Source organism: uncultured Porphyromonas sp. (assembly GCF_902489635.1).
Taxonomy (GTDB): Bacteria; Bacteroidota; Bacteroidia; order Bacteroidales; family Porphyromonadaceae; genus Porphyromonas.
This window is the reverse complement of the sequence record NZ_CABUAN010000010.1, coordinates 1-57,237: the sequence shown is the minus strand read 5'-3', so window position 1 is coordinate 57,237 and position 57,237 is coordinate 1. Positions and strand designations below refer to the sequence as shown.

Below are 57,237 nucleotides of genomic sequence, written 5' to 3'. Positions count from 1 at the left end.
AATGAATGACGCCCACGTGGAAAATAAAAAATATCCACGTGGAGATTTGAGATTTCCCACGTGGATATTCGAGAAAGGAGGGAATCAGACGAATTTCCCCGTAAAGATATGTTATTAGAGGTTAGGGGTTAGAGGTCAGCGGAATGTTGTCACACTCAATTGTTGTCAAGGCGGTGTTCTTTGACACATCCAAGCTAGTCAGTTGATTGCTGGAACACACAAGCTTTGTTAGGGCGGTGTTCTTTGATATGTCCAAGCTCGTCAGTAGATTCTCGCTGCAGTCAAGCTGTGTCAAGAAGATGTTCTTTGAGATGTTCAAACTGGTCATCTGATTGTTGAAGCAGTCAAGTTGTGTCAAGATGGTGCAGCCAGAGACATTCAAGCTGGTCAGTTGATTACAGCAGCAGTTAAGCTTTGTCAAGAAGGTATTCTTGGATACATCAAAGCTGGTCAGTTGATTGCTGGAGCAGTATAGCTCTTTCAAGATTGTGTTCTTTGACACCTCCAAGCTCGTCAGTTGATTCTCGTTGCAGTTAAGCATTGTCAAGACGGTACAATCAGAGACGTTCAAGCTGGTCAGTTGATTGCTGGAACACCAAAGATATGTCAAGAAGGTGTTCTTTGACACGTCCAAGCTGGTCAGTAGATTCTCGCTGCAGTAAAGAACTGTCAAGGCGGTACAATCAGAGACGTTCAGGTTAGTCAGTTGATTCTCGCTACAGTAAAGCATTTCCAAGGCGGTGTTCTTTGACACGTCCAAGCTCGTCAGTTGATTGCTGAAGCAATAAAGCTTTGTCAAGGCGGTGCAACCCGATACGTCCAAGTTAGTCAGTTGATTCTCGCTGCACCGAAGCTCTGTCAAGGCGGTGTTCTTTGACACGTCCAAGCTCGTCAATTGATTCTCTCCACAAGAAAGCGTTGTCAAGGCTCTATTCCTTGATACATTCAAGCTCGTCAGTTGATTGCTGAAGCAATAAAGCTTTGTCAAGGCGGTGCAACCCGATACGTTCAAGCTGGTCAATTGGTTGCTGGAACACTCAAGCTTTGTTAGGGCGGTGCTCTTTGACACGTTCAAGCTGGTTAGTTGATTGAGTTGACACCAAAGCTTTGTCAAGGCGGTGTGTTGCGACAGATCCAAGCTGGTCAGTAGATTCTCGCTGCAGTCAAACTCTGTCAAGGCGGTGTTCTTTGAGACGTTCAAACTGGTCAGTTGATTGCAGCAGCAGTCAAGCTTTGTCAAGGCGGTGTTCTTTGACACGTCTAGGCTGGTCAGTTGGTTGTAAGAGCACTCAAGCGATGTCAAGGCGGTGTTCTGAGACAGATTCAAGCTGGTCAGTTCGCTCTCCCCGCAATTAAGCGATGTCACATCGCCTCGGATGGTAATCGTCTGGCTTTTAATCGTGTAGAACTTGAAACCATCCTCGCTCATTTCTCCAGTCTCTAGGGCTCCATCGATGGCGATGTCGCCTTTGGCCAAGATTCCCAATAAGATCTCCTCTCCGATGGCCTTGGAGGTGGTCATCGTGATGATGCCTTCGGCGAGGAGAGAGCTGGAGGTGAAGAGCGTGCCGAGGAGCACAAAGAGCCAGATGCGGAGTTGCTTATCCATAGTGTAGTTAGAGATTAGAAGTGGGGGGAGCGGTGAGGGTTCTGCCGTGTGAGTGATGTCTTCTGCGAAGTTATGCCTTTGTTTTGAGGTATGCAAGAGATTGGAAATTAGAGGTTAGACGTCACCATGTAGGGACGCACGATGAGTGTCGAGTCGGAGGGCGTCCGTTGTGTCAAAGGTTACAGCATCGTGATTTAACGAGGACGGACGCACGACCGTGCGTCCCTACAAAGGGCTACACGTCAGACAGTTCTGATAAAAAAAAAAGACCTCGCTAGAGGTCCGACGCATCGTGCCCGTCGGTCGGAGGGGCTACGTCCCCGAACGACCGATGGATAGGCGAACGTGGTAGGAGGTCGACCCCTTGTGGGTCGGATTAAACGAAGCTTAAAGTCCCAGTCAGAGTACTCTTATTGTTGAACTTCCCAGTTTTTCTTCCTTGCGGTAGTTACGTCAGCCACGCTACACCTGTTTTTATCCCCTTTCTTAGAGAAGCGACTTACTACCCAAAGAGAACCACTACTCATACCCTTTCGATTGGGAAGACTATTCACCAACTTGGTCATAGCCTCGCCATTGATACAATTACTGAAGCAATAAAGAGCATCCAATCTAGCACATCCAGATATGTTCAAGCTCGTCAGTTGATTGATGCAGCATTCAAGAGACTCCAAGGCAGTGTTCTTTGACACGTCCAAGCTGGTTAGTTGATTGTCGGGGCAGTTAAGCTCTGTCAAGGCGGTGTTCTTTGACAAGTCCAAGCTCGTCAGTTGATTGCCTCCACAAGAAAGCGTTGTCAAGGCTCTATTCTTTGATACATTCAAACTGGTCAGTTGATTGTCGAAGCAGCTGAGCGATGTCAAGGCGGTGTTCTTTGACACGTCCAAGTTCGTCAGTTGATTCCATGAGCAGTCAAGCTTTGTCAAGGCGGTGTTCTTTGACACGTTCAAGCTGGTCAGTTGATTTTCGGAGCAGTAAAGCTCTGTCAAGGCAGTGTTCTTTGACACGTCCAAGCTGGGCAGTTGATTGCCGTAGCAGTTAAGCTCTGTCAAGGCGGTGTTCTTTGACAAGTCCAAGCTCGTCAGTTTGCTGCTAAAGCAGTCCAGAATTGTCAAAGCAGTGTTCTTTGACACGTCCAAGCTGGTTAATTGGTTCTCTCCACAGTATAGCTCTTTCAAGGCGATGTTCTTTGAGACATCCAAGCTAATCAGTTGATTGCTGTAGCAGTTAAGCTCTGTCAAGGCGGTGTTCTTTGAGACATCCAAGCTGGTCAGCTTATTGTCGCTGCAGTAAAGTATTTCCAAAGCGGCACTCTTTGACACGTCCAAGCTGGTCAGTTCGCTGAAGGGGCAGTCAAGCTCTGTCACATCGCCTCGGATGGTAATCGTTTGGCTAGTGAGCCTGTAGGGCTTGAAACCGGACTCGTTCGCTTGTCCAGTCTCTTGAGCCCCTTCGATGGTGACGTTACCATTTGCCTTGATGATCAGTTGGATTTCCTCTCCGACTCTTTCGGAGGTGGTCATCGTGATGATGCCTTCGGCGAGGAGGGAGCTGGAGGTGAAGAGCGTGCCGAGGAGCACGAAGAACCAGATGCGGAGTTGTTTGCACATAGTCTAGCTAGAGGTTAGAGGTTAGAATTGGGGGGGAGCAAAGGCTCTACCTGCGCTAGTACATCGTCCAGGTCGGCTAGGGTAGGGGCTTGGAGCATTGCTATGCGTAGCGCACGAAAGTTGGGGATGCCCTTAAAGAGTGGTGTGGCGGCTAGGTGGCGACGACTATGCAGGATGCCTTTGCGCTCGTCCAGCTTCTCGATATTCTTGTGAACGATCTCTTTGAGGATCTCCAGCTGTTGCTGGGAGGTTAGCTGAGGAGCGGTAAAGGTCGGGTCGACGGCTGCGCGCATTTCGCCAAAGATCCATGGCTGTCCGATAGCTGCTCGTCCGACCATCACCCCGTCCACCCCATAAGTGTCAAAAGCGTACCGCACCTCCTCGCCTGTCGTTATATCGCCATTGCCGATGATCGGGATCTGGATCTCAGGATTGGAGCGCACCGCACCGATCAAAGTCCAGTCGGCACTCCCCTTGTACATATCGCTGCGCGTACGCCCATGGATGGTCAGAGCTGCGATGCCACAAGCTTGTAAGCGTGGTGCCAGCTCGGTGATGATAAGACTGTTGTGATCCCATCCTAGACGCGTCTTGACCGTCACGGGGCAACTAGCCGTAGTGACCACTGCGGCGGTGATTTCGAGGAGTAGCTCGGGTTCACGAAGCATACCACTGCCCGCCCCCTTGCCCGCGACCCGCTTGACGGGGCAGCCGAAGTTGAGGTCGAGTAGGTCAGGCTCCAGTTGGCAGGCGATACGAGCCGCCTCACACATCGTCTCCACATCACGACCATAGATCTGTATGGCGACGGGACGCTCTGCTGGGTCTATACGCATCTTGCGCATCGTGCTGGGCACGTAACGCACGAGCGCATCGGCACTGATGAACTCGGTGTAGACGAGGCTAGCACCAAACTGCTTACAGAGCAGGCGAAAGGGTGCATCGCTCACATCCTCCATAGGTGCGAGCAGTAGCGGTCTAGAGCCTAAGTCAAGGGTGCCTATCTGCATAGCTATTCTTCTGTCGGGGCGAAGCAGGTAAACTGTACGGCGCTGTAGGACTTGTGCCAAGCGAAGCGAGGAAACTCAGCAAAGTCCACCGTGTCGGGGTGCTCTAGTACAAAGATAGAGCTAGGACACCACGCTTTACTGGCAAAGAGTAAGTCGGGTATATCCTTGATCCACGGTAAGTTATAGGGTGGATCGGCAAAGATCAGGTCGTAAGGCTCCCCATCGTACTGACGTAAGTACTGCTCTACCGAGCGGTTAAGGACGAGGAGCTGCTTGGTCGAGAGGATCTCCTTGTCTAGCGTGTTAGCGGCCGACCGGATGAAGGCTGCATGCTTAGGATGCTTTTCGATTGATGTCACCGAGGCTGCTCCCCGTGAGACAAACTCTAGAGAGATACTCCCGATGCCCGCAAAGAGATCTAGCACCCGCATACCCTCTATGTCATATTGAGCTGAGAGGCTGTTGAAGAGTGCCTCCTTAGCAATATCTGTCGTGGGGCGAAGTGTCAGCCCTTTAGGCGGGGAGAGACGACGACGACCATATTTGCCTGCTATAATGCGCATAGCGATGACTCAATCAAGCGTACCAGTAGTCTGTCGGCATGACAGACACGTCCCAGTCGGCAGTCGTGAACTGTCGGTAGAGTGCCTGCAGCAGCTCACCTACCAAGCTATCAGTACCAGCCGTCCCGTCGGATAGTATGATGGATACAGGAGCCGCATGATCCACAGAGCCATCTAGGTATACCTTACTTAAGAAGTAGAGGACCTGGTAGAGATGATGCTGCCAGGTGCGGTAGCGAGGCCAACTGTAATGATTAGCCCGAAGCAAGTTCCCCGACTGACATAGTACCAGATCGCAGCCACCCTCGACCAGCTCGACACCTAGCGAGAGCCCTGTCTGAAGCGACGACTGTCGCAACACCCGCTGTGCAAAAGGAAAGATCGTAGGGGTAAACAGGCAAGCTACGAAGCTACGCTGCAGGAACCCTTTGAGTAGGTGACTAAAGCCTACAGCCAAGCTAGGCTTGCCGTCGCCCAGAGCGTATGAGTCGCTATAGTACTGCTCCTCGTCGGCAAAGATAGGCGCCGTCAGTCGCCACCAGTGTACATCTTGCTCTCCGCTCATGCCGCTCGGTATGACCACATAATGAGAGGCGGGGTAGAGCACGCGGACCTCTCCCTCAGGATCACTGAGGATAGGGTGCTGTGCGATAATGTCTCCCCACAGAGTCGAGACACGAGACCAATCTACTGGCACAAACTGGCTTTGACCCTTAGTGTGATAGCCTTCCTGTGCAGCCACCCCTGTTTCTTCCCTTGAGAGATCATGTAGATAGACAAAGCCATCTGCAGTGAGTCGCAGGGTGAGCGATGAGACGGCAGATGTCTGTGTGTCTTTAGGGAATGCTGGTGGTTGCTGCATAGTAATAAGTATACAAGATTCAGACGATAAACTTCAAGCTCCAATCTCTATAACTATCTCTCGAGAGGTTTACCTCTTTTGTCGAGAGCGTAAGGATCAGCAGAAGATACTTGAAGCTTATTGTCTGAATCAGTAGAGCAGTATCCCTACTACAGACGAAGTTGTAGAGGGGGTGGAGGAGTCTTAAGACTACTCCCAGTTGCCTGTGTTCTTGACCTCCTTGAGAGATCCTAGAGCTAGTCCAGGATATCCAGTGCCTTGGTAGCGAGCCTCTGCATCCTTGATAGCTGTGTTGAGGAGCTTATGATCCTGATCAGCTAGGTAGACAGAGAGAGGTACAGCTGTACGGAATACGGGTACCATCACGACATCCTCACCGATCTCCTGAGCGATAGATGCTGTGTCAATCTCTATGACTGACTGGGGGAAGCCAGGTACCTGTAGAAACTCCTCAGGGGTCATACCATCCTTGAGCAGAGAGTCGCGTGCGCTAACCCACACTGTGTCACGTACGATCAGCCCCTTAGCAGCGGCCTGACGCTCATTCATGCCAGCCTCACGCATAGCATCGGTGTAGTCACCCTCAGAGCGAACGTAAAAGACCTTACCATCAGTAAGGAACTGACGAAGCTCATCTACGGGAGCGTAGCGGTTGTAGACATCATGAAAGGCTTTCTCTACGTGTGCCACCTCTTTCAGACGTACCTGAATGGGTGCCTCACGAGCAATGCGTGTCTTGGAGAATCGCTCTGGTGTTAGGATGCTCATGACTGCTAGATAGCCTACGACAACTGCTGCTATCAGCAGAAGGACGGTCATTAGTTTTCTCATAATATCGCCTATAAGTTTTGTTGTGTTGATTACGCTAATTAGATAATGTGTGACTTAGATGCCTCCGAAGAGTACGAATCAAGAGAGGACAAACCATTTCACAGCGCAAATATACGCTTTTCTCAATAGATAGAGCAATATCTGAGGAGTGACAGCTCTAGAATTTCGCTTATTCTGTGGCTGATTGTTCATTTCGTAGTGCTGGGGAGGGGTGCAAGGTTGGGACATTAATGGGATAGGTCCTCTTACGCTCCGATACGCTCTTGCCTTCCAGAAAGCTGACTTCCACGTGGATATCGTCTCAGCTCCCTCTCTGAGTGCAATGAGTTACCTGAACTATTCTCTAGGCTACATAATATGGTTCTCTCTTAGGGAAAAAGTGGCTATGCCACGTTCGGTTTTTTACCCCACAATGGCTATTACAGAATTATTAAGTACCTTTGTGGAGCGGTCTCGAGTGAGAGAAAAAGATTGACTCTCTTTTTTCCCTTCCGAGGGGTCGTCTCACATGATCTTACTGCACCCCCAAAACAGTGAGACCATGTAAAGAGGTATAGGTGGTGTGGAGGCTTACCCCCAAAGGGCTTTCCATGGCTCCTATGTCTCGTACTATAGCTCAATCATCAAAAAAAACGTGGTGTACACGTATTTCCCCTATTATGAATCAAAAAACTATAGTCACGGGTGTGATTGGTGCTGACGCACATGCTGTCGGCAACAAGATCATTGCCTATGCCCTCAACAATGCAGGGTACAAAGTGGTTAACCTAGGTGTCATGGTCTCTCAGGAAGAGTACATAGAGGCTGCTCTCGAGACCAAAGCGGATGCTATCCTCGTCTCCTCACTCTATGGACACGGCGAGATAGACTGTCAGGGACTTCGCGAGAAGTGCGACGAGGCTGGTCTCAAGGGCATCCCACTAGTTGCCGGAGGCAATCTAGTCGTTGGTAAGCAAGACTTTGCAGAAGTGGAGTCTCGCTTTATGGCGATGGGCTTTACCAAGGTTTATCCTCCTGGCACACCGATCGAGACTACCATCGCTTATCTAGACTCAATCCTCGCAGATAAATAAATAGTAGTATGCACTATCTTACGGTAGACTTCGGTAGTACCTACACGAAGTTGACTCTGATAGATGTAGCGCGTGCGGAGATAGTGGCGACAGCCTCTGCCTTCACGACCATCACGACTGATGTGCTGGAGGGCTTTAACAATGCCTGGCAGAAGATACTGACGCAGCACCCCGATGCTCACTACGATCGCCTCCTCTCTTGTAGTAGTGCGGCTGGTGGACTCAAGATGGTAGCACTGGGACTGGTTCCCTCGCTCACCTCTAAGGCGGCCAAGATGGCTGCCTCCTCGGCGGGTGCTAAGGTGGTCAAGACCTACGCCTATGAGATCTCTCACGCCGAGCAGGAGGAGATTTATAAGATCAATCCAGACCTGGTACTCCTGTGTGGCGGTACCGATGGGGGCAATAAGGAGGTAATCCTCGCTAATGCACGTCGTCTAGCAGAAATCGATAGACCCTTCGCAATTGTCGCAGCAGGTAATAAGTCTGCCTCTTATGATCTAGAGGAGATCTTTGCGCAGTGCGATAAGAAGTGCGTCGTCACGGAGAACGTGATGCCCGAGTTCGGACAGCTCAACATCCTGCCGGCTCGTCAGTGCATTATGGATCTCTTCATCAGCCGCATCATCGATGCTAAGGGACTGGGCGAGGTGCAGAAGCGTGCCGAGCTGGAGATTATCCCGACCCCCTTTGCGGTTCTCAAGGCGTGCGAACTACTGAGCAAGGGCATTGACGAGGAGCACCCTGGCTGGGGCGACCTGATGGCTGTGGATCTAGGTGGAGCGACGACCGATATTTACTCGATGACAGACGGAGCTCCGTCGATGGACAATGTCCTGATCAAAGGCATCCCCGAGCCTTACAGCAAGCGCACCGTAGAGGGTGACCTCGGTATGCGCTACAGCTTGAAGGCACTGGAGGACGAGACTGACGTCAAGGCTCTAGCACGAGCTTACGGGGTCACGCCTGAGGCAATCGTTGACTGGGTAGAGCGCTGTGCGGCTAGTCCTGACACAGTGGCTGAGCCTGGCTCGCAAGAGCAGGTGATCGAGGAGGCTCTGGCATACAGTGCTGTAGACATAGCTGTGGAGCGCCATGCGGGCGTCATTAGCAAGGTCTACACGCCGATAGGCGAGATGTTTACCCTCGTTGGCAAAGACTTGACCCAAGTGCCACGACTCATTGGCATTGGCGGCGCACTGATCAATAGCTCTGACCCAGCTCGTATCCTCTCGGGGAGTCGCTTTAACCCTCAGAGATACGAGTATGCGAAGCCCAAGGAGCCGCAGTTTTACCTAGACAAGCGCTACATCATAGCGAGCATGGGGCTACTCAGTCAGGTAGCTCCCGAGGTAGCTCTCACGATCTTGCAGCGAGAGGTACTACCTATATAATATAGACATACAAAAGACTCAATCACTCATACAGATTCCCCTATCACATGGAACTTAGGAATAAGCGAATAGACAACGATACCTTCTACAAGGAGCGTAAGGAGGTTCTCGCCTCATGGCCTACGGGCAAAGATGTCAACTTTGAAGAGGCTGTCGAATTTCAAAAATCAATTCCCGAGGAGAAGATCTTCGGCCGTAAACTTGCTCAAGCAGACGCTGAGGGGCGTACGCTCATACAGCCTCGTGCTGGTGTGGCACTATACACGGAGCATATCAAGCTCTTGCAGTTTCTAGAAGAGGAGGGCGGTGCTGATCTGCTCCCCTCGACGGTCGATAGCTACACACGTCTCAACCGCTATCACGAGGCTGAGAATGGTATCATCAAGAGTAAAGAGTCGGGACGATCTATGCTCAACGGCTTCCCGATCGTCAACTACGGTACCAAGATCTGCCGTACGGTCACCTCTGCACTCAAGAACCCAGTACAGGTGCGCCACGGTACGCCTGACGCACGTCTTCTTACAGAGATCTCTATCGCTGGAGGCTTTACCTCTTATGAGGGTGGCGGTATCTCGTACAATATCCCTTACTCTAAGAACTTCTCTCTCGAGAAGACGATCATGTACTGGCAGTACACGGACCGCCTCGTAGGTATGTATGAGGAGGCTGGCGTGAGCATCAACCGTGAGCCCTTCGGCCCTCTGACCGGTACGCTCATTCCACCCTGTATCTCCAACGCTGTGGCCGTCATCGAGACGCTACTCGCTGCTGAGCAGGGTGTCAAGGATATCACCGTGGGCTATGGTCAGTGCGGTAATGTCATCCAGGATGTCGCAGCTATTCGCTCGCTCCGTGAGTTGACCAATAGCTATCTCAAGGAGTACGGCTACGATGATGTACGTGTCACGACCGTCTTCCACCAGTGGATGGGCGGCTTCCCACAGGACGAGGCAAAGGCCTTTGGCGTCATCTCCTGGGGCTCAGCTACGGCAGCTCTAGCGAAGGCTACCAAGGTTATTGTCAAGACTCCGCACGAGGCGATGGGTGTCCCCACCAAGGAGGCAAACGCCGCTGGACTACGTGCTACCAAGCAGGTTATCTCTATGCTTCGTGACCAGTCACTCATAGACATTCCTGTGGTAGAGCAGGAGTCTGACGTGATCGTTCGAGAGACGAAGTGTATCCTCGATAAGGTCTTCGAGCTGGGCAAGGGCGATCTAGCTGTCGGTACGGTTGCTGCCTTTGAGGCAGGCGTGCTGGACATCCCCTTTGCGCCTAGTCGCTACAATGCGGGCAAGGTACTACCTGCTCGTGATGATAATGGTGCCGTACGTATCCTCGACACGGGTCATCTGCCCTTTACGGAGGATCTCAAGGCATTCCACCGTGAGAGACTTGAGGAGCGCTCACGCTTCGAGAACCGTCCCGTGAGCTTCCAGATGGTTATCGACGATGTCTACGCCATTGGCAAGGGCTTCCTCGTCGGCAGACCGTAAGCATTAATCTATAATAGTGCTATCCCTGTGGGGGTAGCACTCTTTCTAGCAATCAATTCTAATAATCCAATAAATCCAAGTAATATGAAGATCAAGAAGGTAGTCTGTGCCCCAGGCAAGACAGGATTCTTCTTTGACGACCAGAAGGCCATCAAGAAGGGCGCTAAAAACGATGGAGCCTTTTACTCTGGCGACCCCGTAACTCCAGGCTTTACGTCTGTACGTCAGGCAGGTGAGTCCATCTCTGTCCTCTTTATCCTAGAGGATGGCTCTATAGCTCATGGTGACTGTGCAGCTGTACAATACTCAGGGGCCGGTGGGCGTGATCCACTGTTCCTCGCTGAGAACTTTATCCCAGTCATCATGAAGGAGATCGCTCCGCTCTATGAGGGCAAGGAGATAACCACGTTCCGTAAGATGGCAGACCTCGTTGACAAGCATGTCAATGCAGACGGCAAGAAGTACCACACGGCAATCCGCTACGGTGTCACACAGGCTTGTCTAGACGCTGTCGCTAAGAGCCAGCACAAGCTCATGGCGCAGGTCGTCGCTGATGAGTATGGTACGAAGATATCAGACACGATGGTCCCCATCTTCTCGCAGAGTGGCGATGACCGCTATCTCAACGTCGATAAGATGATCATGAAGGAGGTGGGCGTACTGCCACACGCTCTCTTTAATAATGTAGAGACCAAGGTAGGCCTCAAGGGCGAGAAAATCAAGGAGTACCTCCAGTGGCTCCGCGACCGTATCGTCACGAAGCGTCAGAACCCCAACTACCAGCCCGCTATCCATATCGACGTATATGGTACGCTGAGCATCGTCTTCAACAACGACTTCCAGCGCATCGCTGACTATCTGAACGAACTCTCTGAGATCGTTGCTCCCTTCGAGCTTCGTGTCGAGGGTCCTGTAGATATGGACGGTCGTGAGCCACAGATCGAGGCTTTGGCTAAGATCCGTGAGCTACTTGATGCCAAGGGCTCTAAGTGCCAGATCGTCGCTGACGAGTGGTGCAACACGCTCGAGGATATCATCGCCTTCTCTGAGCGCAAGGCTGGACACATGGTTCAGATCAAGACGCCTGACCTCGGTGGTGTCAACAATGCTATCGAGGCTGTCCTCTACTGCAAGCAGCACAACATGCGCGCTTATCTGGGTGGTACTTGCAATGAGACCAACCGCTCAGCAGAGGTTTGTGCCAACATCGCTATGGCTACCTCTCCCTGCCAGTGCCTCGCTAAGCCTGGTATGGGTGTTGATGAGGGATACATGATCATCTTCAACGAGATGAGCCGTGTACTCGCTCTCAAGGATGTGCTGAAATAGATTTTAGAGATTAGAAGTTAGAGGTTAGACTTTAGCTAACAGCCAAAAGCCAACAGCCAAAGGCTAACCTCTAACAGTAAAACAGAATATCGAGATATGACTCCAATAACAGACGAAATAAGAGTACTCTCCACGACAGCGATCCTCGGATATGGATTTCCCGAGGCATCCTTTCGTGAGGGAATGAAGCGCAAGCCCCACGTCATCGCAGCAGATGCTGGTTCGACAGATCCAGGTCCTTACTATCTAGGGGCTGGCGTCAGCTTCACCGATCGCAACTCCGTGAAGCGTGACCTAGAGATCATGATCCAGGCCGGTGTCGAGAACAAGGTCCCCGTAGTCGTCGGCTCTGCCGGTGGCTCTGGTGCCAATGCTCATGTGGACTGGGTACTAGAGATAGTACGTGAGATCATTGCTGACAAGAAGCTCTCGCTACGCCTAGCCGTCATCCGCTCTGAGTTTGACAAAGAGACCATCCTCCGTGAGTTTGACAAGGGACACATCACGCCCCTAGCACCAGCTCCCGAGGCTACAAAGAAGGACATCGAAGATTCCGTCCGCATCGTCGCTCAGATGGGCGAAGAGCCTTTTGTAGAGGCTCTCAAGGGTGGTGCAGATGTCATCATTGCAGGTCGTTCGTATGACCCCAGCGTCTTCGCTTGTCTACCGATCAAGGAGGGCTTTGACCGTGCGCTCGCACTGCACATGGGTAAGATCCTCGAGTGCGCTGCTATCTGCGCATTGCCCGGTAGCGGTAGTGACTGTATGTTTGGCTATCTGCGCAAGGATCACTTTGTACTTGAGCCACTTTCCAAGGATCGTAAGTGTACGACTCTCTCCGTAGCTGGTCACACGCTCTATGAGAAGACCGATCCTTACCATCTCCCTGGTCCTGGTGGTGCGCTTGACCTGCACGGATGTCACTTCGAGCAGATTGACGACAACAAGGTCAAGATCTCAGGTACCGTCTTCGAGCCCACCGATGGCTACTTCCTCAAGCTCGAGGGTACCCGTCTCGTAGGTTACCGCACGATCTCTGTTGCGGCTACGACAGACCCGATCATGATCAGCAAGATCGACTCCATCATCGAGAGTGTCAAGGCTCGTGTCAAGGACAACTTTGACAACTACGGCATCAAGGACTACTACCTCGACTTCAAGATCTACGGCAAGAACGGCGTCATGAGCATGTTCGAGGGTATCGATGGTCATATAGGCTCAGAGCTTATGGTCGTCATCGAGGCTGTTGCTAAGACGCAGAAGGAGGCCGACACGATCTGTAGCTTCGCACGTAGTACGATGCTACACTTCGGCTACGAGGGACGTATCGCTACGGCGGGCAATCTCGCCTTCCCCTTCTCGCCCTCAGACTGCCACATGGGTGAGGTCTACGAGTTTAGCCTCTATCACCTGCTCAAGGCGGAGGATCCCACGCAGTACTTCCCCGTTGAGTATATAGAGTATGCTGATGGTCAGCGTAAATAATGAACCTTTAGATCGTATCAAGCAATGACACAGCACAAGTTAATGGATATAGCCTCCGTCATTCGGAGCAAGAACTCGGGTCCCTATGAGATCACCTTCGATATCATCTTCAAGGACTTCGATATATACAATCAGGTGAAGGCAGCTAAGGCGATCACCGAGCAGACTTTCTGTGACCTCTATCACATCAAGCCTGACCACATCGTCAAGATTGTCTACTTCGACCCAGCCAAGGCGATCAAGTGTACTATCGTCCGCCCCATCCCTTCGGGCAACCTCGGTGAGCGCGACGTCTATGGTGCGCAGCAGCATGCGCCTCTGATGGGTCTCACCATCCAGTACTAAGCCTGACCGCTTAGCGGACATTAAATAGGGCTTTAATAGCTCCTAAATATAGCGTTAGCCCCCGCACGCTCTCCTCGTAGAGTCGTGCGGGGGCTTTCTTGTATAGATCCTTAGCCTCCACCCGCCCAATCTTCGCTACCTAGTAGGGTAGAGTTGATAAGCATCAGAGAGTACGCTGCGAGTGGCTAAGCTCACGGCAGCTACCGCACTTTTGGCAGAACATGTAGGTTTTCCAAAAACTTTCCAGCCTTGGAAAAATAAATTTCCAAGGGAGGAAATCTTTTTTTCCACCGTTGGAAAGTTTATTTTCCACCCTTGGAAACTTTGCGTTCCTTCGTTGGAACCGAAAAGTTCCTCCCTTGGAACTAAAAAGTTCCTCCGCTGGAACTAAAAAGTTCCAAGAGGGGAACCATTTTTGGAACTCGTAAGTGATACGGATTCAGTGGAATAAGGAAGACTCGGAGTGCGCTGGACAGGTTTGTTCGGGTGGGGGAGTGCTGGGGATAGCGTGTAGGCTACCACAAAGGAATAGGGGCAACCGGCCGATAAGCCGACTGCCCCTAAAGGTGTTGAGTCGTCAGGCATCGCCTGGTCTAAGGCGATGTCTTAGAGCGTCAGGTTAGAGTGCGTCTGGACCGGAGACGTACTCGAAGTTGCCACCGCCGAGACCCTTGTAGGTGAAGGTCACGGTGCTATTGGTATAGTTTTGTCGCAGACCTGTGGTGATGACGTACATCTGGTCGATGCCGTTGGTCTGTGCAGGCTTGTCGGCATAGCGCGCCTTGAGGATGAGCTTGAGACCCTCCTTGATGCGCTCTAGGCGTAGCTTGACGAGCTCCTCGGCAGACTTGCCCTCCTCATCGGGACGAGCGCCGACACTCTTGCCTCCGTCGAGGTTGAAGTTCTTGTAGTAAGCACTACCGCAGAACCACCACTCCTCATTGTCGGGGTACTTCTCGCTGATGTAGTCGGGCTTATTGGCCTTGACCCAAGCGTGCAGTATCATATAGTCATCGGCCGTCAGCGTGAAGCGGATGGTCGGGTCGAAGATCCACTGCTTGCCGATATTGACAAACTGGCTTGCGGTCTGAGCTACACGCCACTGATTGCCCTCGAGCTTGAAGCTCTGGTACTCAGGCGTAGTGACCTTGTTGTCAAACCACTCGTAGACCACGATAAGCTGGTTACCAGGCTGAGCGTACGGCATGCTCTGCTGCAGTAGCTGTGGAATGTACCGCTCGGGGAGCATAGAGCTGCTGAAGTTGCCGTACTTACTGCCCATAGCTTGGTACTCAGCGGGTGAGATGACCTTATAGATACGATTATCGGCGAGACGCTCTCCGATGAAGAGCATGTTGCGCTGCCCATCAGCGAGAGCAACTTTCGCTAGGTAGCTGGTACCCTTCTCAGCGTAGGTCGTTGCTAGGTACTTGCCCAGCTTATCAATCTCATCTTTGGAAAGCTTGTTAGGGTCTGTTGCCGTGAGACCAGCTTTGGTCGCATCGTCGGCGGAGACCTTGACCGAGATGAGCTTGTCTAGAGCAGCATCCTCAGCGGGGTGCTGCTGCATAGCGTAAGAGACGGTCACGGCAGAGCCTTTGCCCCACTCGGGGTACATCTTAGCCATGAGGGCTGGGACATACTTCTCCGGAGAGACCCACGCGGTGAGGGTGCGGTTGGTCTTGACATAGTTCGCCTCATGCTTGACCTGCTTCATAAAGGCCTCAGCATCGGAGCCGGTGTAGCCCGCCTCCTCTTGCTTGGTAAAAGCTGCAGCGATCGTCTTGTAGTCGGCATCCGTGAGGGCGTAGGCGACGCTCTTCTCTATTGGATGGTCTACCGAGTCTAGTTCTTTGTATATCTGCTCCATCGGATTGCAGGCGGTGAGCAGCAGGAGTGCTGCGGCTGCGAGGAGCTGTGTGATCTGTTTCATATTATTTGCGTGTCTGAGAGTTAGAAGTTAATGCGTAGACCAGTCGCCCAGTTCGTGCCAAAGCCGTAGTAGACGAGTGCTGACTTCATGTCGTGGTTCTTACCATCGCGAGCATCAGAGATGTACTCGGTGTTGGTCACGTTGTTGACATTGATGTAGACGGTAGCGTCACAAGAGCCGATGTTAAAGCGGTAGTTAGCGCCGAGATCGAGCGTGACGTAGTCGGGTAGGCGCCAAGCGTCCACCTTGTCGGTCTCCTTGGTGCGGTTCGTCGGGTCAAAGTCTGCGTAGTTCTTGCCAGCGTAGTTGAGGTCAGCCTTGAGGCGGAAGTCCTTGAGCGCCTCCCACGAGATACCGAGCGCAGAGGTCATCTGAGCTGAGTTGCCCACGTGTACCCCCTTGACAAAAGCATTGATGGTGCCGACATACTGCTGTGCATCGTCGAAGACATCGGCCTTGACATCGTCAGCCCAGATCCAGTCGCCCCAAGAGAACATGAAGCGAATGTCAAGCGGCTTGATCGGCGTGTAGGTAGCCTCCAGCTCGACGCCGGCGTGGCGAGCATCTAGACCAGAGATATTGGCCGTGGTGTTGTTGCCCATATTGCGTGTGAGGCTCTTGTCCAGCCATTTGGTGTAGTAGCCGTTGAGGTCGATGCGAAGGTTGCGCATCTTGAAGCCGTAGCCGACCTCGCCCGTGAAGACGCGCTCGTACTTAGCACCCGTATTGATGGTCGTGTTGTAGCGGAAGAAGACATTACGGAAGTATGGCGCAATGGTGAAGTAACCCGCATTGACGAAGACGTTGCTGTGCTCGAGGAACTTGTAGCTTGCACCAGCCTTGACACTCCAAGGCAGGTAAGTAGCCCACGGAGAGACGATCTTGTCGGGAGGGGTCAGCGCATCGTACTTCTCGCCCGTACCGCCGAGGTTGACGTAGCGGTAGCCCTTGTGCGAGATAGCTCCAGAGATGAAGGCGTTGAAGTTTTCGCCCGTGAACTCACCCTGTGCGAAGAGTCCGTTCCACAAGACCTCACCGATGTTGTCAAACTGGATATGGTCGCCCACCTTGAGAGGCTGGTAGGGCTTGTGGTACATGAGCTTGGTCGATGAGTTCTGAGGCTCGATGTAGTAGTCACCGCCGAGTAGGTTGTCGATGACCTCACGGTGGATGCCCTGATAGAAGCGTCCGTCGAAGCCGGCGGTCAGCTTGAAGAGGTTGCTAAACTTATTGGTGTAGTAGGAGAGTAGACCGTACCAGTTGTGCGAATTTACCGCATTACTGAAGATGAGCTGAGAGCCATTGTTGGAAGCTCTATTGGCCTCCATAACACGATCGAAGTCTAGCAAGCCATCGGGAGTACCCATAAAGGCTGCGGGGTCTTTCGGACGACCGGTGTTGTAGTTGAGTGTGAGCCAGTCTGTCTTAGCACCACGTATGCGACGGCCACCACCATTGGAGATGGAGGCGTAGACGGAGGTGTAGATGCTGCTCTCCTTATTGATATCCCAGTAGTGGTTCAGCGAGATCTGAGGCTTGTGGTAGAAGTTGCGCGCGTAAGCACCGCCCTCTATCCGTCCATTCATATAGCCGTAACCACGGTTGAGGCGACGACCCTCAGGAGCGTTGTGATAGTCCTCGATGAGGTACATCTGTCCACGCTGATTGTGCCACTGGGGTGCTCCAAAGGCGGTGAAGGATAGACGGTGGTGGTCGTTGATGCGCTTGGAGACGTTGACGAAGTAGCTCCAGCCGACGAAGTTCGTACCACGGACGTAGCCATCGCCTTGGCTACGAGAGCCTGCGAGAGAGATAGCCCAGCCGTTGTCCATGAGGCCTGTAGAGACATTGAAAGAGGTCTTGAGGAAACCGTCATTACCTATACCTGTGTAGATGCTACCGCCCTTCTTGGCATCGGTGCTCTTGGTCACCATATTGATGGTACCACCGACGGAAGAAAGACCTAGCTTAGAGGCACCTAGACCACGCTGCACCTGGATGAAGCTGCTGACGTCGTTGAGACCAGCCCAGTTGGACCAGTAGACCTTACCAGACTCCATATCATTGATAGGCACACCGTTGATCAGGACACCTATATTATTAGAGTCAAAGCCACGCAGGTTGATGCGGGAGTCGCCAAAGCCACCGCCACCCTTGGTCACGTAGACTGAGGGAGTCGCTTTGAGTAGCTCGGGGAACTCAATGTTTGGAGCTTGCGTCTGGATCGCTTTCATCGTGACGTTGGAGACGGGCACTGGCGTCAGTCGATCCTTGGGCACGACCGATGCGATGACGCGCACCTCGTCTAGTCCGATGGCACTGGTCGCCATGTAGACCTTGCCAAAGTCATAGCTACCCCGAGCCGATGCTGGAACACGTAGCGTTAAGGTCTCATAGCCTATGAAGCTCACGGTGAGCTGACTGCCGGCCGCCACATTGAGCTGGAAGGACCCATTGCCCTCCGTGTAGGTCCCCGATGCTCCTCCATCTGTGTAGACCGCTACACTAGGCATAGGCTCGTCTGAGCCCTCCTCTAGTACTGTACCCGTCACCTGCACCTGTGCGAGTGCCGAGATGCTACTCGCTAGTAGGAGTGCGAGTGCTGTGATGATAAGTGATAAGCGTTTCACCATATATTTTGTTGCGTGTTAGTGATTAGTATATTCTTAGTCTAGGTCTGGGTCTAGGTCTGGGTATTAGTGGTAGAGCCTTTCGTGTGAAGTCCTCAGAGAAGCCATTCCCGCACCCATTCATTTGCAAAAGTAACTAAACATCTTAACAAATGCCACTCTAGGCTGTTGCGTTATTGTTACGTGTGTTCAGATGCCTTTGTAATAAAGCCGCAGATCTACCCTCTCAGTCCTGAGGATATAACACAAGAAAGCCCAGCACCTCTCAACATGTATAGATGAGTAGTACTGGGTATAGAAGACGTAGGGAGTGTCCCCGGTGGGGGACTCCCTACGTAAATATTTCATCAATGAGCACTCGCTACTCGCTGAGCTGTGTAGATCGCTCGGAGCGTGGAGTCTCTAAAATAAGTCTTTAAGCGTCTAGCTCCTCCTGACGAAGTGACTGCACGTAGCGAGCCTTCTCCATCATACGACGATTGACGTCTGAGGGCTTCTGAAATGCTTGGCGCTTGCGGAGATTGCGAACGATACCGATGTCGTTGTACTTACGCTTGTAACGCTTGAGTGCACGCTCGATGTTTTCGCCCTCCTTGATTGGTACAATTATCATACTTGCTATTCTTTGTATTACGTTTGTTGTGATGAAAATATTTCAAGGACAGTACGTCTGCCCTTACTTCGGAGGGCAAAGGTACGAACTTTATTTGAACTGACCAATAGTTTAGTGCGAACCTCAATCCCGAAAGGCTGGGCTAAGCTATATTTGGGGGGGCGAATAGTTTTTTGTACCTTTGTCGAGCCGTAGCGGTAATGCGCATGTGCAAGACGTATCAGCTACCTCTTGACACGACAGACGTGAGGTCGCTGTGTACATTAATATAGGTCGAGTAGCTCAGTTGGATAGAGCAACTGCCTTCTAAGCAGTAGGTCTTGGGTTCGAATCCCAACTCGATCACACATTGCGTAGACTCTAGCCTTGAGCGCGCTTCTTATTGCCCTGTGTCCCCTGTCGCAAGGGCTTTCTCTCCTAGGTGCTGGGGACTTCACCATATCTATATAAGGTCATAAGCTAGGGGCTTCTCTCACGCTCTCATACTAAGGTGTTGACGGTGGACGATCGGTCTTGAGTCCAGGCAACGGAGGCGATGAGTGCCTATGCGCAGGTTTGAAGAGTAAAAGGATATGATAGTACGACATAGAGGCTGTAAGTTAGGGTGTGGTGTGATGATGATGCTCCTTGTGGAGCTCCTCGCACTATGCTCTTGTAGTCGTGCTGATCTCGCAGAGGGTGCGCAGCCCGAAGCTCTTGTGCAGGCAGACACTACTTATGCTGCTGGCCGCTACGAGCAGGCTGCCGAGATGTATAGTCATCTGGCTCAGGAGACTGCTACCGAGGAGAGCCTGCAGAGTCTCTGCTACTATCGTGCTGGTGCTGCTTACAATGAGGTGGAGCAGAGGGGGCGAGCGATCGTGAATTATCGCAGAGCCTTGCTACTAGCGCCCGACTACTCAGAGGCACGGCACAATCTGCGTCTGGTCGAGGAGGCGAGGATGAATATGCCCGCCATGGAGTACCCGATCGTGCGTCGCTGGTCTGATGCATGCGCTTATGCGGTCCCGATGAATGGGTGGCTCGTTGCTTCAATTGTGCTTTTTGTGGGGAGCATAGTCACCGGCTTGGCTTTCTTCCTAGGGCACTCTAGGCGGGTGCGGCGAGGATCGTTTTATGCGATGCTGGCCCTGATCGTCTTGTGGGGCTGTACTTTGCTCATGATACTACATCGTCGTCACTACGATCAGCAGACAGATGTGGCGATACTCTGCGGTGTCAAGGCTCCGCTCTATGCTCTGGAGGATGATCCGTCCGTAGCTACTCCGATGATGGAGCTGTATGACGGTGCTGAGATGTGTATTGATGTCGAGGATCGTGGTCAAGCTTACCTAGCGGTGACCCTGCCTGATGGCATCTCTGGACAGATAGCACGTACGGCTATCGAAAAGGTCGTCAGTGCCCAAAAGTAAAAACAGCAAAAGTAAAAACAGAGGAGTGCCGCAGCTGGTAAAGCACTCCCTCATGATAGAAGGATAGAAACTATGGTTGAGCAGTTAGCACTCTGGGAGCGAGACGCTTTTTTAGCCATCAATGCGGCGCACACGCCTTATTGGGACGCTTTTATGTATCTCATCTCTTCGCGCTGGCCGTGGATCGCCGTTGCTTTCGGACTAGTCATCTTTCTTTTTGCCAAGAAGCCACTTCGCGAGTCGATCCTCCTCGTCTTGATGATTGCTCTCTTGATTACCGTAGCCGACCAACTCTCCAGTGGCTTGATCAAGCCTTACTTCGAGCGGCTGCGACCCTCTTATCATCCACTTACGGCAGACTTAGTGCAGTCGGTCTACGGCTACAAAGCGTGGGGCTACGGCTTCATCTCGGGGCATGCGACGAACTTTATGGCACTGTCGATGTTTACCGCATTGGCCTTCCGCAATCGTTGGTACACGGCGGTGGTCTTCGCGCTGGCACTGACCACAGCCTATAGTCGTATCTATCTAGGCGTGCACTTTATCACAGACGTGGTGCCTGGGGCTTGTGTGGGGCTGCTGCTGGGGTATCTCGTCTATCTGCTCTATCGCTGGCTACGTGTTAAGCTCTACAACGTACACCCCTCGGAGTCTCAGAGTCGTCTCTGCGCCTCCACGATCGGATATCTGACCGCATTCTTGTGCGTCTTTATCCTCTTCCTATTTGCTTTTGCCGGCGAGCTGATGGGCGTGATGAAAGGGCAGGCAGGCTGGTAGTCGGCTCACTTAAAGTGAAAGTAGTGGGAGAGACGCACACTGTCATCCCGATTGAACTCCTCTAAGCTCATAATGCGGTGCCACGAATCTAGGGTGCCGTTCTTGCGAATGCTCCTTGCTAGAGCTGCCTGCTGCCGGTAGTTGAGGTAGGGATGTGAGGGGATGCTGTCACTACGTAGTGCGTCAAAAGGGGTACTGTAATTCTTTATGCCAATATAGAAGAAGGGCTTGATGCGCTGGTAGCGATCAGGCTCCATGCCATAGATCTCTTGCAGTTGCAGTACCGTGTAGTATCCGCCTAGCTGATCACGATACTTCACAATGCGTCTGGCAAAGCTGGGACCGATGCCGGGGACTTGCTGCAGTGTGAGCGTGTCGGCACCGTTGAGGTCTATGCGTTGTCCCTCGTGTAGCTTCGGTTGGGAGCTGTGCTGCTGTCTCTCAGGCGCACCGACGTAGTCTGCCGATAGCTCGACCCCTTGAGAGGCGTTACTTACATCTTTACGTGACTTGTCAGGCTGTACAGGTGGTGCGTAAGTACCCCTGTTGGCCTGTTTTTGTATGGAGTCTATGGGTAGGGCACCTATTTGCTCGCTTATCGTCTGCCCCGCCAGAGGGGCGAGCGACTGAGCCTGGTAGTTGTTGTCCCAGAGTACCTTGCCGATTGCCGCCAGTATGATGAGGCTAATGGCTATCAGCACCCAGGTCTCTGTGCGTCCTCTCTTGAAGCTATTCATGCTGGTCGGGAGCGTACGTGTCGGCTATGATGCGCCCATCTTGTAGTGAGAGGGTGCGGTCGGCGCGCTGCGCAAAGTCTTCGTCGTGTGTCACGATCAGGAAGGTCTGTCCGAGCTGATCTCGTAGCTCGAAGAATAGCTCGATGAGCTCCTCCTTGCGCTGTGTGTCTAGGCTCCCCGACGGTTCGTCGGCTAGGATCAGCGTGGGACGATTGATCAGGGCACGCGCCACGGCTGTGCGCTGCTTCTCACCACCCGAGAGCTGTGCCGGGCGGTGCTTAAGACGATCGGCCAGTCCCAACTGTGTGAGTAGCTGCTCGGCTTCGCTGAGTGCTTGTCGCTTGCTCATGCCAGCGATCATAGCGGGGATGGCTACATTCTCAGCAGCCGTGAACTCAGGCAGCAACTGGTGAAACTGAAAGACGAAGCCGATCTGCTTATTGCGAAAGTGCGCCTGCTTCTGGGCTGAGAGGGCAAAAGGATTGACCCCGTCTATCGACAGCTCTCCCTTGTCTGGCTTGAGCAGCGTCCCGATGATCTGTAGGAGCGTCGTCTTGCCCGCACCGCTAGGACCGACGATAGAGGTTATCTCCCCCTGATGTATCGTGAGGGTTATCTCTTTGAGTATTTGCAGCGAGCCAAAGGACTTGCAGATAGAGTCTAGGGTGACGAGAGGCGTGGGCATAAGCTTAGTCGTTTTTACTGAGGCGTAGAGAGGTCTTGTAGTACGTAGGCTGCCATGTGGAGCCCAAAGAGCTGGGGCATGTAAGAGATCGTCCCGACGATGCTACGCTTGTTCTGATCGCTGTGGGGTAGGGCACGTATAGCCTCCTCGCGCGACGGCTCGCTACTGTATACGCATGGTGTGGCAAAGACGGCACGCGGAGCCTCTAGCTGGCGAAGCCGCTTGCGTACGAAGCGTGCCAAAGCGCAGATATGCGTCTTGCTCATCGGAGCTACGGAGACCTGCCGTGGATCTAGCTTAGCACCCGCACCCATAGCGCTGATGATCGGGATGCCCAGCTGATGCGCAGCGAGGAGCAGTTCGCACTTAGGCGTGAGCGTATCGATGCAGTCTAGTATATAGTCGTAGTGATGTGTAGCGAGGAGCGTGGGGATGTTGTCACCCGAGAGATAGGCCGCGTGCTTCTCCACCATTATGTCTGGATTAATTCGATGCAGTAGCTCCTCCACCACCTCCACCTTAGGACGCCCTATGGTATCTCTAAAGGCGATCACCTGACGATTGATATTCGTCTCATCGACCTTGTCGTGATCTACGAGCGTAAAGCGACCGATGCCAGAGCGCGCCAGCAGTTCGCACGCCTTGCTCCCCACACCGCCTAGCCCCACGATGAGGACATGCTTGTCGGCAAGGCGTCGCAACGTCTCGCTCCCGAGGAGTAGCTCCGTACGCTCCAGCCAGTGAGGCACGCCGTCCATAGGTGTCGTCATCAGGTGCCGTTACTCTGTGATGCCCCGCTCATCTAGAGCCTTCTGATAAGCTCTAGCATTGCGCATGTGCTCAGCGTAATTAGCCGCAAAAGCGTGATAGCCCGAGAAGTCTGCCCGAGCACACATATAGAGGTAGTCGTGCGGCGTGTGATGCAGCACAGCATCCAGCGTCGTCATCTGTGGATAGCGGATAGGACCTGGGGGGAGACCCTTATACTTATAGGTATTGTAGGGCGAGTCAGCCTTGAGTAGCTCGCCCCCGATACGCTGCGCCGTGAAGTTGCCCGTGGCAAACTTAAGCGTCGGGTCAGCCTGTAGTGCCATACCCTTGCGCAGGCGATTGATGTAAAGCCCCGCAATGTCACCGTACTCGTCCGTCTTGCTCGACTCCTCCTCGACGATCGAAGCTATGATAGAGACCTCTACCGGCGTGAGTCCTATCTCCTGAGCCAGTGCCGTACGCTTCTGATCCCAAAACTTGTGGTAGCTCTGCTCATACTTGTGCAGCAACTCTTTAGGGGATACATTCCAGTAGACCTCGTGCGTGTCTGGGAGAAACATACAGCGTATCGTCTCAGTCGTGAAGCCTAGCGAGTCGCAGTAGACCGAGTCTCGCAGTAGCGTGCGTAGCTCCTCGGCGCTCATCTCCAGGGGAGCCGTCAGCTTGTCGATCAGCTCCTCCTGCGTACGGATAGAGGAGAAGGAGAGTCTGACCGGTGTCTGAGCACCATACTTGATCGTCTTGCAGATAGAGAGGATGCTCATATCAGGGCTTAGCCGATAGCGTCCCGGACGCAGTCTCTCCTCGATGCGTATGAGGCGAGCCACGCTACGGAGCAGGGTGGGGTTCTTGATCTCTAGCTCCTTCGTGATGGTCGCCATCAGCGCCTCGCTACTGGTCGTGTCGGTGATGTAGGCGTAGCACTCCTGCTGACTCGTGCGCCCCGCAGGGCGGAGTAGTAGGTAAGCAGCCCACGAGAGTAGGAGGAGTATGACGATGAGTAGCGTCGAGCGTATCCACGTACGTATGCGTCTAGGCGACCCATGGTGACGACTCCGGTGCGAAGTGTCGTTGAAGTATGAGGGACGCCATTGTTTAGATCGAGATCTGCGACTGCGTGACATAGAGTAAGAGTCTAATCAGTTAGTAAAGACGGGCGGGTAAAGCAGTACCCACAAGAGAGCACGCGCTCACACATAAAAGCGTGGGGCAGGACTCTTGTGGGTACTTCCTTTTTGTCATAGCATAAGGGAGAGCAGGCTAGGCTTTACTCCTCCTTACCCTGCTCAGGAGCCTCAGCTGGAGCATCACCCTCCTGCTGCGCTCTCTGCTCCTTACGTATATCACGTAGCTTGAGGTCTAGCTCGTCGATCTCTTGCTGCATCGAGTCGCAACGCTCCTCCAGCATCTTGAGCAGGTTCTCGCCTGCGCTGCTCGTCACACTCAGGCGCTCCTTGTTGTTGCTGTAAGTCTGCAGATCGCTCTCCAGCTGCTCCTTGCGGCGCTGTATGCGATCATACTCCTCACCATAAGGACTCGTCGGGCCGAAGTTGCGACGGTTATTGTTGCGGTTGCCACGTCTGTCGCCACGAGGCTTGTCGCTAGCTCTCAGCTTGTTGAAGAAAGCATCCATCTGCTCCTTCAGCTCATCTTGTAGCTTACGACGCGTCTTGCGAGGCATGTAGCCCAGCTGGTTAAAGTCTCTCTGCAGCGTCACCGCCTCCTCACGATCAGCATCGCTCGGTGACTCGATAGCGGCAAGCTCATGTGCACGAGCTAAGAGTTGCTTAGCCGTAGCTACCGACTCCTTGCTCTCTTCACGCTGAGCCTGATAGAGAGCTTTGTGATGCGTGTAGTAAGTGTCGCACGCCTCACGGAAGCGCTTGAAGAGAGCCTGGTGCTTGTTCGTGTGGATCATCTCATTCCACTCCGTCTGCAGCTCCTGTATGCGGCTATGTCCCTCAGGCCAACGCTCCTCAGCGACGATCTGCTCGATCTCCTCGATGATCGCACGCTTGCGGTCGCCCTGCTCGCTGATCTGCTTGTTGCGATCACGCATGAACTCCTTGCGCTTGTCAAAGAAGATGTCACACGCCGTCCTAAAGTGCAGGTATAGCTCCTCGCTCACCGCACGAGGCACACGACCCGTCTTACGCCACTGCGTCTGCAGCTCCTTGATCTGGTCCGTGTAGGTGCGCCAATCCTTGAAGGTATGTATATCGTTCGGGTTGATCGCCTCGATCTGCGTGATGATACCCCGCTTGATCGCTTCGTTCTCACCCTCCTGCGTACGCTGCTGGTTGCGATACTCCTGGTTGTTGCTGTTGATCTTGGCCGAAAGCTCCTGAAACTGCTTCCACAGATCCTTGCGAAGCTCCTTAGCCACAGGACCCACATCGCGCCAGCGGTGGTGTAGATCTTGCAATTCGCGAGCAGCCTGCGTCACATCGGCAGACTCGGCCAACTCCTTAGCACGTTGTATGATCAGCTCCTTAGCCTCCAGGTTCTTCTTGAAGTCATAGTCGCGGAACTCGTTATTGATCTGCTGCAGGTCGTAAAACTCCTCCCTCAGATGCTCAAACTCACCCTGTATCTGGCGCATATCCCCAGGAGGCACAGCACCCGTATTGTGCCAGCTCTCCGTGATCTCACGGTACTCCTTGCTGATGATGCTAAAGCTCTCGCTCGACGAGAGCAGCTTACGCAACCGCTCCACGAGCTCACGCTTGATCGTTAGGTTAGCCTTCTGCTCCTCAGCTATCTCCTCCTGGCGCTTGCGATTGCGCTCCTTAAAGTCATTGAGTAGCTCCTTGAGACGTATCTCCTGCGCCTCAGCGTCTGCACGCAGCTTAGCGTTCTCCTCCGAGACCGTGTTCAGGTAGCTATTCATCTTGCTGTAGAAGACATTCTTGTAGCGATCGATGATAGAGCGTGGAGGCAGCTCGCCGCTCTGCAGCAGGAGCACCACATCGTCCGTGATCTGTGCGCAGCTCATCTTAGCGATGTCAGCGTCGCTCTTGTTGAGGAGCTCCTGATACTGTCGCTCCTCCTCCGATAGCTCGGCCGGCGCCGTCGTCTCAGCTTGAATCGTCTCGGTGGTCTCCTCCGCAGCGACAGACTGCTCTGGAGTCGTCTCAGCCACCGCCTCGGGCGATGGAGAGGTCTCTGGAGTGCTTGTCGGGGATGTCGTCGCTTCTTGCGTCGATGGTGTAGTAGTCGTCTGGTCGAGAGCAGAGGTCTGCTCTACGTTGTTCTCTTCTTGTGGGATAAGATTCATTTTCGAGATGATTCTAGATGTATAACTAATATCGAGGAGTCGTCGTATGCGTCAGTGCAGCGTACCAGCTCCTCGTCTGCTCATTCAGCTAATGCTGCTCTGAATGCAAAGATAACTAATTCTTCGCGATTGGCGGACTATTTGCGCAAAGTGTTAGTTTTCCAAAAACTTTCCAGGCTTGGAAAATAAAATTTCCAACGGTGGAAATTATTTTTTCCAAGGGAGGAAAATTATTTTTCCAACGCTGGAAATTTCTTTTTCCAACGTAGGAAAGAAAAGTTTCCACCGTTGGAAAGACAGAGGCACTAGACGAGTAACGATTGGGACGTACGGTCAAGACGTGTGACGACTGATATGGATGCCGTGACGTCCCCGTTAAAGCCCTGACGCTGTAACCTTTGACACAACGAACGCACGGTCGTGCGTCCATGCGTCCATACAAATACAGGTGTTACTGCGTCTGATGGCTGACCTTGTCGTGTTGATGTGATTTGTGTAGGGGCGGACCTGCGTGTCCGCCCACAGGGCATACAACGCTCCGATGAGGACGGGCGGACACATAGGTCCGCCCCTACAGGATTACGTCTCGCTTTGACGAAAAAAGGGACGCGCGGTCAATGTCTAGACCGTGCGTCCCTACGAGTGTGTGCGTGTAGTGGCTAGCCCTTGAGTAGCTTGTGAGCTGCGCGACCCTCTATGCGTGGTGGCTTGACGTAATGCTCTTCGTATGTTTGGTACCGTGGCTCGACGGCGGGAGCGTAGGTGGCGAAGGTCTCTGCTATGAAGCCTTGCTCCTCGGGGCTGATCGCCTCGTAGCCACAGCGCATACGTATGACGCCACTCTTGCCGAAGTGCGCATTGAGCTGCGCCTCTATCTGTTCCTTTTGTCCTAGGGTCAGATCGTGGTAGCACCATACGAGTCCACGGGCGTAGCGTCTCAGCTTGTGCTCGTGGTAGTTGGGGCAGTGGTCGTAGCCGCCCGCCTTGTCGATGAGCTGGGGATTGGTGATGGTGAGCAAGCTATTGCCGTGCTCGACCTCTGCGAGAGCGTTGTGCCAGAGGGTGCAGTGCTCTCGTCTGCTGCATTGTGGTGTGTAACAACTAGCGTGTTCCATAAGTTTTTTGTGTTTAGTAAAATCAGTTTTATTGTGCTTTCAGGATTAGATTAGGGTTAGTCAGGGTTTGTGAAGCTCTTGAGTCGATCCGTGTAGCGCATCATCTCCTCGATGCGCGCCACGATCCGCTCCTGCTCCTCTAGCGGAGGGATGGGAAAGAGTAGGTTGTAAAACAACGACTTGTTAAGGTGAGGTATCGCTGCACCCACCTTTGAATTACGAAGCAGGGTTCTGTATGACTGAATGAAGTACAGCACATAGGGTAAGTACATCGTTCCGTTGATCCATAGTTGCTTGAATGTGCTACCCATATAGCCATCATGTGGAACAGGAAACACCTCGCCAGAGTTCTCTCCATCCACTAGAATGATATTATCTCCTTCAGTTACAAATCGTCCGCTGTCTATGTACTCTCCAGCAGACTTATTACGTAGATACTTTGCATCAAGACGTACTTCTCTACCCTTCTTTTTAGTGCCATCGATCAACAGACAAATAGCAGATACTCTGCTCCACTGCCAGCTGTCGGGGATGTCAAAGGGTATTTCGTCGTCGATGCAGGTATCTTCGCCAGAGGCGAGGATGCGCTCGTAGTAGGAGCCTTCGTCGGTGCGGTAGATGACGGAGGCGTTTTTGTCGCGACGTATCTTCTTCTCCTTGATGAGACGCTCCCGCTCAGCTTGTATACGCTCGAGGAGGAGTGCAGCGGGAGTATCGCTCGGCTCTTGTGGCACGAGTTGCCCTTGTATCGCTGCCTGCAGGATAGACTGCTGTAGCATATCGGGGAGCGTGCTTTCTAGCTCGTCCAATGCCACCTTCGCTTGCTCGTACTGGTCAACCAGCGTCATCAGCTCCTCGATACGCGCCACGATCCGCTCCTGCTCCTCCAGCGGAGGAATAGGGAAGAGCTTGTTTTCCAAATAGCCAACAATTATACGTTGCTGATTGGCTGTTCCTTTGAATGTGGCTTCCTCTACAAAGTAGGGGCTTTCTAAGAAGTACAATACAAAGAAACGATGCATTGTTTCGCCATAGGGTCGTAAGACCTTTAGTTCCGTTGTCCCAGCTCCAATACCATTGGGAAGCCCTTGAAATACGACGGCTTTTCTGTTTTGGAAACAGGGTGTTATTTTGGCAAACGCTATATCGTTATCTGCAAATACGGTATATCCAGCCTTTATTTGCTTCCACTTCCTTTCATAGTATCTAAATTCAGACCTATATCCTGGAGAAATAGCTTCCATAGGGACAAATCCTGCCGAGATGTTATCGTCTGCTATCACTTTAGGATTGAGTTGGAACACAGAAGATACTCTGCTCCACTGCCAACTGTCGGGGATGTCGAAGGGTATCTCGTCGTCGATGCAGGTCTCTTCGCCAGAGGCGAGGATACTCTCGTAGTAGGAGCCTTCGTCGGTGCGGTAGATGACGGAGGCGTTTTTGTCGCGACGTATCTTCTTCTCCTCGATGAGACGCTCCCGCTCAGCTTGTATACGCTCGAGGAGGAGTGCAGCGGGCGTGTCGCTCGGCTCTTGTGGCACGAGCTGCCCTTGGATCGCTGCTTGCAGGATACTGTCTCGTAGTTGCTTGCTGGTCATGTGGGGTGGCTGTTGGCGATTAGCTGTTGGCTGTTGGCTTTATGTTTAGCAGTTGCTCTATCTGGTCGAGGGTTTTGTCTATCTCGTGCTGGAGTGCAGTGCGTCGCTCGTGGTATTGCTGCAGTAGCTCGTGAGGGGGGAGTACCTCGATCTCTTCCTTGGGGTACTTGCACTGGTCTAGGTTGCACTCCATCGCTAGGAGTTGCTGGGGTGTGAAGCAGCGAGACTGCTCGTCCTTGCCCTCGGCGTCTACGATCTCCTTGCGGTCGTGCCACCAGTCACGGATGGGCTGACAATGCTGGAGGAGCATGGGGCGTGTCTTGGAGAAGTGCTTATACCCCTCGGGCATATCGAGTCGATAGAACCATGTCTCCCGAGTCTTAAAGCCTGTCTCAGCACCTGGGGCTGTGACGTTGTCAAAGAAGAGGATATTTGTGGCGATGGAGGTGTAGGGCGAGAAGATGCTCCCGGGAAGGCGTATGATGGTGTGGAGGTTGAACTCTCTGAGTAGTCGCTCCTTGATAGCGAGCTTGGCATTGTCTGTACCAAAGAGGAAGCCGTCGGGTAGTATGACGGCAGCGCGTCCGCCCGTGGCTAGTCGGTAGGTGATGAGCACCATAAAGAGGTCGGCGGTCTCGCTCGAAGCAAGGTCTGCGGGGAAGTGCTGCTTGATGTCAGCCTTCTCATTGCCGCCGTATGGTGGATTCATCAGTATGACGTCAAACTTGTCCTCGTCGGTGTAGTCTAGCACGTCCTTAGAGAGTGAGTTGCCGTGCTCGATGTGTGGCGAGCTGATGTCATGCAGGAGTAGGTTGGTGACGCATAGCATGTAGGGGAATTGCTTCTTCTCAGTACCATATATAGAGCGATCATAGAGTTCACGGTCTTCGGCGGTCTTGACGCGCTTGTCTAGAGCCGTGAGCCAGCTGGTTATGAAGCCTCCCGTACCACAGGCGAAGTCTGCCATGCGCTCTCCGATCTGAGGCTCTATCATCTCGGCCATAAAGTCTGTCAACGCTCGTGGGGTGTAAAACTCACCAGCAGCTCCTGCTGACTGGATCTCCTTGAGGATGGTCTCGTAGATCTCTCCGAAGGCGTGACTCTCTGCTGTGTCGCTGATGTTTAGCTCATCAATGACGTTGATGACCTGACGGAGTAGGACGCCATCCTTCATATATTGGTTGGCATCTTGGAAGGTGGTCCGTACGATAGCACTGCGCATCGGTGTGGAGGGGGTGACCTCTAGCCCCTTGAGCGTGGGGAAGAGGGTGTTATTGACGAAGTCTAGTAGCTCTTCGCCCGTGAGTGCCTTGCCGTCGGCAAGGTCTTTAGCCCATGTGCGCCAGCGACAGGGCTCTGGTATGAAGGAGTGATAGTTATCCTCCATAAATGCCCAGTCCTCCTCCTTGGTGTCATATATCTTTAAGAAGAGCATCCAAGCTAACTGCTCGATGCGCTGCGCATCGCCGTTGATACCGGCATCGTTGCGCATGATATTGCGTATGCGCCTGACAAAGTTGTTAAGTGGCATTTGTATATATTACTATGCTATGGTGGTGTATAGGTACTGCTCTAGCTCTCGTACAGCGGCGTAGTATGCCTCTCGGTCTGTGCCAAAGAAGCTTGCTATCTGAGCTGGTGAGCCCAGCTGTCGTAATGGATCTAGCTGCAGTACGTTGGGGTTCTCAAGCTGGGTGATACCATCGGAGGCGTACTTGTCTAGTAGCACCTCGAGTACCTGGCGTGCTTGCTCTCCGTACTTACTGAATATGTCTCTGCGCCGCACCTCGTTAGCTCGCTCATGTCGGGTCAAGGGCTTCTTGCCATACGCTATGTGGCAGATGAAGTCGAAGTCGTCTACGTCGCTCATGCCTTGCTTCTCCTTGAGTTGCTGTAGGTCGATGCCCTGCTCCTTTAGGAGGTCTGTGATGGTGCTCTTCTTGTCGGCCATGCGCCAGCGTCGTATGAACTCGTCTAGATTGGCGTACTGGTCATGTATCGTGCGTCGAGTATAGTCTGTGATGCTCTCGGTGCGGAGTAGCTTGCCATCTGTATCGTATACCGCTGAAATCTCATTGACAACAAATACGGTACAGCCGTCCTTGTCGACAATGGGCTTAGGGGTATGGGGCAATACGTTGCAGATGCAGGGAGACTGTCCACAGATAGGGCAAGGGTATTTGCTGGGAGTAGGGGTTGCGTTGGGAGTCGCATCGGGGTCATAATTTGTGTCAACCTCTATGGGGCCATCCCAGTCTGGGTCTGCAAAGAGTCGGGTGATATTGCGGAAGTCCATGATGACGAAGTGGGTCTTGCCGTGCTCCTCCTCTAGTCGTGTGCCACGACCTACCATCTGCTTGAACTCCGTCATGGAGTTGATCTGCTGATCTAGCACTATGAGCTTGACCGTCTTGCAGTCTACCCCCGTACTCAGTAGCTTGCTGGTGGTCGCTATGACGGGATAGGGTTCTGAAACAGATCTGAAGTAGTCGAGCTTAGCCTTGCCATACTCATCGCTACCCGTGATGCGTACGACATAGTCTGGATTTTGCTGACACATATCAGAGTTGGCATTGGCTAGAGCAGTACGCATACGATCAGCATGCTCTTCGTTGGCACAAAAGACGATGGTCTTCGCCATGCGGTCTGTATGCTTTAAGTATTTGGTGATCTGCTCTGCGACCTCACGTATACGGTCCTCGATGATGATCTTGTAGTCGTAGTCAGTATTGTTGTAGATACGGTCCTCGATGAGGTTGCCATAGAAGTCTCGCTGCCCCTTGTATGGTCGCCACTCATCTCCGATGTTTGTATTGATCCGGATCACCTTAAAGGGCGCTAGGAATCCATCATCAATGCCCTCCTTGAGGCTATACGTATAGATAGGCTCTCCGAAGTAGCTGATTGAGGACTGGTAGCGAGTCTCCCTAGGGGTGGCTGTCATACCTAGCTGTATGGCTGAGGAGAAGTAGTCTAGTATCTCTCGCCAGTTGCTGTCGTCCTTGGCACTACCTCGGTGACACTCGTCGACGATGACTAAATCGAAGAAGTCGGGCTGGAATAGCTCCTCATACTGCTTGCGTCCCTCAGCACCGATGAGCTGCTGATAGAGTGAGAAGTAAACTTTGTAAGCTGTGAGGGCGGTTTTCTCCTTGAGGTCTTGCTGATAGTTGATCTTGTGGATACCATTCGCAAGGGGCTTGAAGTCATTACCGATGGACTGATCGATGAGGACGTTTCGGTCTGCTAGGTAGAGTACCTTGTTGATGAGCTTGGCTTCGAGGAGGCGATATACAATCTGAAAGGCGGTGTAGGTCTTGCCCGTGCCAGTAGCCATGACGAGCAGGAGTCGCTTTTGCCCCTGAGCGACGGCAGAGATGGTGCGGTTCACCGCATTGCGCTGATAATAACGTGGCGTGTGCGTATTACTATCTGTATAGAAGGGCTGATCGATGACTCGCTGCTCCTCCTCAGAGAGTCCATTCCCGTGGTGACTCTCATCTCTAAAGCGCTGGCGTAGCTCCTCTCTCGTAGGAAACTCATTAAGTGCAATGGTGCGCTCGGTGCCAGTCAGAAAGTCATACTCCTGAAAGGCTGTGCCGTTAGAGCTATAAGCAAAGGGTATATCCATCATCTGGGCATACTCTTTAGCCTGCTGCATACCATGGCTGACGGTATAGGTCGCTCGCTTAGCCTCGATGATTGCTAGAGGGGTGGTCTTATTATAATAGAGTATATAGTCTGCGAACTTCGGCTTGGCTCGCAGATAGATATTGCCTTGCAGATTGATCTTGCCGTCGGTTATCTTGACGGGCTGGACTCTCTGCTCCATAGATATATGCTCAAACTCCCACCCCTTGTTGTGTAGCTGAGGCGTGATAAACTGATGCTTGATATCTTCTTCTGATAGCTTGTATATATCTGGCATATCTATCTGTGATTAGGAGGTTTGCCGATTGCAGTCTGATCTCTGTGAGCAAAGATACCTCTTTTTACAAAACAGAATAACACGATAGCTACTATATACGCTCTAGGTGGGTGTAGCGGATGAGGACTTCGCGGGTCCTGCCGTCGTCGAAGTGGATGGTGAGTTTGCCGCCCATGGCGCTCTCGATGCGCTCTATCTTGCCGTCGCCATGACGTGGATGGCGCACGCGGTCGCCGACGTGGTAGCCGTCGATGCTCTCGAGGGCGTTGACCGGCGAACTCTTCGCGAGCAGCTGCTGGGCTGTTGGCCGTTGGCTGTTGGCCGTTGGCTGTTGGCTGTTAGCTGTTGGCTGTTGGCTATTAGCTGTTGGCCATTGGCTGTTGGCCGTTAGCTGATAGCTGGTGCCGATGGGTGCTGCCTCCTCGTGGAGGGTGTAGTGGGCCCGTGGTAGCTCGGCGATGAAGCGGCTGGGGATCATGAGCTCGGTCTTGCCGTTGCGCGTGCGTATGCTGGTATAGCTAAGGGTGCAGAGCTTTTGGGCTCGTGTGATGCCGACGTAGAGGAGTCGGCGCTCCTCTTCGATCATCTCGGCCGTGTCGAGGCTGCGTGAGGAGGGGAGGAGGTTTTCCTCAACACCCGCGATGTAGACGTAGGGGAACTCTAGTCCCTTGGCGGCGTGGATGGTCATGAGCTGTATCCTATCCTGCTGGGTGGCTCCGCTCTGCTGCTCGACATTGTCCTGATCTTGGTTGGTCAGGAGTGGGATCTGCTGGGCAAAGGCGCTGAGCAGTTCGGCGCTTAGTGGCTCCTCAGCAAAGAGGTTGAGCGGGTCCTGTCGGTAGCGAGCCTCAAACTCGGAGGCGCTGCTGACAAACTCCTTGAGGTTGTCGAGTTTGGCCTGGCTCTCGACGGTGTCTTCGCGTGTGAGCTCGGCGACGATGCCACTCTCACGGAGTATGTGTGCGATCCACTCCTCGAGCTTGGCGTAGTGCTGATAAGCTGTGGCGAGCGAGTCGATGAGATTGACAAAGGAGGCTATCTTGTTGCGTACGCCTCGGCTGAGACCGACGGGGTCGGCACTGTCGATAGCGGCGCAGAGCGCATCGTAGAGCGATAGCTGCGGGCTGTGCTGCTGGGCATAGAGAGCGACCTTCTCGAGGGTTTTGTCGCCAATGCCTTTGCGTGGATAGGCGATGGCTCGGCGCAGTGCCAGTTCGTTGTGCGGGTTGATGATGAGCTGGAGGTAAGCTATGGCGTCTTTGATCTCGGCACGCGCGTAGAAGGCCATGCCTCCGTAGATGACGTAAGGGATGCCCTCCGAGAGAAGCTCCTCCTCAAACTTACGGCTCTGCGCATTCGTGCGGTAGAGGATGGTCTGGTCAGAGAGCGGTATCTGCTCCTCATCGTGTCGCTGCGTGATGATGTCGATGAGTCGTGTCGCCTCTTCGTCGGACGAGGTGTAGTGGTAGAGCTGTAGCTTCTCGCCCTCGCCGAGGTCGGTGTAGACCTCCTTGGGGATGCGCTGCTGGTTGTGCTCGATGAGGGCATTGGCACTGCTCACGATATGGCCTGTGGAGCGGTAGTTTTGCTCTAGCTTAAAGAGCTTGGCACCGGCGAAAGCTTGCTTGAAGCTGAGGATATTGGCAATGCGCGCCCCTCGGAAGGAGTAGATGCTCTGGGCATCGTCGCCCACGGCAAAGATGCGGTTGTGGTCAGCGACGAGGTGACGGGCTAGCTCAAACTGCGAGGTGTTGGTGTCCTGATACTCGTCGATGAGGAGGAAGTCTATGCCGCCCTTGATCTCTTGGTGCGCCTCGGGGAAGTCGCGTATGAGGACGTTGAGGAGGAAGAGCAGGTCGTCGAAGTCCATCGCGTTGCTCTCCTTGCAGCGCTGCGTGTAGAGGCTGTAGAGCTTGTATAGCTCGCCCTCATGGTTCATCGTATCGTACTTGCGTATCTCCTGATTGGCAGCGTATGCTTGTGGAGAGATAAGCATGTTTTTCGCATCGGATATGCGCTTGAGGACACGCGTCGGGGTGTAGTTCTTGTCGCTGAGGTCTAGCTCCTTGATGCAGTTGCGTAGGAGCGCCTTGGTGTCACTGGTGTCGTAGATGGAGTAGTCCTGACTGTAGCCGAGCAGTGGGGCGTAGCGCCTCAGGATACGTCCGCAGATGGAGTGAAAGGTGCCCATGCGTAGCCTATAAGCGATGCTTTCGCCGAGCATGTCGCTGACACGCGAACGCATCTCGCCGGCAGCTTTGTTGGTAAAGGTGAGGGCGTAGAGTCGCTGGGGGGTCCACCCTTGGTCTACGAGGTGAGCGAGCTTGTAGGTGATGACGCGGGTTTTGCCGGAGCCAGCCCCGGCGATGACGAGGGCGGGTCCTTCGTTATAGACGACGGCAGCTCGCTGTGCTTCGTTGAGTGCAGTGAGGTCTACCATAATTACTCTTGCTCTGCCTGGAGGATTGCGTCTAAGGTCTCGAGCAGGCGTGTGCGTCGCTGGGGATCGGCGATGGCGTCTCGTAGTGCCTGCAGGAGCTGGTGGGGGAGTAGCTCGTCGTCGTGTGCCGGCTCTTCGCTGGGCGTGGTCGGCTGCTCTGGCTCGTAGCTGCGTATGGTGGGATCGTCGGGCAGGAAGGTGATCAAGCCCGCTAACCGCTGCGGTAAACGCTCGGGCAGGTCGGTCATCGGGAAGAACTGCTTGGCATCCTCGATAAAAAGGTAGGTCGGGCCGAGCAGGTAGGGGTCGATGTGCTGCGTTACGGAGGAGAACTGTAGGGGCGTGAAGAGCGACAGGTGCGGCACGGAGATGTAGAGGTGGCTGATCATGAGTCGCTTGATCGCTATGGAGAGGGGATCGGTCCACTTGCTGAGCTTTTGGCCACAAGCTACATAGACAAAGCTGTAGGCACCTGAGATGCTTGCGTTTTGCCTATTCACCTCGGAGAAGAGTGCGACGGTGACGCCCTCGGTGACACCGCGTGTCTCTAGTATCTCGTGCCACAAGCTCTGCTCCTCCTCGTCATGGACGATGATGAGCATACGCCCTGGCTCGTAGACGGAGACGAAGCGCATCATCGCTATCACAGGCTCGATGATGGCCTCGCTGTGAGGCGCGGGGATGATGCCGTAGCTCTGCCGCAGGAGCTGGTAGAGTGCCTGACGCATCTCGAGGCTACTCTCGGCCTGTACGTAAGGTTGTGGCAGCTCGCCTGTGGAGAGCTTTTTGGTTACTAGCTGACGCCAATTGCTGAGACGCAGGTAGCTACGGATCATCTCGTAGACATCGTCGTAGCACTGGAAGGTGCTGGAGAGCTCCTTGGCCTCTCGGGTGATCTGATCGATGAGGTGGTAATGCTCTGGCGGGAGGAGGGTACCCTCGAAGTAACGCGCCAGCCAGTCGGCGTAGAGCTCCTCTTTGCCCTTGCCTATGCTGCACTCGATGGTGCGCCCCCCCTTGTAACTGATGAAGATAGAGGTGCGGTCGGGCTGGAAGGGTGTGGAGCCCCAAGGATAGCCGGGCACCTCCTCCGAGAGGAAGTTGATGACTGCCTCGATATGCTTGCAGGTGCCTAGCCCGCTGGTGCGAAAGTCTAGACAAGCGCAGTAGTTGCGGTCGCTCCGTACGCCTCGGAAGGCGACGCGGTAATGGTTTGACCCGCTCTGCACCATGTAGTCTCCCCAGATGCGATTGTTGTCTAGGTGGAAGACGGTAAAGTCGTTTTGCTCAGCAAACTGCTTGCGGAGGGCTATCTGCCATGCCTCGACGCTCATGCCTTCGGGGCAATAGCGGTTGGAGAGCTTCTTGGGGTCTGTCTGTTGCATAGTTTTAGTAGATCAATAGGTATAGTTGGGGGGAGTGTTTCTTTAGGAATCCTGCTCGTCGGCCTCGGTCGTTGGGGTGCGCTGCATCTCCTCCTTGAGGTAGTGCGCTGTGTAGCTCTGCGTGTCGGAGCACTGCGCCATCTCTTGTGGTGAGCCAGCGAAGATGACCTCGCCACCGTTGCGTCCGCCCTCAAGGCCCATATCAATGAGGTAGTCGGCACTCTTGATTACATCCAGGTTGTGCTCGATGATGAGTACTGTATTGCCACGGTCTACTAGCTCGTTGACCAGCTTGAGGAGAACGCGTATGTCCTCAAAGTGTAGCCCCGTGGTGGGCTCATCGAGAACGTAGAGGGTGCGTCCCGTGTCTCGCTTCGAGAGCTCGGTCGCCAGCTTGACACGCTGGCTCTCACCGCCCGAGAGGGTCGTGGAGGGTTGACCCAGCTTGACATAGCCTAGCCCGACGCGCTGCAGTGTCGAGAGCTTGCGGTAGAGGGCGGGGATATGCTCGAAGAACTCGACCGCCTGATTGAAGGTCATGTCTAGCACCTCGGCTATGCTCTTGCCCTTGTAGCGCACCTCGAGGGTCTCACGATTGTACCGCTTGCCACGGCACACATCGCACGGGATGGTCACGTCGGGGAGGAAGTTCATGGAGATGGTTTTGTAGCCGTTGCCTTTGCACTCTTCGCATCGTCCGCCCTTGACATTAAAGGAGAAGCGCCCCGGCTTGTAGCCACGCGCACGGCTCTCGGGCACTTTGACAAAGAGGTTGCGGATCTCGCTAAAGAGTCCGGTGTAGGTGGCTGGGTTGCTCCTCGGGGTGCGTCCTAGTGGCGACTGATCGACGAATGCTATCTTGTCAATCAGCTCCAAACCCTCGACAGACGCGTAGGGTAGCGGTGCCTGCTTGCTACGATAGAGGTGCTGTGAGATGATCGGCACCAGCGTGCCGTTGATGAGCGAAGACTTACCGCTACCTGACACGCCTGTGACGCAGACGAAGAGGCCTAGCGGTATAGCGACATCTACGTTCTTAAGGTTATTGCCTGTGCAACCCTTGAGTCGTAGCCAGGCATCATCGGTAGGCTGTCGGTAGGTGGCTGGTAGGGGGATGGCTAGCCTATTGGTCAGGTAGTCGCAGGTGAGCGTATGCGTATCGCCAATGGCAGAGGGTGGCCCCTGATAGGTCACATGGCCACCGAGACGGCCCGCACCTGGTCCCATATCGATCAAGTAGTCGGCGGCGAGCATCATATCGCGGTCGTGCTCTACGACGAGGACCGTGTTTTGCGCATCACGGAGCTTCTTGAGGGCGTCTATGAGCATACGGTTGTCGCGCTGGTGCAGGCCGATGCCTGGCTCATCTAATATATAGAGTACCTCGACCAGTCCGGTGCCTATCTGCGTGGCGAGACGTATGCGCTGTGACTCGCCACCACTGAGCGAAGCGGAGGGACGAGCGAGCGTCAGGTAGTATAGCCCTACATCTAGTAGAAAATTGACCCGCAGCAAGATCTCTTTGATCACTTCGTGGGCGACCTTCTGCTGGTTTTTGGTTAGCTGCCCCTCGATCTCCCGCAGTCGCCCTACCAGACGGTCTAGGTCTAGCTCCGTCAGGTCGGCGATGTTGTAGCCCGCGAGCTTGTAGCTGAGGGCTATCGGGTTGAGGCGTCGTCCGTGGCACTCGGGACAAGTTTGCTCCGTCAGGAACTCTTCCGCCCAGCTGCGCATGGAGGCGGTAGCGTCATCATCCTCTGCCAGCTCACGCACATACTGAGAGACGCCCGCAAAGGTGAAGTGTGCCTCGCCCTCGTCCTCCTCTTCGTCTGAGTCGACGCCGAAGAATATCTGCTCGACCGCCTCTGCGGGGATCTTTTCGAATGGGGTGTCTATCGTGCAGCCATGCTCCTTCAAGATCTCCTCGATAGAGGTGAAGAGTAGGCTGCGCTTCTTGTATCGCCCGATGGGTACGATTGCGCCCTCACGTATGGAGACCTTCGGATCGGCCACCACCTTGTCTATGTCTAGCACGCCCACACGTCCTAGGCCTTTGCAGCGCTTGCAGTAGCCACGAGGCGAATTGAACGAGAAGTCGGCCGGCGAAGCGTCTGGATAGGCGATACCACTCTCGGGGTCCATCAGTCTCTTGCTCAGATGCTGTATCTCTGTGCTATCGCGTCGCATCACGTCGATGACTCCCTCACCGAGCTTCATCGCTATGCTTACCGCTTCGGTGATGCGCTGCTTATTGCTCTCACGTACGGAGCATTTGTCCACTACGACACTGACGTAGTGTATGGAGAAGCGGTTGAGTCGCATGCCAGGCGTCAGCTCGCACACCTCACCATCGATGTAAGCGTGCAGGAAACCTCGACGTCTCATCTGCTCGAAGAGCTCGCGGTAGTGTCCCTTACGATCGACCACGACGGGTGCCAATATGTAGATCCCCTCGTCAGCGTACTGCTCCATGATATGCTCCACGACCTGCTCCTCGGTGTAGCGCACCATCTCCTTGCCCGTGAGGTAGGAGTAAGGGGTGCCGACACGTGCATAGAGGATACGTAGGTAGTCGTAGATCTCGGTCACGGTGCCAACGGTAGAGCGGGGATTGGTCGAGGCACTCTTCTGTTCGATAGCGACCACGGGACTAAGCCCCACGATCTCATCGACGTCGGGTCGCCCGCCACCGCCTCCGATGAAGCTGCGCGCATAAGAGGAGAAAGTGTCTAGATAGCGTCTCTGCCCCTCGGCCAGTAGCGTGTCAAAGGCCAGCGAAGACTTACCACTCCCTGAGAGTCCCGTCACGACGGTCAACTTATGGCGAGGCAGCGAGACATCTACATTCTTCAGGTTGTGTACACGAGCTCCATGCACTTCGATAGCGCCCATCGCCCACAGCTCCTGCTCAGAAGCTGAGGCGTGCGTGTCGCTGTCGTTAGGTCTATCGGTGTGAGCGTCTATCCGTCTGTCCTTGTCCATTTATCTAGAGATGCGGTTCATAGCCTACAAATATAGTGCTTTTCTGCGACAAGGAGGGCTGGTTGGCTGTTGGCCGTTGGCTCTTGGCTCTTGGCTGTTGGCCGTTAGAGAACTTTCACGTGGGGATCTACCTCTTCGAAGGCAAAATCGTGTCGGGGGAAGCGAGAGAATAGTCCTTTTTAGGTATTGCGGGGTGTGAGATATGGGGGTAGCTTTGTAAAGCACACTAAAAACTGAAACGCTTCACAATGAGTCTATCTATAAAGGTATTGATATACAACCTCATACGGCGATATGCCTATCGCATGGTTATTACTTTGCTCCTCCTTATTGGTGGAATGTTGAGTTTTACGGCAGAAGCTCAATCCCCAAAAGTAGGTACAATCCGTGGACGATTGGAGGGACAGGGGCGTGAGGACCTTGCAGCCATTACCATTTCGCTCGACGGCACAAGTTATCACACCCTCACCGATGAGCAAGGTAACTTTGAGCTCCGCGACATACCTTGCGGCAAGTACCTCCTCAATATCACCTCTCTCTTCATAGAGCCCGAACAGCACAAGATCGTCTTGAACGTGCCGCTTCTTGAGCTCCACTATCAGGTGAAATCTAGCCAAACAGAGCTGGGAACAGTGGTCGTGACGGGTACATCGGCAAAGCGACGTACCGAGTTGAGTGGCTTCTCGGTTAATGTGTTGGAACTAGATGTCTCTAGTAAGTTCAGCCTTTCTACTTCTGAAGTACTCGATCGGCTCCCTGGCACCCGCATCCGCAGTAGTGGCGGTCTAGGAGCTCGCACCAATGTCAATATCAATGGGATGTCGGGCGAATCGATCCGCACATTCATCAATGGCGTCCCTCAGAGTAGCTATGGAGGTAGCTTCTCCCTGCGTAGTATCCCCTCCTCGATGATTGAGCGAATAGAGGTCTATAAAGGAGTGGTGCCTGCCTATCTCTCTGATGATGCTCTGGGTGGTGCCATCAATATCATCCTTAAGAATCGCAAGAGTAATCAGCTCGTTGTCTCCTACTCTGGTGGTTCGTTCAATACCCACCTTGCCAATCTCTATGGTAGCTATTACCTAGGGAATGGCTTTATGCTCTCCGCTTCGCTTTACTATAATTATAGCAAGAATAACTACTGGGTGTGGGGCGATGACATCGTCTATGAGCATGGCAATGGACAGGTGACCAAGGTCGATAAGGCACGTCGATTTCACGATGCTTATCGCGACTATGGTACCCGTTTGGCCTTAAGTCTGAACGACCGTAGCTGGGTGGATCAGCTCTCCCTCAATGTAATTGCCTCGGGCGGATACAAAGAGATCCAGCATGGTGCTCGTATGAATAGAGTCTATGGTAATCGCCATAGAAATAGCCGCATGCTGGCCGTAGAGACCAGTTACCGTAAGGATGATATCTTCACCGATGGCCTCTCCCTCGACCTGCAGCTAGGCTACACCAATAATCATAGAGTGGTGGTAGATACCGTCCCCTATCGTTACGATTGGAGTGGTCATCCCATTGTTGATGACAATAACCAGCCTATCAAGACCGACTTTGGCGCAGAGGTGCGCAACCCCATCACAGGTGGTCCCTCGCTGCAGACTGATATTAGCAATACCTTTACCGCTCGCACGAGCTTGGGCTATACCTTCCTAAAGCACCACACCCTCACAGCTAGGTGGCAAGGCACCTACTTCTTACGTGATAGTCACGACCCGCTAGTGCCTAAGTACATCACCCCGCCCGACCAGAATAAGAAGTCCTTGAAGTCTATCGCCTCCCTCTCCCTTGAGGATAGTTGGCTAGAGGGACGTCTGAAAAACTCTCTCTTCTACAAGCAGTATTACCAGCAGGTACACGCCATCATGGAGCTGATTAACCCCACGACCGGTAAGCTGGAGAATACCCTCGTGGAGAGTGTCACCTCCTTCCATGGAATTGGCGGTACCCTCTCTTATAAGGTGCTAGATGGTCTCTATCTACACGCTTCGGCTGAGCGGGCGATACGACTGCCCAGCGAGCTAGAGCTATTTGGTAATGCCGCCTCCAACGTCTCTCAGATGCCCAATCTAAAGCCCGAGAGAAGCAACAACTTCAACCTCGGCACCAACTTTGGCTCCTACCATTTAGGACCTCTTGGCATCAGCGGATCGGGCACGCTATTCCTGCGTGACACGCGCGATATGATTCGAGAGAAAGTGATGATCGGGCCTACGGCCGACTATTCGCAATTCGAGAATGTGGACAATATTCTGAGCCGTGGCATTGACACCGAGTGCTCGCTCTCACTATGGAATAAGCTCTTCCTTACGGGGAGCTACTCCTATACCAAGGCGACCTACAACAATCGCAATGAATCGATCTACGGGTTGCCTCTACGGCACGAGCCGCCACACAAGGCCAATCTCAACCTCCGCTATCTGATACCCAATCTTGGAGCCGAAGGCAACACCCTCACCCTCGGGGCCAATCTATTCTACGTAAGCAAGTTCCCCGTGGATCTTGTGATCTACAGCACCCCTTATGTGCCCTATCAGTCACCAGTGAGCCTATCCGTCAGCTATACACTGCTCAAGGGGGCACTCTCCATCAGTTTTGACGCAAAGAACATCTTCAATCAGCAGATATTCGACAACTATGCACTGCAAAAGCCAGGTCGTGCCTTCTTCGGCAAGCTGGTCTATACACTGCAATAAGAGATAACACTTTATTCACTTTATAGAAAACAATAGTATGAAACGAACTATCAAAAACCTCTTTACCGTAGGGGCCATCGCGCTCCTCGCCACGCTCTTCTCCAGTTGCGATGATGAGCAAGCGCAGCGTCCCGACCCTGTAGGTCCAGGTAATGGTACAAACGTCATCGGAGCCGACATCACCACGGCAGGCACGTACGAGAGCAAGGACAACCTTGACTTCTACATCGGATATACCGTAGGCTACAACGCTCGTACCAACAACTTCTACCTCCACCAGTTTGACAAGCTCGATGATCCCAATCTGACCATCGTAGGTGGTAAGGATGCCTTTCCATTGGTCTCCGATGCGAGAGCACCACACGCTTATAGAAGTAGCGATGGCTTCCTCTACAGCCTTACCTATCGTGTAGGCGATATCACCAACGTGATCTACAATAAGCAGACCAAGAAGTTTGAGCTACGCACCACCGTACGCTCACAGAACGTAATCGGGAATAGCAACATGCGCTTTGCCCTGTTGCCAGGCACCCATTACTCTTCCGTTCACGAGATCAGCCCCGTTCGCTTCGATGCTTCCGGCAAGGTACTCGATAAGGACGCTACTGGCACTGCTGCATCCATTGGTGGTGCCTACAACATCGTGATCCTAGACAATACCGCGATGAAGCTAGGCAACAACAATAAGGGTACCGTAAGCCTACCCGAATTGGATAAGCAAGGCTACTTTATCTCTCGTATCCACTCTCCAGTGATCACTGGTGGTAAGATCTACTTCGGTGCACAGATCAGTAAGATCGAGTCACTTGACAAGGTGCCAGGTAGGAAAACGGTTAAGTCGACCGGCAAGACCGCTACCTTGATATTTGACTACCCAAGCTTTAAGAACCCAAAGACCATATTCTATAAAGAGGAGGTAGGCTCCACCACTGGCTATCGCTCTCGCAATATGTTCCTCGCTGAGGATGGCAAGACCATCTACCAGCTAACAGGTTTTGAGGGTGGCAAGGTCTATATGCTCAAGATCAAGGATGGTCAGTACCAAGACTGGTCCATCGATATCGCAGGCAAGTGCGGACACAGTAAGGCCAGAAGCATTGGCTGGTTCTACGCTGGCGATGGGATCGCCTTTGTACCCTACGAAAAGGGAGATGCAAAGCCTATTACCAACTACACCGACCCACACGGTAATGAGATACCTCAATACCCTTGGGGCATTGCTCGAGTAGATCTCAATACAGGAGAGGTGCTGGACCTAGAGGTGCCAAGCCACACCTACTTCTTCCAATACCAAGAGGCTGCCATCCGTAATGGTAAGATTTACTTCGCTATCACACCAGTCGGTAACAACTTTAGCAGCTACGATGGCAACGTCTATATTTGGGACGTGAAGAATACCCAGGCGAAGCCACAGCTTGGTGCCAAGCTAGTCAGTGGATCCGAAAACGTATTCACTGCTATCTTCTAACCTATTCAATTAGGTCTTGATTCGAAAGGGGATCTCTCTCGCGAGGTCCCCTTTCTTTGTTTGTACAAAAGAGGAGATGCAAGTTCTCCTCTTCCTTTGTACAACCATAAAGGACCTATACTTGTCAACGCTATTATAGCGATGGGTCGCTCCTTGTTAGGGACGCCCTCTCACTAGACACTGTCTGGCTACTGAGACTCACAGCGTGTCTCCGAAGAGACGAATAGCGCCTTAGTGGGAGCTCCGTGAAAATAAGAATAGCCACGAAGGGGGTGGATGTCTCCTTCGTGGCTATTGGGGTTTTAATATGGTTTGGGGATCAGCGAGTAAGCAGTACGACGGCTTGCGCTGCGATACCCTCGCTATTGCCGAGTGGTCCGAGATGCTCGTGGGTGGTCGCCTTGACATTGACGCAAGGGGTGTCGAGTAGCTCCTCGAGACGCGCTATCATCTGTGGTATATGAGGCGACAGTTTAGGTTGCTGAGCGATGATGGTGAGGTCGGCATTGACCACTTGGTAGCCTGCTTCGCGTACCATCTGCATAACGGTGGCAAGGAGCTGCGTGCTGTCGGCACCATGGTACTGCTCGTCGGTATCGGGGAAGTGGTAGCCAATGTCTCGCTGGCCGATAGCCCCGAGGAGCGCATCCATCAGAGCGTGTAGCGCTACGTCGGCATCGGAGTGACCGAGCAGTCCCAGTGGGCTGGGGATGCGTATGCCACAGAGGATGAGCGGTCGGTCTGGCGTGGTGCGATGGATGTCGTAGCCAGAGCCTATGCGATAGCTACAGGTCATGCTTGCGGTAGCTTACTTAAGTAGCTCACGGATGCCGTCAAAGTCGAAGGCAATGGTGAAGCGGAGCGTCTGGTCGAGCGGGTTGCTCTGGACGGTTGAGACGAGGTAGGAAGCATCGATGCTGAAGACGTTCATCTTGAAGCCCGCACCAGCGGTGAAGTACTGAAGGTTACCTTTGTCTGGGTGTAGGTAGTGATAGCCCGCACGTAGGAAGAAGCGGTTGTTGTAGCTGTACTCAGCACCGAGTCGCAGGGAGACCTCCTGTAGCTCCTCCTTGAAGCCGCCTGGAGCGTCAGCCCACGAGGTGAAGATGCCGGCGATGGAGGAGGTGTTGAGATACTTCTCACGAGCAGCGTCGTACGCCTCGGGGTTCGCTTGATCCTTTACAGGAGGGGTCGGGACGAGAAGCTTGCTTGCCTCCACGTTGAAGGCCAGTGCATTGTACTCATCAAAGGGGTAGAGGAGTCCCGTACCGAGCGAGAGATTGGTCGGGATAAACATACTGGTGCCGCCGTTGTCGTAAGAGATCTTGGTACCGATATTCTTAATGTTGAAACCAAAGGTCCACAAGCTCTCGGCAGAGCCTAGGTCAAAGTAACGATTGTAGAAACCCGCAATGTCTGCTGCAAAGGCATTGCCTGCGCTCTTTTCACCCGTTGCGAGGTTGTTGTCGGCACGTATGTAGCGCAGGGCGACCGCCATCGAGTAGCTGTCAGAGAGCTGTAGCCCGTAGCCAAAGTCTACGGCAAATTCATTAGGGTGCGCCTCACCGAGAGACTCGGACATAGGGCCAAACTGCTCGATAGCACCAAAAGAGAAGTAGCGTACCGAGGCACTGAGTGCTTGGTTGCTCTCACGGCCTATCTTGTAGTAGCCGACAAGCTCCATGAGCTTGATATCCTTGACCAGCTTAGCGAGCCAAGGGGTGTAGGACATGCTGATACCAGCCTTGCTACTGAGGAAAGCGTACTTAGCGGGGTTGAAGTACTGAGACTGTACGTCAGGTGTGGTCGAGACACCCATATCGGCTAGACCTGCAGCACGGGCACTCGGGTTGATATTGAGTGAGGGTACAGAGGTGAGGACAGGATTGAAGCGTCTGTCTTGGCTCACCTCTTGTGCTGTGAGGTGAGAGGTTAGCGACCCCAAGGCTAGGAGTAGGAGGGCGGTTATGCGTAGATTGCGAAGTTTCATAGAGTCTATTGATTTACTGAACTAACGGCAGAGGAAGGCTGTTTATTGTATTACTTGTTGTTAGACCGATACGATCCCCCAGGAGGAGCGATCGAGGTTGCGGTAGTTGATCGCCTCGCTGATATGCTTGAGCGAAATCAGCTCAGAGCCATCGAGGTCGGCAATGGTGCGGGCCACCTTGAGGATGCGGTCGTAAGCTCTCGCAGAGAGGTCGCGCTGTATCATCGCTTGACGCAGGATCTTCATAGCGTCGCCCTCGACATAGGCGAACTGCTTCATCAATCGTGGCGTCATCTGTGCATTGCAATGGATGCCGGGGTAAGGAGCGAAGCGCTGGAGCTGTATCTCTCTTGCCTTGATGACCCGCTCGCGGATCGCAGCGCTGCTCTCGGCGGGACGACGGTCGGAGAGCGAGTCGAAGTCTACGGGACGGGTCTCGATCTGTATGTCTATGCGGTCTAAGAGAGGCCCGGAGAGCTTTTGCAAATACTTAGTTGGCGCACCAGGAGGGCAGGTGCACTCGCGGTTGGGATCGTTGTAGTAACCACAAGGACAGGGGTTCATCGCAGCCACCAGCATGAAGGAGGCGGGATAGCTAAAAGTCGCCTTAGCACGAGAGATGGTGATGGTACGGTCTTCGAGTGGCTGACGTAGCAGCTCGAGGGCTACACGATTGAACTCGGCCAGCTCGTCTAGGAAGAGCACCCCGTTGTGTGCCAAGCTCACCTCGCCTGGACGTGGGGTCGTGCCGCCTCCCACGAGTGCTACATTGGAGATGGTGTGGTGCGGCGAACGGAAGGGGCGGCTCTTCATCAGGGATACGTCACCTTTGAGGGCACCCGCTACGGAGTATATCTTGGTCGTTTCGAGAGCTTCGTGGAGGGTGAGCGGCGGGAGGATCGTGGGGAGACGTTTGGCAACCATTGACTTACCCGATCCAGGGGAACCGATCATAATAATGTTGTGTCCACCTGCGGCTGCGACCTCCATAGCTCGGACCAGGGCGGGCTGCCCCTTGACCTCGCTGAAGTCTACCGAAGAGACGCACTGCTGCTGGGCAAACTCCTCGCGGGTGTTGACCACCGTCGGCTCTAGCTTGGCTCTGCCTGCGAGGAAGTCTATGACCTCTCTGAGCGACTCGACGCCGTAGACCTCTAGGTCGTTGACGACGGCAGCTTCGCGGGCGTTTTCTTTTGGCACGAAGACTCCTTTGAACTTCTGCTCTCGCGCCATGATGGCCATCGGGAGTATACCTTTGACAGGTTGCAAGGTGCCATCGAGAGATAGTTCGCCAGCCATCACATAGTCTGCCAGAGGCTCATCCGGGATGATCTCATTGGCAGCAAGGAGTGCCACAGCGATCGGGAGGTCAAAGACGGTCCCCTCCTTGCGCACATCGCCTGGGCTTAGGTTGATGACCGTATTATGGCTCTTAGGGTGCGCACCACTGGAATCGCAGGCGGTGTAGACACGCGAGAGCGACTCTCGTACGGCGGCATCGGGCAGTCCTACCATGCTGATGTTAAATCCCTTGGAGACGCTGAGCTCCACAGTGACGAGGAGCGCATCGAGGCTGATCAGGGCTGAGGAATAGGTCTTGACGAGCTTACTCATTGTATTGGAAATAAGAGATAGAGTCTACGACTAGCGTGTGGTTACTGTCGGTACGGTAGTGCATCACGCCAGCCTGTCTGTCTGGAGCTAAAGATCTGTAGAGCTGCACACGGAGAGGCTCAGGCGCATCGATGATATAGTTGTATGCGCCTAGACGATTGGCTATCTGAGCTAGCGAGTCTACGCTCCCGAGCGGGAGGATCAGTGTGATCGACTGCTGAGAGCCTTGCGGTATGCGCACCTTTCGCCACTCGATATCTGCGCCGTAGAGGATGCGTCCCTGCGGATAGCTGGAGGCTTGCCATGTGATCGTGTCCTGCTTATTGATAGCGCGTAGGGTGGGGTACCCCTTTTGTACAGTGGACGTGGGGGTGACGACAAACTGATAGATCTCAGGCGTGAAGAGTGCTGAGTCTATCGTGCCGTCCATGAGCGCCTGACGAAACTGCGACAGACCGTCTTCGTAGAGAGACATGATCTCTAGTGCCCAGTCCATCTGCGCGGCATAGCGTTTCAGCTCCTTCTCCTTGAGGTTTGATGCAAAGGCGATGAACTCCTGCATCACCAGCTTCGCCTCTTTATTGGCATTGTCGAAGTCGTTGTCCGCGACCGCCTTGTCGTAGGTACGTAGGAGTGGGGTCGCCTTCTTTAGGAAAGCTTTGTAGCCCGTCCTCTTAGCTTCGTCCTGGTCGTAGCAGTTGTGCGGTGAAGCGACCTCTAGGTGAAAGCGCACCTTGCTCTGGCTCTGCAGGTCTAGTGGGTAATACTGCTCGAAGGAACCCACGACGAGGTACGCCTCATAGATAGAGTCCCGATCGAAGGTGTAGGAAAAAGACTCCCCGACCTTGGTAAAGGTGAGCGTGTCAATCTGCGCTCCGCCACTCTGTAGCGTGTAGAGGAGCGCTGTGTAGCCCGTGTTGTCCGCCTTATCGCTATCGATCTCAATCTTTACCTGACCACCACCACAAGATACGAGTAGGAGCAGGCAGGTGAGGGTCGGCAATAGTATGCTAAAGGGGTGGAGCAGTCGTCTCATAAGGTGTGTTGTTTAATTTGACTGAGTAGCATCTTGTCTTTGTTGCATCCAACGGGTGATGATCTCGGCGATCTCTTGCAGTTGCTCTCGCGAGGTGCTCGTGGCTCCGCACACGCCGATAGACTCCTCGTGTGAGGGGACTAAGTCGTAGGTCAGTTCGGAGGGATAGGTGATGAAGGTCGTATTCGGATTGACCTCGAGGCAGTTCTGATAGAGGACACGTCCGTTGGAGCTCTTCTGATCGGAGACAAAGAAGATGCGATCATGGCTCTTGGCAAATTCTCGGATATTGGGAATGCGACGCGCCACCTGCTGGCAGATGGTGTTGTGATAAATGAGCGTTGCAGAGTCACTCAGACGGCTCTTGATGAGCGAAAGCATCTCCTCGAGCTGATCCTCCTGCATGGTGGTCTGCGAAAAGAGCTCGACAGAGCGAGAGAAGTCGATCAAGTCTAAGTCCTTAGGCTCTCGCACCACAATCGCCTTGCCATCGGTCTGCCCGACCAGTCCATTGACCTCTGCATGTCCAGGCTTGCCAAAGATGACGATCTGCGTATCATCCTCCGCATGCTGGAGATACGCTTGTCTCACCTTCTGCTGTAGTCTCAGCACGACGGGGCAAGTCGCATCGACCACCTCTATGCCATGCTCTGCAGCATAAGTGTAAGAGGCGGGAGGCTCACCATGAGCTCGGTATAGTACCCGTGCATTGCTCAGACAGCTAAACTGCTCGTGGTCTATCGTTCGCATGCCAAGCGACTCTAGCCGATCCACCTGAGCACGATTGTGGACGATGTCGCCTAGACAGTAGAGAGGCTCGCCATGCTCCTGACGCAAGATCTCCTCCGCACGAGAGACCGCCTTGATGACGCCAAAGCAGAAGCCCGACTCGGGGTCTATCTCGACACGTCCTATCTGATTATTCGCCTTCACCCTTATCTACCTCTGCTCTTTCTCTCTGTCGTGCTAGAGCTAGAGCCATGGCAGCCTGCTCATCTATAGAGAGTACACTATTATCTATGACGACCGCATCCTCAGCTTGGCGGAGCGGATTGATCGCTCTGTGTGAGTCGCGGTAGTCGCGATCCTTTAGATCGGCCGAGACCATCTCCATCGTTGTTGTCTGGTCGCCTTTGCCACGCAGCTCATCGTAGCGACGCTGCGCACGCACCTCTGGCGTTGCTGTGAGAAAGATCTTGAGCTCAGCCTCTGGGAAGACAACCGTCCCAATATCTCGACCATCCATCACGATACCACCCGCCTCGCCTAGACGCTGCTGCTGAGCCACAAGCAGCGTACGTACGAAGTCATAGCTCGCCACGACACTAGCCGGACGAGACACCTCTAGCGTGCGGATCTCAGACTCGACATCCTCACCATTGAGGAGCGTGTGCCCCGTCTGAGGGTCAAAGGTCACCTGCACACCCTCTAGCTCTTGGCGTAGCTTATCTAGGTCAAACTGCTCACCATCCCATAGCCCACGGCGCATCGCAAAGAGCGCCACGGCACGATACATCGCACCGCTATCCACGTAGGTGTAGCCCAGATCCCTGGCGAGCGCACGGGCTAGCGTACTCTTGCCACAGGCACTGTAACCATCGATCGCTATCTGTATCTGCTTAGTAGACATACTTGTCATTGCCAAAGGTTGTGGAGAATGAAAACATCAGCCCCAACATCTGTGGGGTATAATAGGTCGCGCCGAGTGCTAGGCGGTAGTGCCTCTGATTAAAGCCCACACCAGCCGACAGGCCACTCAGGCTCTTAGCTCCTCGCTCTGAGAGGTCCACTGCTTGCTTCGCATTGTACCCGATGCCTACCCAAAACTGCTCAGACGGCACAAACTCCACGCCACCCGCTAAGTGGCTTGCTACACGGATACCTGTCGATCGACCCGCACCCCACGTCTGTATATTATAAGGAGTCAGCCCCTGTATGGTAAGGTGAAAGCGTATCGGAGCATGCGCCAGTCGCTGCGACATACCGAGACGCACGTCCCACTGTGGCATACGACGCGAGAGGCCGTAGCTCTTGAGCATACCGCCCACATTAGAGATGGTCATACCTAGCGATGTGCCCCAGTCGGAGCGGTAATAGCTCAGCCCGGCGTCAGCTACGAGGGCAAAAGCAGAGTAGTGCTCGATCTGCCCATAGAGCATCTTGAGTGCCAAACCACCACGTAGTCTGTCGGTCAGGTCGTAGCTGTAAAGTCCCGAGAGTGCCATCTCCATCGCCTGAAAAGGAGCCGTCGCCACCCCCTTCGTATCATATCCCTGCATCTTACCGTAATAAGTACTGCGCAGAGCGACTGCCCAGGCACCCCGTTCACCGACAGGTAGCCCGTAGAGCGCATTGGCACTGTGCGTGCCACGCATGTAGTTAAAGTAGGAGAGAAACATTCGTCCCGCCACCTCATGTCCATAGAGTGCGGGGTTGTCCAGAGCTAGCCCTGGGTTTGCATCTATATAGGATATTACCTTGCCGCCCATAGCGAGCGACTGTGCTGAGGGGGGCTGTAGCAGGAAGCCAAAAGTATGAGCCTCCTGCCCCCGTACAGCTGTATAGGGGAGGAGGCCGAAAAGTAATAGGAGTACTGGACTCCAAAGAGATGCTCGAGGCATAGATCTGTAGTAGAGGGGCTATCAGTCGTTACGTCCGAAGAACCTCAAGAGGTATAGGAATAGGTTGATAAAGTCTAGATAGAGCGACAAGGCACTGATGACAGCCAGCCGTCCCACCTGCGTATCGTCATAGAGGTCTGTCTCAGTAGCTAGACGCTTCACACGCTGCACGTCATAAGCAGTCAGAGCGGTGAAGAGTACCACGCCGATGAGGCTAATGATCCAGTCCAGACCGCTCGAGCGAAGGAAGAGATTGACCAGCGAAGCAATGATGAGGCCTATCAGTGCCATGAATAGGATAGAGCCCATCTTAGATAGATCCCGCTTGGTGGTAGCACCCACGAGTGCCATCACGCCAAACATGCCGGTGGTTATGAAGAAGGTCTTCGCAATCGACCCGAGACTATATACTACAAAGATGACAGAGAGCGTCGCGCCGTTGAGCGCCGAGTAGACAATCAGCATAATGGTAGCCGTCGTCACACTCATCTTGTGGATGCGCGCCGAGAGGACGAAGACCACGACTAGCTCCGCGATGATGAGTAGCCACATAGCTCCCGATGAAGCTATCTGGTAGAAGAGTCCTGAGTTTACGACTCCCATAGCGGTCAGCGCTGTGATCAGCAGGCACATAGTCATCCAGCCGAAGGTCTTACGCATCACCTTGCTCACCATAGGAGTGGCCATATAGGTTTGCCCCTGTGGGGTCGTGTAGTCAGAGGGGTTGTAGGGAGGGGGTGTTGTCATAGCATTATGATATTAATGTGTTTCATAGTCTTGTCTGTATCAGATAGGGGAGTGAGAGAGAAGTTTAACGCTTCCCGTCTAGCGTCTCCAATGTTGCCGAGTCAAGAACCTCAGCTTTCACTATGCGCTTCGGCTGTTGGGTAAGTCCTAGCTTGGAGTCGTTGCAGAGCGTATAGGAGAGTCGATCGGTCACCTGTAGGTAGCACTCAGCGCTGTCAGAGAGCAACGCGTTAGCCGCCTCGACAGTCAGTGTGTCAGCCCGCACCACAGAGCGATCGGAGGCTGTCAGGGCGAGTTCCTTGGTCTGTCCGAGGAGTGTGGCACTTCCTGAGCCAGTCGCTGTGATATGCGCTTGTCCCTCCGATTGCAGCACCGCACGTACTACCGGAGAGCCACTGTAGCTTATGAAGGATTGGTCACACGAGAGGTAGAGATCGGCCTTTGCATTGCCACGCAACTGCACCTCTGCGTAGTGCGCATCGATGGTCAAACCCTCTACCTGCCCACCAATCTGTAGCAAGTCAAAGGGTGTATCGAGCTTGTTGCATCCCGTCGCTACCACCTTGGCATCCCCGACCACGCGCAGCTGGCTGATCGAGGGTAAGGTGAGCTCGGCAAAGACCTCTCCCGGTACCCATCGGTTGCGATAAGGTAGACGTCTGATGGATAGCGTGTTGTCCGCTACGCGCACCTTCACACGACGTCGCAGCGCATTGGGGTAGGAGACTCTGAGCGAGGCGTGTGATACGGTGTCAAACTTGATCTGTAGTTGAACGCCCGTCCCCACCTCTAGCGTGTCAAAGGTCCTAGTAGCGTAGCTGTAACTCTTGCTACGCCTATGACGCTGCCAGTAGACGAGAGCCAAGGCGGTCACCGCCACGCCTGAGGCGAGGGTGCTACCAGCGATAACTCCTTGTCGCCATCTGCGCAGACCCTTTGAAATCGGTATGTCAGAGAGCTTAGGGGTGAGACGAGCGTGAGATATATTGCGTTTTTTCATAGAGACTCTGGATGTTTTTAGGTGTCGGTTTGTCAGTATTGCTATGAGGATAACTCGGCATCAAGAGACGAATCACCTCATTTGTAGCAACGAAGATACAAAAAAGTGCAGAGACGCCAATAGTTCCCTACCTATGAAACTGTAGTGCCAATAGGGGTTGGCACTGGAGCTTCACGGCAAAAAGGAGCTTACGACTTATCGCTAGTCTTCTCGGTTTTGGGAGAAGAAATGATTGAGGTTCTTGAAGCCAATCTTGGAGCTGGGTAACTGAGGAAAAGGAGAGCGCAGTATGAGCTTGCGTTCGGTGCGATTTGTGTAGCCCTGGATGTAGTTAAGATTGACGATGTAGCTCTGATGCGTCCTAACGAAGATGTGTAGTCCCTGTAGCTCTCTATCGTAGACACCTATGTTCTTAGTGCTGTAGATCTCCTCTCCATCAGATAGATAGATCTTACACCCCCCGTCACTAGACTGTATGTATACGATCTGATTACTATGGAAGATGCGCGTGTCTACCGCTGTGGAGACTTGTAGCCACTTACCAGTCTGGTCGCTTGGGGTAGATGCGGTACTCGTCTCATGCGACTGATAGATACGCTGAGCAGCCTTTTCGATAGCTGAGCGTAGCGACTCCTTGTCTATAGGCTTGTCGAGAAAGGCAACGGCTCCCTCATAGATTGCTTGCTGCGCATACTTAAACTCACAGTGCCCAGAGAAGATGATGAGCTGAAACTGTCGGAAGTTTTGCCACTCCTCTAGTAGGTCAAAGGCGGTCCGCCCCTCAGGAGCAAACTGTATGTCCAAGATGAGTAGCTGGGGGGCAAATTTCTTGATGGCTAGATCTACCTTTGCCAGCGAGGTACAAGTCGCAACAATCTCTAGCGTTGGGGCTACCTCCTCGACTAAAGAACGCATCAGAGCCAAGATCTCGGGAGAGTCGTCAGCGATTATGGTCCGTAGTGGTGGGATAGTTGTAAACATAGATTTATAGGCGATAATGAGGTGGTAAGCGTAGTGTGATGGTGGTTCCTTGCTCCGAAGAGTCTATACCGAGGTCTATCGCATAGCCTAGTCGATTGAGGAGGTGGATACGCTTCTTCGTTAGCTCCAGGCCATAGGAGTGATAGCTGAGCTTGGACTTGTGTTGTAGCTTTTGGGCTTGCTGTATGCCGATACCATTGTCAGCTATCTGGATGGATATGGCTCCACTCTGTTGGTCTAGAGAGATGGAGACTTGTAGCATTGCTCTACGGGCATCATTGAGAGGCAGTAGTCCGTGACTTATAGCATTCTCCACAAAGGGCTGCAAGAGCATCGGAGGTATACAAACCTGATCGGAAGATATAGCCTCGTCAATGGTAATCTGAAAGGCAAAAGCATCTGGGTGTAGCTCCTGCTGAAAGCTCACAAACTGCTCCGTCAGCTCTAGCTCCCGCTGTAGCGTAGTCCAGTGCTGTGCTAGTGTAGAGTCTAGCGCACTTACAGAGCTTTGTATCGAACTATGGAGGAATGCTCGTATGAGCCGACTCAGACTGATCAACTGCTGCTCGGCCTCTTCGGTTTTCTGTAAGTGTACCTTAGCCTGTACCGAGGTCAGGACATTGTAGACAAAGTGTGGATTGAGTTGAGCTTGTATCGTATCCATCTCAGCGACCTGAGCTTGCGTAATAGTCTCAGAGAGGCGTCGCTTAGTACATAGCAGGAGGAGCACACTCCCCACGATGGCTAGCAGCAGTAAGAGGACAATGCTCGGGACAAACCACCCTTGATTATAGAAGGCTCGCCTCACCGATATCTCTAGTTCATATAGCTCCTGCTCCGAGCAGACCTTATCAGTCCCTTTGTATAGCACCTGCACCTGCAGTGTCGTCGTGCCATGAGGCAAGTTGGTCAAGACGATATAATCCTCATCCTGAGCCTTGCTCCAAGGGGCTGTGCTACTCGTACGATAGCGATACACCAGCGGATAGGGACGACTATAGGCAAGCGTCGTAAGCGAAATGGTCACAGACGTTCTATTGGTCGGGAGGCTCACTCGTCGCTGATTATATAGTATAGGCGTGTTATCATAATAGGAGAAGAAGAGCTTGGCTCCGTGCGTAGCTGTCGGTCTTAATAGTTTGGGGCGAATAGACGCTAGATGCGAACTACTGGTCACCCAAATGTTGCCCTGAGAGTCCATATATGCGCCAGCCTGCCCAGGCTCCTCTACACGAAAACCATTGGACGCATCGATATAGCCCCACAGTTTCACTCGTCTCGTACGATGAAATGCTTTGAGATCGATGATACAGAGCCGATCGCCCTGCGACACCAGTAGTCGCTCGCTATCTATCGGTAGGACGAGGGCGGTCACCTCTTGGAACTCGGGATCATCTACTACGCAGATTTGATCTTGCTTAGCATCGTAGTAGCATAGTCCCATATCAGTGGCAAACCAAGTCGTGCCATACGCATCTGTCGCCATCTCCATACAGAAGTATGGGGCGCCTCGCTCGTTAGCATACCTAACTAACGCTCCTGTGTCGTAGTCATAGCGGTAAATCTCTCTACCACCCAGCCAGTAGCTCCCGACAGAGTCCCGTGTGATGGAGAGTATATTACCCTGTATTGTAACACTCTTATATTGTGTGACTGTACGCTGTACTTTACCCTCTTCGTCCCATATAGCAAAGCTCCCCATACCTCCACCCCATATAAGCCGACGCTGAGCATCGTAATAGGTATAGAAGCAGAGCTGCTCATACACCCCTGTATGCTCTAGCTCTGAGACCTTACCACTCTTCGGATTATAACGTCTCACACCGTTAGAGTGTGGGAAGTAAAGCACCCCACGGCTATCTCGTACAGGATGAAAGTAGTACTCTTTATCTAGCTCGCTAGTAAGTGAGAGCGACTCTACCTGATCGCCACGGATGCGCTTGATCCCGTGCGTAAAGGAGCTAGCGTATATCGTGCCATCATCGCCAGCGACACAGCCCCACACCTCAGGCAGTAGCTTCGCATCGTAGAGCTGAACCGCATCAGGCAATACCTGTAGCATACCGCGCTCTGTACCAAGATAGATGCCCCCCTGTTGGTTAACGACCATATCTGTGATATACCCCCACTGCGATATATACTTACTAAGATTTATCAGCTCGCCATAATTTAGGAACTGTATCTCTCCTACATGTAAGCCCGGCAGTATGACGTTGCTTAACCCATACCAAGCTATCGGGAGTGGCTCTACCCAACGCCCTCCTACAGAAGAAGCTATACGACTAAGCCCCTTAGCAGAGAGAGCATAAAGCTCCACCGTCCCCACCTCTCGGCTAAAGGCTATACAGACCTCGCCCCGAGGTCCATAGAGCAGACGCTTAGACTGTTGCTGTAGTTGCTTAGGGAGGTCAACGGTTGTGATACGCCCCTCTCTCGTCACCCGCAATAGCCTATCAGAGCCACTATACGAACCTATGAGGTAGAGGTCGTGGTGTAGCTTATCATAGCGCATCTGAGAGTCTACCCAGGTGACCCCTTGAGAGAGAGGCGTCTCTTGCAGCCTCCCCTCTGCATAGCGACCGACTACAAAGCGAGACGATGCATCCCGCTTGGCATACCACAGGGTACGCTCTCCACCTAAGGTTGCGGCACATAGTCTCGCCAGAGGTACAGGGAGTGTCTGTACACTATCGCCACTGATTCGTGAGACACCTTGCGTCGTAATGACCCATACAAAGCCATCTTCATCCTCCTCAAGATGGATGACCTCTCCAGCTGACAACCCCTCCCTAGATGCCGTAAAGGGGTGAAACCGCACGCCATCAAATCGACCCACACCAGCCTTCGTCCCAGCCCATATATACCCGCGACTATCTTGCATCAACCTAGTCACCTGACACTGTGGCAATCCCTGCTCCTTGGAGTAGCGTATGCTCTGCACCCCCTCCAAGCTTTGTGCCTGAAGAGTTCCTATGACTAGTAGCCATAGGGCTAGGATTGTCATAATAGGAGTGTATTGCTGTAGATGATAAGACTTCATCGGTTCACAAAGATACATATTTAGAGACTAGAGCGACTAAGCTTTTGACCTTTAAGGTCAGAAGCTCTTGTGTCGCAGAGAAGAGATAAAAAAGAGACTGTTGCAAAAGTCAACAGTCTCACAATCTTGCTTGCAAGATTGTCCTGAC

General features: G+C 53.4%; 42 protein-coding genes and 1 tRNA gene. 11 read left to right on the top strand and 32 right to left on the bottom strand.

The features are described 5' to 3' along the window. Positions 1–121: 121 nt before the first annotated feature. The 6 genes from RDM37_RS03540 to RDM37_RS03515 form a co-directional block, all read right to left on the bottom strand. The gene (locus tag RDM37_RS03540) at positions 122–1,609 is read right to left on the bottom strand and encodes a leucine-rich repeat domain-containing protein (protein ID WP_308555050.1); all 1,488 of its coding nucleotides are present in this window, start codon (positions 1,607–1,609) and stop codon (positions 122–124) included. A 410-nt stretch (positions 1,610–2,019) separates the two neighbouring features. After that, complete coding sequence (locus RDM37_RS03535; protein WP_308555049.1) at positions 2,020–3,219, bottom strand: leucine-rich repeat domain-containing protein; 1,200 nt, start codon at positions 3,217–3,219, stop codon at positions 2,020–2,022. Between the two features lie 14 nt (positions 3,220–3,233). Beyond that, the gene (dusB, locus tag RDM37_RS03530; RefSeq protein WP_308555047.1) at positions 3,234–4,229 is read right to left on the bottom strand and encodes a tRNA dihydrouridine synthase DusB; all 996 of its coding nucleotides are present in this window, start codon (positions 4,227–4,229) and stop codon (positions 3,234–3,236) included. 2 nt (positions 4,230–4,231) lie between these two features. Continuing rightward, positions 4,232–4,792, bottom strand: coding sequence for an RsmD family RNA methyltransferase (locus RDM37_RS03525; protein ID WP_308555045.1), 561 nt, complete (start codon positions 4,790–4,792; stop codon positions 4,232–4,234). 13 nt (positions 4,793–4,805) lie between these two features. Continuing rightward, the gene (locus RDM37_RS03520; protein WP_308555043.1) at positions 4,806–5,654 is read right to left on the bottom strand and encodes a DUF3822 family protein; all 849 of its coding nucleotides are present in this window, start codon (positions 5,652–5,654) and stop codon (positions 4,806–4,808) included. A gap of 189 nt (positions 5,655–5,843) precedes the next feature. Beyond that, positions 5,844–6,485, bottom strand: coding sequence for a hypothetical protein (locus RDM37_RS03515; protein ID WP_308555041.1), 642 nt, complete (start codon positions 6,483–6,485; stop codon positions 5,844–5,846). A gap of 659 nt (positions 6,486–7,144) precedes the next feature. Here RDM37_RS03515 and glmS point away from each other — a divergent pair. From glmS to RDM37_RS03485, 6 genes are all read left to right on the top strand, one after another. Further along, complete coding sequence (gene glmS, locus RDM37_RS03510) at positions 7,145–7,558, top strand: methylaspartate mutase subunit S (protein ID WP_297114073.1); 414 nt, start codon at positions 7,145–7,147, stop codon at positions 7,556–7,558. Positions 7,559–7,566: 8 nt separating this feature from the next. Continuing rightward, positions 7,567–8,952, top strand: coding sequence for a methylaspartate mutase accessory protein GlmL (glmL, locus tag RDM37_RS03505; protein WP_308555039.1), 1,386 nt, complete (start codon positions 7,567–7,569; stop codon positions 8,950–8,952). Between the two features lie 47 nt (positions 8,953–8,999). Continuing rightward, entirely contained in the window at positions 9,000–10,448 is a 1,449-nt protein-coding gene (locus tag RDM37_RS03500) for a methylaspartate mutase subunit E (RefSeq protein ID WP_308555037.1), read from the top strand. Between the two features lie 84 nt (positions 10,449–10,532). After that, the gene (locus tag RDM37_RS03495; protein ID WP_025884375.1) at positions 10,533–11,777 is read left to right on the top strand and encodes a methylaspartate ammonia-lyase; all 1,245 of its coding nucleotides are present in this window, start codon (positions 10,533–10,535) and stop codon (positions 11,775–11,777) included. A gap of 96 nt (positions 11,778–11,873) precedes the next feature. Then, positions 11,874–13,262: an acyclic terpene utilization AtuA family protein gene (locus RDM37_RS03490; RefSeq protein WP_273474361.1), complete on the top strand. Its 1,389-nt coding sequence runs from the start codon at positions 11,874–11,876 to the stop codon at positions 13,260–13,262. A 24-nt stretch (positions 13,263–13,286) separates the two neighbouring features. Further along, the gene (locus RDM37_RS03485) at positions 13,287–13,607 is read left to right on the top strand and encodes a DUF4387 domain-containing protein (RefSeq protein WP_299368042.1); all 321 of its coding nucleotides are present in this window, start codon (positions 13,287–13,289) and stop codon (positions 13,605–13,607) included. A 619-nt stretch (positions 13,608–14,226) separates the two neighbouring features. On the opposite strand, the gene RDM37_RS03480 is transcribed toward RDM37_RS03485, so the two are convergent. The 3 genes from RDM37_RS03480 to rpsU form a co-directional block, all read right to left on the bottom strand. Then, positions 14,227–15,540 (bottom strand): hypothetical protein, encoded by a 1,314-nt coding sequence (locus RDM37_RS03480; RefSeq protein WP_308555035.1) that lies wholly within the window; start codon positions 15,538–15,540, stop codon positions 14,227–14,229. Positions 15,541–15,560: 20 nt separating this feature from the next. Further along, entirely contained in the window at positions 15,561–18,173 is a 2,613-nt protein-coding gene (locus tag RDM37_RS03475) for a TonB-dependent receptor plug domain-containing protein (protein ID WP_308555033.1), read from the bottom strand. A 412-nt stretch (positions 18,174–18,585) separates the two neighbouring features. After that, on the bottom strand, positions 18,586–18,783 hold the full coding sequence (gene rpsU / locus RDM37_RS03470) for a 30S ribosomal protein S21 (protein ID WP_299367926.1): 198 nt from the start codon (positions 18,781–18,783) through the stop codon (positions 18,586–18,588). 271 nt (positions 18,784–19,054) lie between these two features. On the opposite strand from rpsU, the gene RDM37_RS03465 reads away from it, so the two are divergent. The 3 genes from RDM37_RS03465 (at position 19,055) to RDM37_RS03455 (ending at position 20,972) form a co-directional block, all read left to right on the top strand. Continuing rightward, a tRNA-Arg gene (locus RDM37_RS03465) sits at positions 19,055–19,128 on the top strand. A gap of 227 nt (positions 19,129–19,355) precedes the next feature. After that, positions 19,356–20,195 (top strand): hypothetical protein, encoded by an 840-nt coding sequence (locus RDM37_RS03460; RefSeq protein WP_308555031.1) that lies wholly within the window; start codon positions 19,356–19,358, stop codon positions 20,193–20,195. Positions 20,196–20,267: 72 nt separating this feature from the next. Next, positions 20,268–20,972: a phosphatase PAP2 family protein gene (locus RDM37_RS03455; protein WP_308555029.1), complete on the top strand. Its 705-nt coding sequence runs from the start codon at positions 20,268–20,270 to the stop codon at positions 20,970–20,972. A gap of 5 nt (positions 20,973–20,977) precedes the next feature. On the opposite strand, the gene RDM37_RS03450 is transcribed toward RDM37_RS03455, so the two are convergent. From RDM37_RS03450 to uvrA, 12 genes are all read right to left on the bottom strand, one after another. After that, positions 20,978–21,709, bottom strand: a complete 732-nt coding sequence (locus tag RDM37_RS03450; RefSeq protein ID WP_308555027.1) for a helix-hairpin-helix domain-containing protein — start codon at positions 21,707–21,709, stop codon at positions 20,978–20,980. Then, the gene (locus RDM37_RS03445; protein WP_308555025.1) at positions 21,702–22,394 is read right to left on the bottom strand and encodes an ABC transporter ATP-binding protein; all 693 of its coding nucleotides are present in this window, start codon (positions 22,392–22,394) and stop codon (positions 21,702–21,704) included. Before RDM37_RS03445 ends, RDM37_RS03450 begins: the two co-directional genes overlap by 8 nt. Positions 22,395–22,408: 14 nt before the next feature. Beyond that, entirely contained in the window at positions 22,409–23,164 is a 756-nt protein-coding gene (locus RDM37_RS03440) for a tRNA threonylcarbamoyladenosine dehydratase (protein WP_308555023.1), read from the bottom strand. A gap of 9 nt (positions 23,165–23,173) precedes the next feature. After that, positions 23,174–24,289, bottom strand: coding sequence for an endolytic transglycosylase MltG (gene mltG, locus RDM37_RS03435; RefSeq protein WP_308555021.1), 1,116 nt, complete (start codon positions 24,287–24,289; stop codon positions 23,174–23,176). A 143-nt stretch (positions 24,290–24,432) separates the two neighbouring features. Next, positions 24,433–26,442 carry a DUF349 domain-containing protein gene (locus RDM37_RS03430; RefSeq protein ID WP_308555018.1) on the bottom strand — a complete coding sequence of 670 codons (2,010 nt, stop codon included), beginning with the start codon at positions 26,440–26,442 and terminating at the stop codon, positions 24,433–24,435. Between the two features lie 659 nt (positions 26,443–27,101). After that, the gene (locus RDM37_RS03425; RefSeq protein WP_308555016.1) at positions 27,102–27,557 is read right to left on the bottom strand and encodes a DUF6078 family protein; all 456 of its coding nucleotides are present in this window, start codon (positions 27,555–27,557) and stop codon (positions 27,102–27,104) included. A gap of 56 nt (positions 27,558–27,613) precedes the next feature. Beyond that, positions 27,614–29,155: a restriction endonuclease subunit S gene (locus RDM37_RS03420; RefSeq protein ID WP_308555014.1), complete on the bottom strand. Its 1,542-nt coding sequence runs from the start codon at positions 29,153–29,155 to the stop codon at positions 27,614–27,616. 19 nt (positions 29,156–29,174) lie between these two features. Further along, on the bottom strand, positions 29,175–30,686 hold the full coding sequence (locus tag RDM37_RS03415; protein WP_308555012.1) for a class I SAM-dependent DNA methyltransferase: 1,512 nt from the start codon (positions 30,684–30,686) through the stop codon (positions 29,175–29,177). Positions 30,687–30,698: 12 nt separating this feature from the next. Continuing rightward, positions 30,699–33,083 (bottom strand): EcoAI/FtnUII family type I restriction enzme subunit R, encoded by a 2,385-nt coding sequence (hsdR, locus tag RDM37_RS03410; RefSeq protein WP_308555010.1) that lies wholly within the window; start codon positions 33,081–33,083, stop codon positions 30,699–30,701. A gap of 91 nt (positions 33,084–33,174) precedes the next feature. Continuing rightward, positions 33,175–35,523, bottom strand: coding sequence for a UvrD-helicase domain-containing protein (locus RDM37_RS03405; RefSeq protein ID WP_308555008.1), 2,349 nt, complete (start codon positions 35,521–35,523; stop codon positions 33,175–33,177). 2 nt (positions 35,524–35,525) lie between these two features. Continuing rightward, the gene (locus tag RDM37_RS03400) at positions 35,526–36,908 is read right to left on the bottom strand and encodes a hypothetical protein (RefSeq protein WP_308555006.1); all 1,383 of its coding nucleotides are present in this window, start codon (positions 36,906–36,908) and stop codon (positions 35,526–35,528) included. Positions 36,909–36,950: 42 nt separating this feature from the next. Further along, positions 36,951–39,890, bottom strand: a complete 2,940-nt coding sequence (uvrA, locus tag RDM37_RS03395; protein WP_308555004.1) for an excinuclease ABC subunit UvrA — start codon at positions 39,888–39,890, stop codon at positions 36,951–36,953. 248 nt (positions 39,891–40,138) lie between these two features. Between uvrA and RDM37_RS03390 the strand changes: the two genes are divergently transcribed. Next, the gene (locus RDM37_RS03390) at positions 40,139–42,592 is read left to right on the top strand and encodes a TonB-dependent receptor (protein WP_308555002.1); all 2,454 of its coding nucleotides are present in this window, start codon (positions 40,139–40,141) and stop codon (positions 42,590–42,592) included. 37 nt (positions 42,593–42,629) lie between these two features. Continuing rightward, positions 42,630–44,060: a hypothetical protein gene (locus tag RDM37_RS03385; protein WP_308555000.1), complete on the top strand. Its 1,431-nt coding sequence runs from the start codon at positions 42,630–42,632 to the stop codon at positions 44,058–44,060. A 319-nt stretch (positions 44,061–44,379) separates the two neighbouring features. Here the strand turns inward: RDM37_RS03385 and ispF are convergent, their stop codons facing one another. The 11 genes from ispF to RDM37_RS03330 form a co-directional block, all read right to left on the bottom strand. Next, positions 44,380–44,856, bottom strand: a complete 477-nt coding sequence (gene ispF / locus RDM37_RS03380; protein WP_293964157.1) for a 2-C-methyl-D-erythritol 2,4-cyclodiphosphate synthase — start codon at positions 44,854–44,856, stop codon at positions 44,380–44,382. A 12-nt stretch (positions 44,857–44,868) separates the two neighbouring features. Continuing rightward, on the bottom strand, positions 44,869–46,050 hold the full coding sequence (gene porV / locus RDM37_RS03375) for a type IX secretion system outer membrane channel protein PorV (protein ID WP_308554998.1): 1,182 nt from the start codon (positions 46,048–46,050) through the stop codon (positions 44,869–44,871). 60 nt (positions 46,051–46,110) lie between these two features. Then, the gene (locus tag RDM37_RS03370; protein ID WP_308554996.1) at positions 46,111–47,664 is read right to left on the bottom strand and encodes a YifB family Mg chelatase-like AAA ATPase; all 1,554 of its coding nucleotides are present in this window, start codon (positions 47,662–47,664) and stop codon (positions 46,111–46,113) included. Then, positions 47,657–48,700 carry a hypothetical protein gene (locus tag RDM37_RS03365; RefSeq protein ID WP_308554994.1) on the bottom strand — a complete coding sequence of 348 codons (1,044 nt, stop codon included), beginning with the start codon at positions 48,698–48,700 and terminating at the stop codon, positions 47,657–47,659. The genes RDM37_RS03370 and RDM37_RS03365 overlap by 8 nt, the downstream gene beginning before the upstream one ends. 12 nt (positions 48,701–48,712) lie before the next feature. Beyond that, positions 48,713–49,615 (bottom strand): 4-hydroxy-3-methylbut-2-enyl diphosphate reductase, encoded by a 903-nt coding sequence (locus RDM37_RS03360; RefSeq protein ID WP_308555052.1) that lies wholly within the window; start codon positions 49,613–49,615, stop codon positions 48,713–48,715. A gap of 4 nt (positions 49,616–49,619) precedes the next feature. Continuing rightward, positions 49,620–50,330: a (d)CMP kinase gene (cmk, locus tag RDM37_RS03355; RefSeq protein ID WP_308554992.1), complete on the bottom strand. Its 711-nt coding sequence runs from the start codon at positions 50,328–50,330 to the stop codon at positions 49,620–49,622. Beyond that, entirely contained in the window at positions 50,320–51,321 is a 1,002-nt protein-coding gene (gene porQ, locus RDM37_RS03350) for a type IX secretion system protein PorQ (RefSeq protein WP_293964163.1), read from the bottom strand. The genes cmk and porQ overlap by 11 nt, the downstream gene beginning before the upstream one ends. Before the next feature lie 21 nt (positions 51,322–51,342). Continuing rightward, entirely contained in the window at positions 51,343–52,068 is a 726-nt protein-coding gene (locus RDM37_RS03345) for a Bax inhibitor-1/YccA family protein (protein ID WP_293964164.1), read from the bottom strand. Between the two features lie 64 nt (positions 52,069–52,132). After that, positions 52,133–53,068, bottom strand: coding sequence for a GIN domain-containing protein (locus tag RDM37_RS03340; protein ID WP_308554990.1), 936 nt, complete (start codon positions 53,066–53,068; stop codon positions 52,133–52,135). A gap of 201 nt (positions 53,069–53,269) precedes the next feature. Next, complete coding sequence (locus RDM37_RS03335) at positions 53,270–54,049, bottom strand: response regulator transcription factor (protein WP_308554988.1); 780 nt, start codon at positions 54,047–54,049, stop codon at positions 53,270–53,272. Positions 54,050–54,053: 4 nt separating this feature from the next. Further along, on the bottom strand, positions 54,054–57,053 hold the full coding sequence (locus RDM37_RS03330; RefSeq protein ID WP_308554986.1) for a histidine kinase: 3,000 nt from the start codon (positions 57,051–57,053) through the stop codon (positions 54,054–54,056). Positions 57,054–57,237: the final 184 nt, after the last annotated feature.

What these genes read in the sequence shown, in the direction of transcription:
- RDM37_RS03480 (WP_308555035.1), bottom strand. Translation starts at nt 15,540, where the DNA reads ATGAAACAGATCACACAGCTCCTCGCAGCCGCAGCACTCCTGCTGCTC.
- uvrA (WP_308555004.1), bottom strand. Translation starts at nt 39,890, where the DNA reads ATGGACAAGGACAGACGGATAGACGCTCACACCGATAGACCTAACGAC.
- RDM37_RS03415 (WP_308555012.1), bottom strand. Translation starts at nt 30,686, where the DNA reads ATGCCACTTAACAACTTTGTCAGGCGCATACGCAATATCATGCGCAAC.
- RDM37_RS03340 (WP_308554990.1), bottom strand. Translation starts at nt 53,068, where the DNA reads ATGAAAAAACGCAATATATCTCACGCTCGTCTCACCCCTAAGCTCTCT.
- RDM37_RS03445 (WP_308555025.1), bottom strand. Translation starts at nt 22,394, where the DNA reads ATGCCCACGCCTCTCGTCACCCTAGACTCTATCTGCAAGTCCTTTGGC.
- RDM37_RS03455 (WP_308555029.1), top strand. Translation starts at nt 20,268, where the DNA reads ATGGTTGAGCAGTTAGCACTCTGGGAGCGAGACGCTTTTTTAGCCATC.
- RDM37_RS03440 (WP_308555023.1), bottom strand. Translation starts at nt 23,164, where the DNA reads ATGACGACACCTATGGACGGCGTGCCTCACTGGCTGGAGCGTACGGAG.
- RDM37_RS03520 (WP_308555043.1), bottom strand. Translation starts at nt 5,654, where the DNA reads ATGCAGCAACCACCAGCATTCCCTAAAGACACACAGACATCTGCCGTC.
- RDM37_RS03540 (WP_308555050.1), bottom strand. Translation starts at nt 1,609, where the DNA reads ATGGATAAGCAACTCCGCATCTGGCTCTTTGTGCTCCTCGGCACGCTC.
- glmL (WP_308555039.1), top strand. Translation starts at nt 7,567, where the DNA reads ATGCACTATCTTACGGTAGACTTCGGTAGTACCTACACGAAGTTGACT.
- cmk (WP_308554992.1), bottom strand. Translation starts at nt 50,330, where the DNA reads ATGTCTACTAAGCAGATACAGATAGCGATCGATGGTTACAGTGCCTGT.
- RDM37_RS03450 (WP_308555027.1), bottom strand. Translation starts at nt 21,709, where the DNA reads ATGAATAGCTTCAAGAGAGGACGCACAGAGACCTGGGTGCTGATAGCC.
- RDM37_RS03405 (WP_308555008.1), bottom strand. Translation starts at nt 35,523, where the DNA reads ATGGTAGACCTCACTGCACTCAACGAAGCACAGCGAGCTGCCGTCGTC.
- porV (WP_308554998.1), bottom strand. Translation starts at nt 46,050, where the DNA reads ATGAAACTTCGCAATCTACGCATAACCGCCCTCCTACTCCTAGCCTTG.
- RDM37_RS03385 (WP_308555000.1), top strand. Translation starts at nt 42,630, where the DNA reads ATGAAACGAACTATCAAAAACCTCTTTACCGTAGGGGCCATCGCGCTC.
- glmS (WP_297114073.1), top strand. Translation starts at nt 7,145, where the DNA reads ATGAATCAAAAAACTATAGTCACGGGTGTGATTGGTGCTGACGCACAT.
- RDM37_RS03525 (WP_308555045.1), bottom strand. Translation starts at nt 4,792, where the DNA reads ATGCGCATTATAGCAGGCAAATATGGTCGTCGTCGTCTCTCCCCGCCT.
- RDM37_RS03515 (WP_308555041.1), bottom strand. Translation starts at nt 6,485, where the DNA reads ATGAGAAAACTAATGACCGTCCTTCTGCTGATAGCAGCAGTTGTCGTA.
- hsdR (WP_308555010.1), bottom strand. Translation starts at nt 33,083, where the DNA reads ATGCCAGATATATACAAGCTATCAGAAGAAGATATCAAGCATCAGTTT.
- RDM37_RS03400 (WP_308555006.1), bottom strand. Translation starts at nt 36,908, where the DNA reads ATGCAACAGACAGACCCCAAGAAGCTCTCCAACCGCTATTGCCCCGAA.
- dusB (WP_308555047.1), bottom strand. Translation starts at nt 4,229, where the DNA reads ATGCAGATAGGCACCCTTGACTTAGGCTCTAGACCGCTACTGCTCGCA.
- RDM37_RS03330 (WP_308554986.1), bottom strand. Translation starts at nt 57,053, where the DNA reads ATGACAATCCTAGCCCTATGGCTACTAGTCATAGGAACTCTTCAGGCA.
- RDM37_RS03345 (WP_293964164.1), bottom strand. Translation starts at nt 52,068, where the DNA reads ATGACAACACCCCCTCCCTACAACCCCTCTGACTACACGACCCCACAG.
- RDM37_RS03335 (WP_308554988.1), bottom strand. Translation starts at nt 54,049, where the DNA reads ATGTTTACAACTATCCCACCACTACGGACCATAATCGCTGACGACTCT.
- RDM37_RS03475 (WP_308555033.1), bottom strand. Translation starts at nt 18,173, where the DNA reads ATGGTGAAACGCTTATCACTTATCATCACAGCACTCGCACTCCTACTA.
- RDM37_RS03485 (WP_299368042.1), top strand. Translation starts at nt 13,287, where the DNA reads ATGACACAGCACAAGTTAATGGATATAGCCTCCGTCATTCGGAGCAAG.
- RDM37_RS03490 (WP_273474361.1), top strand. Translation starts at nt 11,874, where the DNA reads ATGACTCCAATAACAGACGAAATAAGAGTACTCTCCACGACAGCGATC.
- RDM37_RS03460 (WP_308555031.1), top strand. Translation starts at nt 19,356, where the DNA reads ATGATAGTACGACATAGAGGCTGTAAGTTAGGGTGTGGTGTGATGATG.
- RDM37_RS03370 (WP_308554996.1), bottom strand. Translation starts at nt 47,664, where the DNA reads ATGAGTAAGCTCGTCAAGACCTATTCCTCAGCCCTGATCAGCCTCGAT.
- RDM37_RS03430 (WP_308555018.1), bottom strand. Translation starts at nt 26,442, where the DNA reads ATGAATCTTATCCCACAAGAAGAGAACAACGTAGAGCAGACCTCTGCT.
- RDM37_RS03420 (WP_308555014.1), bottom strand. Translation starts at nt 29,155, where the DNA reads ATGACCAGCAAGCAACTACGAGACAGTATCCTGCAAGCAGCGATCCAA.
- RDM37_RS03500 (WP_308555037.1), top strand. Translation starts at nt 9,000, where the DNA reads ATGGAACTTAGGAATAAGCGAATAGACAACGATACCTTCTACAAGGAG.
- ispF (WP_293964157.1), bottom strand. Translation starts at nt 44,856, where the DNA reads ATGACCTGTAGCTATCGCATAGGCTCTGGCTACGACATCCATCGCACC.
- RDM37_RS03495 (WP_025884375.1), top strand. Translation starts at nt 10,533, where the DNA reads ATGAAGATCAAGAAGGTAGTCTGTGCCCCAGGCAAGACAGGATTCTTC.
- RDM37_RS03425 (WP_308555016.1), bottom strand. Translation starts at nt 27,557, where the DNA reads ATGGAACACGCTAGTTGTTACACACCACAATGCAGCAGACGAGAGCAC.
- RDM37_RS03390 (WP_308555002.1), top strand. Translation starts at nt 40,139, where the DNA reads ATGAGTCTATCTATAAAGGTATTGATATACAACCTCATACGGCGATAT.
- rpsU (WP_299367926.1), bottom strand. Translation starts at nt 18,783, where the DNA reads ATGATAATTGTACCAATCAAGGAGGGCGAAAACATCGAGCGTGCACTC.
- mltG (WP_308555021.1), bottom strand. Translation starts at nt 24,289, where the DNA reads ATGTCACGCAGTCGCAGATCTCGATCTAAACAATGGCGTCCCTCATAC.
- porQ (WP_293964163.1), bottom strand. Translation starts at nt 51,321, where the DNA reads ATGCCTCGAGCATCTCTTTGGAGTCCAGTACTCCTATTACTTTTCGGC.
- RDM37_RS03535 (WP_308555049.1), bottom strand. Translation starts at nt 3,219, where the DNA reads ATGTGCAAACAACTCCGCATCTGGTTCTTCGTGCTCCTCGGCACGCTC.
- RDM37_RS03365 (WP_308554994.1), bottom strand. Translation starts at nt 48,700, where the DNA reads ATGAGACGACTGCTCCACCCCTTTAGCATACTATTGCCGACCCTCACC.